The sequence below is a fragment of the Streptomyces sulphureus DSM 40104 genome (assembly GCF_000381025.1).
GTDB lineage: Bacteria > Actinomycetota > Actinomycetes > Streptomycetales > Streptomycetaceae > Streptomyces > Streptomyces sulphureus.
Window position 1 is genome coordinate 1 of record NZ_KB905826.1, and the last position, 56867, is coordinate 56867.

At 71.4% G+C, this 56867-nt stretch carries 51 protein-coding genes, 1 tRNA gene and 2 pseudogenes (1 of these 54 running past the window's edge); 32 read left to right on the top strand and 22 right to left on the bottom strand.

Annotation, left to right across the window (positions count from 1 at the left end; translation table 11 throughout):
- Positions 1-260: 260 nt before the first annotated feature.
- The 6 genes from otsB (at position 261) to F603_RS0127810 (ending at position 7976) form a co-directional block, all read left to right on the top strand.
- Complete coding sequence (gene otsB / locus F603_RS0127785; RefSeq protein WP_019549202.1) at positions 261-1118, top strand: trehalose-phosphatase; 858 nt, start codon at positions 261-263, stop codon at positions 1116-1118.
- 108 nt (positions 1119-1226) lie between these two features.
- Positions 1227-1871 carry an NADPH-dependent FMN reductase gene (locus tag F603_RS0127790; protein WP_019549203.1) on the top strand — a complete coding sequence of 215 codons (645 nt, stop codon included), beginning with the start codon at positions 1227-1229 and terminating at the stop codon, positions 1869-1871.
- Between the two features lie 111 nt (positions 1872-1982).
- Complete coding sequence (gene mshD, locus F603_RS0127795; RefSeq protein ID WP_026328772.1) at positions 1983-2885, top strand: mycothiol synthase; 903 nt, start codon at positions 1983-1985, stop codon at positions 2883-2885.
- 231 nt (positions 2886-3116) lie between these two features.
- Positions 3117-5363 carry an RNA degradosome polyphosphate kinase gene (locus F603_RS0127800; RefSeq protein WP_019549205.1) on the top strand — a complete coding sequence of 749 codons (2247 nt, stop codon included), beginning with the start codon at positions 3117-3119 and terminating at the stop codon, positions 5361-5363.
- Between the two features lie 999 nt (positions 5364-6362).
- Positions 6363-7376, top strand: a complete 1014-nt coding sequence (locus tag F603_RS33090) for a CHAD domain-containing protein (protein ID WP_019549206.1) — start codon at positions 6363-6365, stop codon at positions 7374-7376.
- A gap of 57 nt (positions 7377-7433) precedes the next feature.
- The gene (locus tag F603_RS0127810; RefSeq protein ID WP_026328773.1) at positions 7434-7976 is read left to right on the top strand and encodes an NUDIX hydrolase; all 543 of its coding nucleotides are present in this window, start codon (positions 7434-7436) and stop codon (positions 7974-7976) included.
- Between the two features lie 377 nt (positions 7977-8353).
- On the opposite strand, the gene F603_RS0127815 is transcribed toward F603_RS0127810, so the two are convergent.
- Entirely contained in the window at positions 8354-9088 is a 735-nt protein-coding gene (locus tag F603_RS0127815) for a hypothetical protein (protein WP_019549208.1), read from the bottom strand.
- A gap of 235 nt (positions 9089-9323) precedes the next feature.
- Here F603_RS0127815 and mshA point away from each other — a divergent pair, with 235 nt between their 5' ends.
- Positions 9324-10682 carry a D-inositol-3-phosphate glycosyltransferase gene (mshA, locus tag F603_RS0127820; protein ID WP_026328774.1) on the top strand — a complete coding sequence of 453 codons (1359 nt, stop codon included), beginning with the start codon at positions 9324-9326 and terminating at the stop codon, positions 10680-10682.
- 209 nt (positions 10683-10891) lie between these two features.
- Positions 10892-11383 (top strand): YbjN domain-containing protein, encoded by a 492-nt coding sequence (locus F603_RS0127825; RefSeq protein ID WP_019549210.1) that lies wholly within the window; start codon positions 10892-10894, stop codon positions 11381-11383.
- A 613-nt stretch (positions 11384-11996) separates the two neighbouring features.
- Here F603_RS0127825 and F603_RS0127830 read toward each other — a convergent pair.
- Positions 11997-13340 carry an MDR family MFS transporter gene (locus F603_RS0127830; protein ID WP_019549211.1) on the bottom strand — a complete coding sequence of 448 codons (1344 nt, stop codon included), beginning with the start codon at positions 13338-13340 and terminating at the stop codon, positions 11997-11999.
- A gap of 367 nt (positions 13341-13707) precedes the next feature.
- Between F603_RS0127830 and F603_RS0127835 the strand changes: the two genes are divergently transcribed.
- Positions 13708-14466: a phosphoglyceromutase gene (locus F603_RS0127835; protein WP_019549212.1), complete on the top strand. Its 759-nt coding sequence runs from the start codon at positions 13708-13710 to the stop codon at positions 14464-14466.
- Between the two features lie 642 nt (positions 14467-15108).
- Here the strand turns inward: F603_RS0127835 and phoU are convergent.
- Positions 15109-15807, bottom strand: a complete 699-nt coding sequence (gene phoU / locus F603_RS0127840; protein ID WP_019549213.1) for a phosphate signaling complex protein PhoU — start codon at positions 15805-15807, stop codon at positions 15109-15111.
- Positions 15808-16039: 232 nt separating this feature from the next.
- Between phoU and F603_RS0127845 the strand changes: the two genes are divergently transcribed.
- Entirely contained in the window at positions 16040-17521 is a 1482-nt protein-coding gene (locus tag F603_RS0127845) for a sensor histidine kinase (RefSeq protein ID WP_019549214.1), read from the top strand.
- Between the two features lie 5 nt (positions 17522-17526).
- A complete protein-coding gene (gene phoP, locus F603_RS0127850; RefSeq protein WP_469818563.1) occupies positions 17527-18198 on the top strand; it encodes a two-component system response regulator PhoP in 672 nt (223 codons plus the stop codon).
- Between the two features lie 69 nt (positions 18199-18267).
- On the opposite strand, the gene F603_RS0127855 is transcribed toward phoP, so the two are convergent.
- Positions 18268-18930, bottom strand: a complete 663-nt coding sequence (locus F603_RS0127855) for a hypothetical protein (protein WP_019549215.1) — start codon at positions 18928-18930, stop codon at positions 18268-18270.
- 690 nt (positions 18931-19620) lie between these two features.
- On the opposite strand from F603_RS0127855, the gene F603_RS0127860 reads away from it, so the two are divergent.
- The 11 genes from F603_RS0127860 (at position 19621) to F603_RS0127910 (ending at position 32115) form a co-directional block, all read left to right on the top strand.
- Positions 19621-20103, top strand: a complete 483-nt coding sequence (locus F603_RS0127860) for a CarD family transcriptional regulator (protein ID WP_016910352.1) — start codon at positions 19621-19623, stop codon at positions 20101-20103.
- A 562-nt stretch (positions 20104-20665) separates the two neighbouring features.
- On the top strand, positions 20666-21418 hold the full coding sequence (gene ispD / locus F603_RS0127865) for a 2-C-methyl-D-erythritol 4-phosphate cytidylyltransferase (RefSeq protein ID WP_019549216.1): 753 nt from the start codon (positions 20666-20668) through the stop codon (positions 21416-21418).
- The gene (gene ispF / locus F603_RS0127870) at positions 21405-21935 is read left to right on the top strand and encodes a 2-C-methyl-D-erythritol 2,4-cyclodiphosphate synthase (RefSeq protein WP_019549217.1); all 531 of its coding nucleotides are present in this window, start codon (positions 21405-21407) and stop codon (positions 21933-21935) included. Before ispD ends, ispF begins: the two co-directional genes overlap by 14 nt.
- Positions 21936-22015: 80 nt before the next feature.
- A complete protein-coding gene (locus F603_RS0127875; RefSeq protein ID WP_078503779.1) occupies positions 22016-22594 on the top strand; it encodes a GNAT family N-acetyltransferase in 579 nt (192 codons plus the stop codon).
- 27 nt (positions 22595-22621) lie between these two features.
- The gene (locus F603_RS0127880) at positions 22622-24160 is read left to right on the top strand and encodes an ABC transporter substrate-binding protein (RefSeq protein ID WP_026328775.1); all 1539 of its coding nucleotides are present in this window, start codon (positions 22622-22624) and stop codon (positions 24158-24160) included.
- Positions 24161-24204: 44 nt separating this feature from the next.
- Positions 24205-25920 carry an ABC transporter permease subunit gene (locus F603_RS33095; RefSeq protein ID WP_019549220.1) on the top strand — a complete coding sequence of 572 codons (1716 nt, stop codon included), beginning with the start codon at positions 24205-24207 and terminating at the stop codon, positions 25918-25920.
- Positions 25917-27227, top strand: a complete 1311-nt coding sequence (locus tag F603_RS0127890; RefSeq protein ID WP_019549221.1) for an MFS transporter — start codon at positions 25917-25919, stop codon at positions 27225-27227. Before F603_RS33095 ends, F603_RS0127890 begins: the two co-directional genes overlap by 4 nt.
- A gap of 100 nt (positions 27228-27327) precedes the next feature.
- Complete coding sequence (locus tag F603_RS0127895; RefSeq protein ID WP_019549222.1) at positions 27328-27732, top strand: PPOX class F420-dependent oxidoreductase; 405 nt, start codon at positions 27328-27330, stop codon at positions 27730-27732.
- 95 nt (positions 27733-27827) lie between these two features.
- Positions 27828-29225, top strand: coding sequence for a cysteine--tRNA ligase (cysS, locus tag F603_RS0127900; RefSeq protein WP_019549223.1), 1398 nt, complete (start codon positions 27828-27830; stop codon positions 29223-29225).
- Positions 29226-29286: 61 nt separating this feature from the next.
- Entirely contained in the window at positions 29287-30237 is a 951-nt protein-coding gene (rlmB, locus tag F603_RS0127905) for a 23S rRNA (guanosine(2251)-2'-O)-methyltransferase RlmB (protein ID WP_019549224.1), read from the top strand.
- Positions 30238-30480: 243 nt separating this feature from the next.
- A complete protein-coding gene (locus F603_RS0127910; protein WP_078503777.1) occupies positions 30481-32115 on the top strand; it encodes a DoxX family protein in 1635 nt (544 codons plus the stop codon).
- Between the two features lie 90 nt (positions 32116-32205).
- On the opposite strand, the gene F603_RS0127915 is transcribed toward F603_RS0127910, so the two are convergent.
- The 3 genes from F603_RS0127915 to F603_RS0127925 all read right to left on the bottom strand — a co-directional run bounded on the left by F603_RS0127915 (position 32206) and on the right by F603_RS0127925 (position 34761).
- The gene (locus F603_RS0127915; protein ID WP_026328777.1) at positions 32206-32919 is read right to left on the bottom strand and encodes a nucleotidyltransferase family protein; all 714 of its coding nucleotides are present in this window, start codon (positions 32917-32919) and stop codon (positions 32206-32208) included.
- Between the two features lie 72 nt (positions 32920-32991).
- Positions 32992-33420 (bottom strand): hypothetical protein, encoded by a 429-nt coding sequence (locus tag F603_RS0127920; RefSeq protein WP_019549227.1) that lies wholly within the window; start codon positions 33418-33420, stop codon positions 32992-32994.
- A gap of 228 nt (positions 33421-33648) precedes the next feature.
- Positions 33649-34761: an ABC transporter ATP-binding protein gene (locus F603_RS0127925; RefSeq protein WP_019549228.1), complete on the bottom strand. Its 1113-nt coding sequence runs from the start codon at positions 34759-34761 to the stop codon at positions 33649-33651.
- Between the two features lie 238 nt (positions 34762-34999).
- Between F603_RS0127925 and F603_RS0127930 the strand changes: the two genes are divergently transcribed.
- A tRNA-Thr gene (locus F603_RS0127930) sits at positions 35000-35073 on the top strand.
- A 141-nt stretch (positions 35074-35214) separates the two neighbouring features.
- On the opposite strand, the gene F603_RS35275 is transcribed toward F603_RS0127930, so the two are convergent.
- The 5 genes and pseudogenes from F603_RS35275 to F603_RS35280 form a co-directional block, all read right to left on the bottom strand.
- Positions 35215-35847 (bottom strand): hypothetical protein, encoded by a 633-nt coding sequence (locus F603_RS35275; RefSeq protein ID WP_158678701.1) that lies wholly within the window; start codon positions 35845-35847, stop codon positions 35215-35217.
- Positions 35844-37116 (bottom strand): annotated as a pseudogene (locus tag F603_RS33100) (tyrosine-type recombinase/integrase). Before F603_RS33100 ends, F603_RS35275 begins: the two are co-directional and overlap by 4 nt.
- Complete coding sequence (locus tag F603_RS35465) at positions 37104-37265, bottom strand: hypothetical protein (protein WP_019549231.1); 162 nt, start codon at positions 37263-37265, stop codon at positions 37104-37106. Before F603_RS35465 ends, F603_RS33100 begins: the two are co-directional and overlap by 13 nt.
- Before the next feature lie 89 nt (positions 37266-37354).
- Positions 37355-37969, bottom strand: a pseudogene (locus F603_RS33110) (replication initiator); the annotation flags it as partial.
- 143 nt (positions 37970-38112) lie between these two features.
- A complete protein-coding gene (locus F603_RS35280; RefSeq protein ID WP_158678702.1) occupies positions 38113-38616 on the bottom strand; it encodes a hypothetical protein in 504 nt (167 codons plus the stop codon).
- A 924-nt stretch (positions 38617-39540) separates the two neighbouring features.
- Between F603_RS35280 and F603_RS36420 the strand changes: the two genes are divergently transcribed.
- Complete coding sequence (locus tag F603_RS36420) at positions 39541-39876, top strand: GIY-YIG nuclease family protein (protein WP_342665939.1); 336 nt, start codon at positions 39541-39543, stop codon at positions 39874-39876.
- A gap of 255 nt (positions 39877-40131) precedes the next feature.
- Here F603_RS36420 and F603_RS0127950 read toward each other — a convergent pair whose 3' ends face one another.
- A complete protein-coding gene (locus F603_RS0127950) occupies positions 40132-40641 on the bottom strand; it encodes a hypothetical protein (protein WP_019549233.1) in 510 nt (169 codons plus the stop codon).
- A gap of 122 nt (positions 40642-40763) precedes the next feature.
- Positions 40764-41747: a zinc-binding dehydrogenase gene (locus F603_RS0127955; protein WP_019549234.1), complete on the bottom strand. Its 984-nt coding sequence runs from the start codon at positions 41745-41747 to the stop codon at positions 40764-40766.
- Between the two features lie 109 nt (positions 41748-41856).
- Between F603_RS0127955 and F603_RS0127960 the strand changes: the two genes are divergently transcribed.
- On the top strand, positions 41857-42528 hold the full coding sequence (locus tag F603_RS0127960) for a pentapeptide repeat-containing protein (protein ID WP_425427028.1): 672 nt from the start codon (positions 41857-41859) through the stop codon (positions 42526-42528).
- Positions 42529-42832: 304 nt separating this feature from the next.
- On the opposite strand, the gene F603_RS0127965 is transcribed toward F603_RS0127960, so the two are convergent.
- The 3 genes from F603_RS0127965 to F603_RS0127975 all read right to left on the bottom strand — a co-directional run bounded on the left by F603_RS0127965 (position 42833) and on the right by F603_RS0127975 (position 44367).
- Positions 42833-43123, bottom strand: a complete 291-nt coding sequence (locus tag F603_RS0127965; protein ID WP_019549236.1) for a DUF2630 family protein — start codon at positions 43121-43123, stop codon at positions 42833-42835.
- A 70-nt stretch (positions 43124-43193) separates the two neighbouring features.
- Entirely contained in the window at positions 43194-43691 is a 498-nt protein-coding gene (locus F603_RS0127970) for a hypothetical protein (RefSeq protein WP_019549237.1), read from the bottom strand.
- Positions 43692-43791: 100 nt separating this feature from the next.
- Positions 43792-44367 carry a TerD family protein gene (locus tag F603_RS0127975; RefSeq protein WP_019549238.1) on the bottom strand — a complete coding sequence of 192 codons (576 nt, stop codon included), beginning with the start codon at positions 44365-44367 and terminating at the stop codon, positions 43792-43794.
- 215 nt (positions 44368-44582) lie between these two features.
- On the opposite strand from F603_RS0127975, the gene arfB reads away from it, so the two are divergent.
- On the top strand, positions 44583-45017 hold the full coding sequence (arfB, locus tag F603_RS0127980) for an alternative ribosome rescue aminoacyl-tRNA hydrolase ArfB (RefSeq protein WP_026328780.1): 435 nt from the start codon (positions 44583-44585) through the stop codon (positions 45015-45017).
- Positions 45018-45025: 8 nt separating this feature from the next.
- On the opposite strand, the gene F603_RS0127985 is transcribed toward arfB, so the two are convergent.
- Complete coding sequence (locus F603_RS0127985) at positions 45026-45610, bottom strand: flavin reductase family protein (protein ID WP_019549240.1); 585 nt, start codon at positions 45608-45610, stop codon at positions 45026-45028.
- Positions 45611-45948: 338 nt separating this feature from the next.
- On the opposite strand from F603_RS0127985, the gene cdgB reads away from it, so the two are divergent.
- The 3 genes from cdgB (at position 45949) to F603_RS36625 (ending at position 49754) form a co-directional block, all read left to right on the top strand.
- On the top strand, positions 45949-47631 hold the full coding sequence (gene cdgB / locus F603_RS0127990; RefSeq protein ID WP_019549241.1) for a diguanylate cyclase CdgB: 1683 nt from the start codon (positions 45949-45951) through the stop codon (positions 47629-47631).
- A gap of 293 nt (positions 47632-47924) precedes the next feature.
- Positions 47925-48845: a carbohydrate-binding protein gene (locus F603_RS0127995; RefSeq protein ID WP_019549242.1), complete on the top strand. Its 921-nt coding sequence runs from the start codon at positions 47925-47927 to the stop codon at positions 48843-48845.
- Between the two features lie 54 nt (positions 48846-48899).
- On the top strand, positions 48900-49754 hold the full coding sequence (locus F603_RS36625) for an adenosylcobinamide amidohydrolase (RefSeq protein ID WP_026328781.1): 855 nt from the start codon (positions 48900-48902) through the stop codon (positions 49752-49754).
- 49 nt (positions 49755-49803) lie between these two features.
- Here the strand turns inward: F603_RS36625 and F603_RS0128005 are convergent, their stop codons facing one another.
- Positions 49804-51030, bottom strand: coding sequence for an MFS transporter (locus F603_RS0128005; protein WP_019549244.1), 1227 nt, complete (start codon positions 51028-51030; stop codon positions 49804-49806).
- Positions 51031-51266: 236 nt separating this feature from the next.
- Here F603_RS0128005 and F603_RS33115 point away from each other — a divergent pair, with 236 nt between their 5' ends.
- Together F603_RS33115 and F603_RS0128015 are read left to right on the top strand one after the other, a co-directional pair.
- A complete protein-coding gene (locus F603_RS33115) occupies positions 51267-51728 on the top strand; it encodes an Asp23/Gls24 family envelope stress response protein (protein ID WP_019549245.1) in 462 nt (153 codons plus the stop codon).
- Positions 51729-51863: 135 nt separating this feature from the next.
- On the top strand, positions 51864-52337 hold the full coding sequence (locus F603_RS0128015) for a cyclic nucleotide-binding domain-containing protein (protein WP_037957276.1): 474 nt from the start codon (positions 51864-51866) through the stop codon (positions 52335-52337).
- Positions 52338-52363: 26 nt separating this feature from the next.
- On the opposite strand, the gene F603_RS0128020 is transcribed toward F603_RS0128015, so the two are convergent.
- Both F603_RS0128020 and F603_RS0128025 read right to left on the bottom strand, forming a co-directional pair.
- Positions 52364-53395 carry a rod shape-determining protein gene (locus tag F603_RS0128020; protein ID WP_019549247.1) on the bottom strand — a complete coding sequence of 344 codons (1032 nt, stop codon included), beginning with the start codon at positions 53393-53395 and terminating at the stop codon, positions 52364-52366.
- Between the two features lie 175 nt (positions 53396-53570).
- Entirely contained in the window at positions 53571-55481 is a 1911-nt protein-coding gene (locus tag F603_RS0128025; RefSeq protein WP_019549248.1) for an ABC transporter ATP-binding protein, read from the bottom strand.
- A 443-nt stretch (positions 55482-55924) separates the two neighbouring features.
- Here F603_RS0128025 and F603_RS0128030 point away from each other — a divergent pair, with 443 nt between their 5' ends.
- Positions 55925-56164, top strand: coding sequence for a DUF397 domain-containing protein (locus tag F603_RS0128030; protein WP_019549249.1), 240 nt, complete (start codon positions 55925-55927; stop codon positions 56162-56164).
- A 221-nt stretch (positions 56165-56385) separates the two neighbouring features.
- On the opposite strand, the gene F603_RS0128035 is transcribed toward F603_RS0128030, so the two are convergent.
- Positions 56386-56867, bottom strand: partial view of an ATP-binding protein gene (locus tag F603_RS0128035; protein ID WP_019549250.1) — the 3' portion only. Its footprint extends 121 nt past the window's final position; the window shows 482 of its 603 coding nt (coding positions 122-603); its start codon lies beyond the right edge, outside the window — the gene reads right to left on this strand; the stop codon is at positions 56386-56388.

The window sequence follows — 56867 nt, forward strand, 5'->3', positions numbered from 1 at the left end:
CCCCGGGCGGGGGCACGGAGGCCGTCGTCCGGTTGCCGGGGGCGCCGATTCCGCCGCCGGGGTGGACGGGTGCCGGGGAACCGTGACCGGCACGCCGGCGCGGGAGTTGTGTCGGGGCTCGGGGCTCGGGGCTCGGGGCTCGGGGCTCGGGGCTCGGGGCTCGGGGCTCGGGGCTCGGGGCTCGGGGCTCGGGGCTCGGGGCTCGGGGCTCGGCGGCGTGGACGTCCGGGCTCCGGGGGTGCGGCGGTAGGCTCGCGGTCATGGCCAGCCATCCACTCGCTGTTCCTGCCACGTCGGCCGGGCAGGAGGGACTCGACGCTTTCCTCGCGCAGCCCGAACGCGCCGTCGTCGCACTCGACTTCGACGGCACGCTGGCGCCGATCGTCTCCGACCCGGCCCGGGCGTACGCCCATCCGGAAGCCCTTCCCGTACTGTCCCGGATCGCCCCGGCACTGCTCGCGATCGTGATCGTCACCGGACGGCCGGCGGCCGAGGCCGTACGCCTGGGCGGCCTCCGCGACAACCCGCCGCCGAACCTCACGGTCCTCGGTGCCTACGGTGCCGAACGGTGGGAGGGGCGCACCGGCGACCTGGAGATCCCCGAGCCCCCGCCCGGCGTCGCCGCCGTCCGCGCCGAACTCCCCGCACTCCTCGTGGAACTGGGTGCGCCGAGCGGCACGGCGATCGAGGACAAGGGCGGGGCGCTGGCGGTGCACACGCGCAACACCGAGCGGCCTCAGGAAACGTTCGACGCGCTCACCACGCCGCTCCAGCAGCTCGCCACGCGGCACCGGTTGGTGACCGAGCCCGGGCGTCAGGTGATCGAGCTGCGTCCACCCGGCGTCCACAAGGGGACGGCGCTCACCGCCTTCGTCGAGGAGAAGGACGCGTCCGCGCTCCTCTACGCCGGCGACGACCTCGGGGACCTGGAGGCGTTCGCCGCGGTCGAGCGGCTCCGCGACGCCGGGGTACCGGGGGTGAAGGTCTGCAGCGGTTCCGACGGCACGGGCGACACCGTCCCCGCACTCGCCGAGAGGGCGGACGTGCAGACCACGGGCGGACCGGCGGGCGTGCTCGCTCTTTTGGGCGCGCTGGAGGAGCGACTCGCCTCTTCCTGACTCCCCCGACCATCCTTGACTTCAATTTCAGTTCAAGTTGAAGACTCTCCTCAACGGGCGCTCGATACGCGTCCGTTTGGACACACCCTCTGAGGTCAGGAGAGATCCATGCCCGTCCCCACCGCCCCGGCCCCTTCCGCCTCCACCCTTGCCGCGCCGCGTCCCCTCCGGCTCGTCGTGATCGTCGGCAGTGTGCGGGAAGGACGGTTCGGGCCGACCGTCGCCGACTGGTTTCTCAAGGAGGCCGTCGAACACGCGGGCTTCGAGGTCGACACCGTCGACCTCGCCGAGGCGGAGTTCGCGCCGCTCGTCAGCACTCCCACCTACGCCGGAGAACTCACACCGGCGGCCGACCGCGTACGTGGGGCACTCTCGGCCCGGCTCGCCGCGGCGGACGCCTTCGTCGTCGTCACCCCGGAGTACAACCACAGCTTCCCCGGAGCGCTGAAGAACACGATCGACTGGTTCGGGGACGAGTGGTACGCCAAGCCCGTCGGCCTCGTCAGCTACGGCGGAATGGCCGGCGGGCAGCGCGCGGCCGAGCACCTGAGGTCGGTCTTCGCCGAACTCCATGCGGTGACGGTGCGCGAGACGCTCAGCTTCGTCGACGCGTGGAGCCGCTTCGACGAGCACGGCCTCCCGCGGGACCGCGCCGGTACCTCGGCCGCAGCGGCCTCCCTCCTCGTGCAGCTCGAGTGGTGGGCCTCGGCGCTCAGGGAGGCGCGCGACCGCACCCCCTACACCGTCAACTGAACTCCTGAACAGCGACGTTGCCCTCCGCGGGGTCCGGCCCCCGGCTGCCGCGGAGGGCACGCCCCGGCGCAGGCTCCCGACTGGCAGGTGCCGGGTCGTATCGTCGGGTCCATGAGCGACGTGGTGGTTGTGGACGAGATCTCCGACGAGGACGTAGACGAGGTACTGGCGCTGGTCGACGAGGCGGCGCGGAAGGACGGGCAGGCAGCCGTCTCCGAACAGGGAAGGCTCCGCTTGCGCGGCGGACGCCAAGGGGTCCGACACCTGCTCGTGCGGGAGGGCGGCAGGCTCGCCGGCTATGCCCAACTCGACGGCACCGACCCGGTGGAAGCGCCCGTCGCCGAGCTCGTCGTGGGCCCCGCATTCCGCGGGCGCGGGTACGGGCGGAAGCTGACCCGGGCGCTCCTCGACACCTCGGGGCAGCGCTTGCGCATCTGGGCGCACGGAGGCCACCCCGCGGCGAGGCACCTCGCCCAGTCGGTCGGGCTCAAGCTCTTCCGCGAACTCCGCCAACTGCGGCGACCGCTCGCTCCGGAGGGCACGAGCGATCTGCCCGAGCCCGCGATCCCCGAAGGGGTCACCATCCGCGCCTTCGAGCCCGGAGCCGACGACGCGGCGTGGCTCGCCCTCAACGCCACAGCCTTCGCCGACCACCCGGAGCAGGGCAGCCTCACCCAGCGGGACCTCGACGAGCGCAAGGGCGAGCCCTGGTTCGACCCGGCGGGCTTCTTCCTCGCCGAACGCGAGGGCGAACTCGTCGGGTTCCACTGGACCAAGGTGCACCCGCAGGAGGGGCTCGGCGAGGTCTACGTCCTCGGCGTCGGGCCGAACCAGCAGGGAGGTGGCCTCGGCCGTGCACTCACCGCCGTCGGCCTGCGCCACCTGGAGCGGGACCGGCGGCTGCCCACCGCGATGCTCTATGTCGACGCGGACAACGGGCCGGCCGTCGCCGTCTACGAGCGCCTCGGGTTCCGCACGTACGAGACGGACCTGATGTACCGCACCGAGAACTGAACCGCCTGTCAGCACAGGCATGTTCGCGGGTGCCCGTACGCGGCGAGCGTGCGGGCACCGGCCGTCAGCGCTGCGCTCGGCGACCGGCCACGTCGGCTTAACCGGTGGTTCACCCGTGCTTGCGATGCTCGCGGCATGCGCCGACGCCCGACCGAAGCCGCCCGCCGCGCAGCCGTCGGCCGTGCCCTGTACCCGGTGCCCGGCAGTGCGGTTCGGCGGAACAATGGAGAGATGAGCGAGCCAGCCTCCCGCACACCGCAACCCTCCGTCGGATCGCTCGCGGCCCAGCGCCCCGCGCACCGCATGCCACTCCAGGGGTCGGCGATGGAACGCCCGCCGCTCGACCCGGAGATCGACTCCGACGCCGGCCTCTACGCCGAGGGCGAGGAGCCGGAGGCCGAAGGTCGGGACCTCCCACCCGGGCGCTTCCTCGACCGGGAGCGGAGCTGGCTCGCCTTCAACGAACGCGTCCTCGAACTCGCCGAGTCCGCCGGGACGCCGCTCCTGGAGCGCGCCAACTTTCTCGCCATCTTCGCCACCAACCTCGACGAGTTCTTCATGGTCCGCGTCGCCGGGCTCAAGCGGCGCATCGCGACCGGCGTCGCCACGCGCAGCGCGTCCGGGCTCCAGCCGCGCGAGGTCCTCGACCAGATCTGGACGCGCACCCGCACGTTGATGGCGCGCCACGCCGCCTGCTACCAGCAGGACGTCGCGCCCGCGCTCGCCGACGAGGGCCTGCACTTCATACGCTGGACGGAGCTCACGGAAAAGGAGCAGGACCGCCTCTTCACGCTCTTCCGGCAGCAGGTCTATCCCGTTCTGACCCCGCTCGCCGTGGACCCGGCGCATCCCTTTCCCTACATCTCGGGACTCTCCCTCAACCTCGCCGTCGTGGTGCGCAACCCCGTCAGCGACCACGACCACTTCGCACGCGTCAAGGTGCCGCCACTGCTGCCGCGCTTCCTGGAGGCGTCGCCCCAGCGGTACGTCCCGCTGGAGGACGTCATCGCCGCGCACTTGGAGGAGCTCTTCCCCGGAATGGAGGTCCTCGGGCACCACATGTTCCGTGTCACGCGCAACGAGGACCTCGAAGTGGAGGAGGACGACGCGGAGAACCTCCTCCAGGCCCTGGAGAAGGAGTTGATGCGCAGACGGTTCGGGCCACCCGTCCGCCTCGAGGTCGAGGAGTCGATCGACCCGTACGTACTCGACCTGCTCGTACGGGAGTTGAAGATAAGCGATGCCGAGGTGCATCCGCTGCCGGGCCCGCTCGACCTCTCCGGACTCAGCGGTATCGTCTCCGCACTCGACCGCCCGGAGCTGAAGTACCCGAAGTTCGTGGCGGGAACGCACCGGGACCTCGCCGAGGTGGAGTCGTCTTCGGCGCCCGACATCTTCGCGGCCCTGCGGCAGCACGACGTCCTCCTCCACCACCCGTACGACTCCTTCTCCACCTCCGTGCAGGCGTTCCTGGAGCAGGCGGCAGCCGACCCCGACGTGCTCGCCATCAAGCAGACTCTGTACCGGACCTCGGGCGACTCCCCGATCGTCGACGCGCTCATAGACGCAGCCGAGTCGGGCAAGCAGGTGCTCGTCCTCGTCGAGCTGAAGGCGCGCTTCGACGAGCAGGCGAACATCAAGTGGGCCCGGAAGCTGGAGGAGTCGGGTTGCCACGTCGTCTACGGGCTCGTCGGGCTGAAGACGCACTGCAAGCTCTCGCTCGTGGTGCGGCAGGAAGGCGAGACCCTGCGCCGGTACGCGCACGTCGGCACCGGCAATTACCACCCGAAGACGGCGCGGCTCTACGAGGACCTCGGGCTCCTCACGGCGGACCAGCAGGTCGGGGCCGACCTCTCGGACCTCTTCAACCGCCTCTCCGGCTACTCGCGCCGTGAGACCTATCGGAGACTGCTCGTCGCTCCCCGCTCGCTGCGCGATGGGCTGGTCTCCCGTATCCACCGCGAGATCGCGCACCAGACCGAGGGCCGCCCCGCCGGAGTCCGCATCAAGGTCAACTCGATCGTCGACGAGACCGTCGTGGACGCTCTGTACCGGGCGTCGCGGGCCGGAGTGCCCGTCGACGTGTGGGTACGGGGCATATGCGCTCTGCGGCCCGGGGTGCCAGGGCTCAGCGAGAACATCCGGGTACGCAGTGTCCTCGGCCGATTCCTCGAACACTCGCGGGTCTTCTCGTTCGTCAATGGCGGAGAGAGCGAAGTCTGGCTCGGCAGCGCGGACATGATGCACCGAAACCTCGACCGCCGGATCGAGGCTCTCGTGCGCGTGACCGATCCGGCGCACCGCGCCGCGCTCAACCGCCTCCTGGACGACGGCCTCTCCGACGCCATGGCCTCTTGGCACCTCGGCCCCGAGGGCGACTGGATCAGACACGCGCACGACGACCAGGGACAGCCGCTTCCCAACGTGCAGGAGGCGCTGATCGAGCGCCGACGGAAGCGGCGCCTCGCGGGGGCCTGAGGCAAGGACGTTACGGACCGAAGTGAACGGGGGGCGAACGGTGGGGAGTTGGCTCGACAGGCGTCCACGCTGGACCGTCCCGAGCTTGCGGGACGGGGACCCGGCGGTGAGTGCTGAGTGCGTGCTCCTCCCGTACGAGGGCGCTGAGCGGAGATCGAGGAAGCCTGTGCCGGCTTGCGCCCGTGTCTGTCGGCCGAGAGGCGTTCCGTCGCCGGAAAGCTGCGAAGGCGTGCGACGGGTGGACAAAAACGGTGGTGCGGTGAGGGGGCCGGTGTGGGCAGCGGGAGCACGAACACCAGCGGCATGCGTGCCGGACCCGACGTCCGCCCTCCTCGCGGCGACTCCTCTCGCACGGGGCCCGCTACGGCAGCAGAGGTCGTCGGCGCCTACCTCAACAGGCATGCGGCCGAACTCCTGCGAGGACTGAGGCAGTACGCCGAGTCCACCTCCGCGACATCGGGACGCGAACCGGGCAGCCGCACCACACGCCCGGCGCGCATCCCGGCGCACCGCACGACGTCCCGCCGTCCGGAGCAGTCCGGAAAGCCCGCTGAACGCTCCGGGACAGGGCGTCTGCCTTCCGGCGCACCCCCGCAGCAGGGCGAGGGGAGCGACGGGCCCAACCCGCCGCCCGGCGTGCGGCTGCCGGGGCGGACCGCCCACGTCGTGGACCGACGAGCCGTGCGTGGAGAAGGGGTCGCCGAACCGGACTTGCGTGCCGCCGCGGACGGCTGCGATTCGGATGGCGCGGAGTCCGGGCCTCGGGCAGCGGAGGACGCTGGAGAAGTCGGGTCCGAGGCTGCGGCGTACCGACCGAGCGCGAGCGAGGAGAGCACCGGGCCCGAACTCCGGGCCCGTGCAGAGCAGTCCGCGTTCCGACCGCGTCAGCACAGCGGCACCTCCGGCCCACCACCGTCCGACCGCCGAAGCCACAGGCCCCTCCGCCCCGAACCTCCGGCAGCGGGCGCCGAACGACGAGGCGACCCACCGCCTCAGCGAGTGCCTGCCGCTGAACACACCGCACCCGTCGGCGAACCGCCCACGAGCCTCACCGACCGGGCCGATCCGGTGTCCGAAGCCGCCCACCGGATCGCCGCCGCGGCTCGCCGCCTCGACGTCGCGCTCGATGCCCATCGACCGCTCCTCGGCGCCGAGTGGGCCGACCACCTCCGGGCCGACCTCGGCTGGCTCGCCACCACGCTCTCGTACGAGTACGTCCTCGGCGCCCGCCTCGACCGCCTCCTCGCCGCACTCCACCGGCTCACCGACGGAGAACCCCGTGCCAGGGGCGCCGGCGCGCTCGCGGCCGGGGCGGCACGTGCAGGCGCGTTGCTGGAGCGTCGCCTCACCCTGGCCAGGACGAAGGCACACTCGACAGCGCTGCGGGCCGCCGGCTCTGCGCGTTTCCACGCGGTCGCCGACGCGGTGGCCGTCCTCGCCTCCGAACCGCCGCCGGACTCCGCGCCCGGCGCACACCTGCCCGCGAGCGCTCTCTCCACTTCGCCGGCCGTCGAGGACGTGCGCCGCCGGCTCTGCGTCTCGCTCGCAAGCCTCGCTTTCCCCGAAGCGGGCGCGCAGCGGAGCTCGGCAGGCAGTCTCGTCGGCGGGGCCGAGCAGGACGCCGCTTGGGAGAGGGCGAGGTTGCTGCTGCGCGCGCACAGGTACGCTCGTGAAGTGCTCGCAGAGCCCGCCCGTGCGGGCGCTGCTCGCGAGGCGCCACCCACCGGGCCCGGAGACGACCTGCTCCGCGACGCCTCCCGCGTCCTCGACCGTCACCACGAGGCGTCCGAGGCCGCGGCCTGCGCGGCGGAGGCCGCGGAGACTCCGCGGATCGCCCCGGCGACGGCGTACGCGCTGGGCGTGCTCCACGCCGACCAGCGGCACGAAGCCACCGCAGCGCGACGGGCGTTCGCACGACTGTGCGCCGCACCGGGCGGGTTGACCGGAGCCTCGCAGGGCGCCTCCGGCGCGAGCGGAGACCATACGTGGGACGAGGACGACGGGTGCGTCTGAATCCCCCGCGGTGTCGGCTGTCCGGTCAGCCGGCACCCGTTCGAGGAGAGGAACGGCGTGGCAGTGGAGACCATCCGAGCAGCAGGTTGTGTGCTGTGGCGGCATCCGACGGGAGGCGAGGAGATCGCGCGTGCGGAGCCCGCCGGGGGAGCCGCCGCACTCCAGGAGGGCGTCCCGGAGCAGAGGACGGACGCCGTCCCTCCCCGACTCGATCCCGCGGCGATCGAGTTGGCCCTGGTCCACCGCCCCAGGTACGACGACTGGTCGTTCCCCAAGGGGCATCTCGAGGACGAGGAGCAGGACGATCCGCTCCGGGCCGCACTCCGGGAGGTCCTTGAGGAGACGGGCTTCACCTGCGAACCCGACGCCCCGCTCACGACGCAGCGCTACCGCGTCGGCCCCCGCCCCAAGGAGGTCTACTACTGGGCGGCCGAAGCCTCGGGCGGCATCTTCGTCCCCAACGAGGAGGTCGACCGTCTCGTCTGGCTCCCGCCTGCCGAGGCCCGCGCCCAACTCACCCATGAGCAGGACCGCGAACTCGTCGACGAACTCCTCTTCTCTCTGCGGGGACGAGCCGCCACACCCGCCGAGCCCGCCTGAGTCGGGCTCTCCGGCGCACCGGCGTCGAAGGGCGGCTTCCGACGCCGGTCCCTCGGCACCGGGTTGCTCGGAGGCTCCGGAGCGGCCCTGGGCACCGCACCACGCGTTGCCCAGGGGCGTCGCTGCCCAGGTGTGGCCCGGCTCTGTCACGGCCCGCACTGAGGCTCGAAGTCTGCGCAGCCAATGAGTGCGGGGCGGGGTCCTGCCCGGAACAGCACCGTGCGCTGCACGCTTCGGCTTCCCGCCTGCCCGAATCCATCGGAGCACGCCCGCTCTCCTGAGCCAGTGACGCCACCGCCCGCCTCGCGCTCGCGCACTACTCTCGGGAACCGTCAAAGGCTCCCCCTTGCACGCGCCCTCCACCGAGAGACTGCTGCTCAGCCTGCCGGGGCCAACGCACTCCAGCGCACGGTCACCTCTCCCTGCCGCCAACGCCCAGGCCCGTCCACGACCGGCCACTGCTCGGCGAGCGCCTCGACAGCCCGCATCCACCGCTGCCGGACGCTCAACGCACCGTAGGGAGCAGCCACGTTCCAGGCCCGGTCGAAGTCCCGGAGGAACCGGTGGACAGGCTCGCCCGGCAGGTTCCGGTGGATGAGCGCCTTGGGCAGCCGCTCGGCGAGGTCCGAAGGCGCGCCCAGCGAGCCGAGCCGCGTCGCGAAGGTGACGGTACGGGGGCCCTCCCGTCCGAGCGCCACCCACACGTGCCGTCGCCCGATCTCGTCGCAGGTCCCTTCCACGAGCAGACCATCCGGCGCCAGCCTTCCGCACAACCGCGCCCAGACGGCCGCGACCTCCTCCTCGTCGTACTGCCGCAGCACGTTGGCGGCCCGGATCAGCAAGGGCCGTCGTCCCTCCGGCACGGGCAGCGGTACCTCGAATCCCCCGAGGTGAAAACCGAGTCCCTCCCGCGCGAAGGGCAGGGCGTCGGTCACACGCCCCGGATCGATCTCCACGCCGTAGACCTGCACGTCGCGACGGACAGCGCGGAGCCGTCCAAGGAGTTCGACGGCCGTCCAGGGCGCAGCTCCGTACCCGAGATCGACGGCGATGGGCGGCGGCCCGGACCTGCGGAAGGCCGAAGCGAGGCTGACGGCGATCCAGCGGTCCATTCTGCGCAGCCGATTGGGATTGGTGGTACCGCGGGTGACGGAGCCCACGGGGCGGCTGCGCGAAGTCATGGGCCGAGCGTACGGCCGCGAGTCGGGGCGACGACGTCATGTCACGATTGGGCAAAAGAGGCCGGGCCCGGAAATGGGAGGCGCTGGTTCCGCTGTTGTACCGCGAGGGGCGGCAGCAGGTCGTCTTCTCAGGCGGAAGTGGAGACCGCAAGGAGGCAACCGCATCGTGAGCCAGTACGTGTCCCGGCTGGCGGCGACTGCCGGCCGCAACAGAAGTCGCGGCCAGCAACCCAGGCTGCGGCTTCCGGGTTCCCGGCGCCCTCGTCGGATCGCCATGTTCAGCGTCCACACCTCGCCGCTCCACCAGCCGGGCACCGGCGACGCCGGCGGCATGAACGTCTACATCGTGGAGCTCGCCCGCCAACTCGCCGCCCAGGGCGTGGAGGTCGAGATCTTCACCAGGGCCACCAACGGTGCGCTTCCACCGAGCGTCGAGCTCGCGCCCGGCGTGCTCGTACGCCACATAGACGCCGGCCCTTACGAGGGTCTCTCCAAGGAGGAGCTCCCCGCACAGCTCTGCGCATTCACCCACGGAGTCATGCAGGTGTGGGCCGACCACAGCTCCGGCTATTACGACCTCGTCCACTCCCACTACTGGCTCTCCGGTCACGTGGGTTGGCTCGCCTCCCAGCGCTGGGGCGTCCCGCTCGTCCACGCGATGCACACGATGGCCAAGGTGAAGAACGCGGCACTCGCCGAGGACGACACCCCGGAGCCGGCCTCCCGCGTAATCGGAGAGACGCAGATAGTCGCCGCGGCGGACCGCCTCATCGCCAACACCGAGGAGGAGGCGGCCGATCTCGCGCACCATTACGCCGCCGACCCTGCCCGGACCGCGACGGTCCACCCCGGTGTCAACCTGGACACCTTCCGCCCGGCGGACGGTCGCGCCGCCGCTCGCGCCCGCCTCGGCCTCCCGGCAGATGCTCTGATCCCGCTCTTCGCCGGCCGGATACAGCCGTTGAAGGCGCCCGACGTGCTTCTCCACGCTGTCGCACTCCTCGTGTCGGAAGCTCCGCACCTGCGGCGGCAGCTCGTCGTGCCGATCGTCGGCGGGCCCAGCGGCAGTGGGCTGACTCGTCCCGAGCGGCTGCAGAAGTTGGCCGCTCGACTCGGCGTGGCCGACCTGGTGCGCTTTTGCCCGCCGGTCGGCCAGGAGCGCCTCGCGGACTGGTACCGGGCAGCTTCGGTACTGGTGATGCCTTCGCACAGCGAGTCCTTCGGGTTGGTGGCGGCCGAGGCGCAGGCCTGCGGCACACCTGTCGTGGCCGCCGCGGTCGGCGGCCTTCCCGTCGTGGTGCGGGACGGAGCGAGCGGCTTCCTGATCGACGGCCACGAACCGGCCCAGTACGCGAGCGCGCTGCGCCGTTTCGTCGAGCAACCGGGGCTCGTCGACGCCATGGGGGCGGCGGCGGCACGGCACGCAGCCGGGTTCGGGTGGGACGCGGCCGCCGGCGCGACCGCCGAGGTGTACACCGCCGCACTGCAGGACAGACAGCGTCGCCTACGCTCCCGGCTCAGGTGAGGTGTGCGCCGCGCAGCGACGCACACCCGAACGAGACGACGTGGGCGCGGTGGCGGATGTCCCGCGCCGGGTGGCGAGGTGAGACGGCGATGACCGACCGACGCGAAACACCGAGTGGAACCGATCCCGACAGCGGACCCGAGCAGCGCCGACGTGCAGGTACTTCGACGGGTACCACCGCGACGCCGACGCAGGAGAGCGCCTGCGCGGTGATCGAGGCGGCGCTCGCCGAGGCGGAAGTGGAGTGGGAGCACCCCAGGCCCGGCACATACGTCGTCACTCTCCCCGGTACTCGGAAGCTGTCGACGACCTGCGCGCTCTCCGTCGGGCGGCACTCGTTGTCGGTCAACGCCTTCGTGGTCCGTCGTCCCGACGAGAACGCCGCAGCCGTCCACCGCTGGATGCTGGAGCGCAACACCCGCCTCTACGGTGTCGGTTACGCGCTCGACAGGCTCGGGGACGTCTACCTCGTCGCGCGACTGCCGCTCGCCGCGGTGACCCCGGACGAGGTCGACCGACTCCTCGGCGCGGTCCTCGAGGAAGCCGACGGCTCGTTCAACTCCCTGCTGGAGATGGGTTTTGGCAGCGCTATCCGGCGCGAGTACCGCTGGCGCACTTCGCGCGGTGAGTCGACGCGCAACCTGGAGGCGTTCTCGCACATGTTCGGCGAAACCGACGACGAGCGGCCAGAGGCCGGCTGAAGCAGAGCCGGCCCCATGGGCGCCCCGCCCTCGCCTCCGCCACCCCTGTGCGAACGAGTCCCTCCCGGACGCGACTCCCTCGTCGGAGGCGACGGGCGGACCACTTGGAGTGCGGTGGGCCACGGAGTTGTCTGGCGCGATACAGCCCCTCCGGCCGCGGGACCGCGGCATGCCGTTTCCGTGCACGTGAACCTCCAGGTGAGCCGGCGAGATCGCAGAGCGCGCTGCCCGACCATGCTGCGACTCCGTTGCGCGGAAGCCGGTCCTGTTCCGGCCACATCTCCTCGGTCGAGGCGGTGGAGAGCTGAGGGGAAGCGGCACATACCCGACGCATCCGGAGCGAGCACGAGCAGCGCAGGGCCGGTACGCCCCGTGAGCCTTCGACGGCGCGTCGGGGAATCAACCGGAATTCGCTGCCTGCTTGCTGATTTCTGGCTGAAATCGGACGTGGTTCTCGGCGAGGACGCGCAGGCTTTTTCGCGGGCGGCCGTCCGGCCACCCCGCAGCCGCGTCGGTCGGCTGCGTGCACGGAACGGGGGACGGTCTGGTGCTGCTCCACTGCCTGCACAGGCTCAAACGCTGCTTCGCCAACGGCCGGAAGCCGAGCAGGACTTCAACGCTCTGTTCGGTCAGTCCGCACGCTCACGGCGGCCGCTGGGGGAGTGCTTGGCTGACGGCTCTCCGGTCGAGCGGGCGATGCGGTCGGCCCGCCGGGCGCTCCCTCGCGCGACTGACCGGGCACCTTGCGAAGAAGCAGTGCGTAACCGACCGCCGCGAGCGTGCCGATCAGTGCACTGATGCCCCAGAGCGTCCGGGCTCCGGCGGTGTCGATCACCAGGCCGCTCAGGAGCGGTGTGCCCAGCGCGGCAACCGACCAGGAGAGGCTGAACATCCCCTGGTAACGCCCGCGTCCATGGGTCGGAGAGAGCGCGACCACCAGCCCCATCTGCGTCGGCGAGTTGACGATTTCACCGAGCGTCCAGACGACCACTGTGAGCGCGTAGAAGGCGACGGACCCGGCGAAGGCGCCGAGCCCGAACCCGTACCCCAGCAGCAACGCCGAGACGACGAGCAACCGCGCAGGGTCGCGGTGCTCGATGAGCCGGGTGACGGGGATCTGGAGGGCCACGATCAGTACACCGTTGAGGGCGATCACAGATCCGAAGTCGCTGCTGTCGAAGCCCTGTTGGCCCATCGCGACGGGAAGGGCGACGAACGCCTGCTGCAGGAGCGTGGCGAGCAGCAGGTTGAGTCCCACGACGGCCATGAAGCGCCCGTCCCGCAGGACGCCGCGCATCGACACGGTCGGCGCACCGTCCTGTTCCGGGCCCGTGCCGGCGCCGCCTGTCCCCTGCATCCGCTCGGGGCGGGACTCCGGCAGCTTCACCCAGACGACGAGTGCGCAACCGAGGACCAACGCGGCTTCCGTGAAGAAGAGCAACTGGTAGCTGTACTGCGCGATGAAGCCGGCGCCGGCGGAGGAGAGCGCGAAACCGAGGTTGATGGCCCAGTAGTTCAGAGCGAAGGCTCTGATGCGGTCGCCCGGTGCCACCACGTCGGCCATCATCGCTTGAACCGCCGGCCTCGAACCGTTGGTCGCCATACCCACCATGCCGGCCACCAAGGCGATGGCGACGGGGTGTTCGACGAACGCGAGTGCCGCCACCGAGGCGGCCGTCGCGAGCTGTGCGACGAGCATCGTCGGCCGTCGACCGAGCCGGTCTGTGAGCACCCCGGCCACCAGCGAGGCGACGACGCCGCCGAAGCCGTAGAGAGCGCCGACGAGACCCGCGTAGGAGGCGGAGTAGCCGCGTTCGACCGTCAGATAGAGGGCGAGGAAAGTCGAAACGAACGCTCCGAGTCGGTTGACCAGCGTGCTCGTCCAAAGCCACCAGAACTGGCGCGGCAGCCCGCCGACGCTTTCGGAGACCGCACGTGTCACAGCGATCGGGAACACACGTCCTCCGTGGGAGAGCAGGGGCAGGGTGCGGCCCGCAGCCCCCGGGTCGGGGCCGGGCGTAATCAGCGGAATCGGCTGTCAGCCGTTACGAGCCGCTCGGCACGCTACGGCCGACCCCCGTGCCGGCTCCAACGGATTGACGGTGCAAGGCAATTGGGGCCGCAGATGCTTGAGGGCCGGCTCATGCCGCTGGAGAACACGCAGCCCCCGCACGGAGAAGCGGGGCGCCGCACGTCTCCTCGAACCGTCAGCGCCGCGCTGCTCCTCGCCGATCTTGTGATTGCCCGGAGACCCCCACTGACCGCCACCGCGACCGGGTACGGCAGCGGTCTCGCCCCACGGGGCACGCAGTAGGCTCGGAGCCATGGCCGACGCACCGTACAAGCTGATCCTGCTCCGCCACGGCGAGAGCGACTGGAACGCCAAGAACCTGTTCACCGGCTGGGTGGACGTCAACCTCACGGCGCAGGGTGAGAAGGAGGCGGTCCGCGGCGGCGAGCTGCTGCGTGAGTCCGGCCTGCTCCCCGACGTCGTGCACACCTCGCTGCTCAAGCGCGCCATCCGGACCGCCCAGCTCTCCCTCGAAACGGCGGACCGCCACTGGGTTCCGGTGCACCGCTCCTGGCGTCTCAACGAGCGTCACTACGGCGCCCTGCAGGGCAAGGACAAGGCGGCGATCCGCGAGGAGTACGGCGAGGAGCAGTTCATGCTCTGGCGTCGTTCCTACGACACGCCTCCGCCCGTGATCGAGGACGGTTCGGAGTTCTCGCAGAGCGACGACCCTCGCTACGGCGACATCCCCACCGAGCTGCTGCCGCGCACAGAGGCCCTCAAGCAGGTCGTCGACCGCATGCTGCCGTACTGGTACGACGGAATCCTCCCGGACCTTCTCACGGGCCGCACCGTCCTCGTCGCAGCCCACGGGAACTCGCTCCGCGCACTCGTGAAGCACCTCGACCGCATCCCGGACGACGAGATCTCCGGCCTCAACATCCCCACCGGCATCCCGCTCTTCTACGAGCTCGACGAGCACTTCCAGCCCGTCAAGCGAGGCGGAACCTATCTCGACCCCGAGGCTGCCGACGCGGCTGCGAAGGCCGTCGCCAACCAGGGCAAGAAGTAGTCGCCTTCTTCCCCGCCGCGCCCCGCGGCGGGGAAGGCCGCCCACGGCGGCGCGGAGCAGGCCGCCGCCGGCCCGAAAACCGACAGCAACCGCCCCCGCCCTCCGCGCAAGACCCCAGAAGCAAGCACTTCGACGCAACTGCGCCGCTCTGAAGGCGCGTGCCCTAGCAGTACCCCCCGCACTGGCAGGGCCCACCCGACTGGCAGCCGCAGCCGCACCCTGAGCCGCATCCGCACGCCCCCAGCAGCGGCAGCGCCGAATGCTCCCCGCCCGGCTGGGGCGCGGACGGTATCTGCTCCGGTGCCCCGGTTGTCGTAGCGGACTCGGACATGGCTGCCTCCTGGAGTTCTCGCTGGTGAACCCTGCGTCAGCTACGGCGCGTTCCGGCTGTGCGGTGCGCCGGGTGACGCGAGGACGCCGCAACGACGACCACGCCGCCGCAGCACACGATGGCGAGCGCCGTACCGCGCAGACCTACTCCATTCGACGCCCCACCCCCGCGGGCGCATCAAGGGGCGCGCAGGAGCACGCTCCCGCAACCGCCCTCCGGCCCCACTCGGCCCCTCAACTCGGTCCCGTATGCAGCGCGTTCCACGGAATCCGCGCGCCGTCGGTTCGTGCGGGCGTCCGTGAGCGGAGCTCTCACGCGCCTTCGACCGGCGCGGTCCCGTCCCCGTGCGCTCCCGCGGCGTCCAACTCGTCGGCGTGCTCGCCCGTCACGAGGTAGACGACCCGCCTCGCCACGGAAACGGCGTGGTCGGCGAACCGCTCGTAGTAGCGCCCGAGGAGTGTGACGTCCACGGCCGTCTCGATGCCGTGCTTCCAGCGGTCGTCCATGAGGTGCTGGAAGAGCGTCCGGTGGAGCAGGTCCATGGCGTCGTCGTCCTGCTCGAGCTGCAGCGCCTGGTCGATGTCCTTGGTGACGATCACCTCCGCGGCCTTCGCCATCAGCCGCTGTGCGAGCTGCCCCATCTCCAACAGCGTCGCCTGAAGATCGACGGGGACGGGGGACTCGGGGAAGCGCAGCCGCGTCACCTTGGCGACGTGCTCCGCGAGGTCGCCGGCCCGCTCCAGGTCGGCACTCATCCGCAGTGAGGTCACCACGATCCGGAGGTCCGTAGCGACGGGCTGTTGGCGCGCAAGTAGCTGTATCGCGCGCGACTCCAGGTCCCGCTGGAGATCGTCGACCTTCTCGTCGGCGGCGATCACGCTCTCCGCGAGATTCAGGTCGCTGTCGAGCATCGCCGTGGTGGCACGCCCCATGGCGGAGCCGACGAGTCGTGCCATGTCGACGAGGCCGTCGCCGATCGAGTCCAGCTCCTCGTGGTACGCGTCCCGCATTGCCTTCTTCCTCGCCTTCCGTGGGCTTCCCTCGGTGAGCACCCGCGTGCGACCCGGTGCCGCAGAGAGCCGGGTTCAAAGGGCCTACGCTCCCACGTTGGTCCCCCAACGAGACCAGAGCAGCCCCCGCCGGTGAACCGGCCCCGACGCGAAGGTGAACTCTGGGCTACGTCTCTCCGAGGTTGTCCACAGGCGGATGGGGCACCCCGTCGACGGCGCCTAACCTGGAGACATGGACGTGAATGCGGCGGTCGCCGCGGCCGCGGCGATCGCGGGTGTCTGCACCGGCGCGATAGCCGTGCTCGCCTTCCGCTGGAGCGAGCGGGAGCAGAACAGGCCCACCCGCACCTCGCTGCAGACAGGCGCGGTGCTCCCGCCCGGCGTGGACACCGTCCTGTCCGTCCTGCGCTCGTCCGCTGTCGTCCTCGACGAGAGCGATTCGGTCGTCAAAGCCAGTTCGGCCGCCTATGCCCTCGGCCTCGTCAGGGGCGGCAAGCTCGCCGTCGAGCCGATGCTCGGGATGGCGCGTGACACCCGCAGGGACGGCGAGATACGCCAGGTCGAACTCGACCTCCCCCGTCGAGGCAGAGGCGAGTCGCTCGCCGTCTCGGCCCGCGTCGCACCGCTCGGCTCACGCCTGGTCCTCCTCCTCGTCGAGGACCTCACCGACGCCCGTCGGATCGAGGCCGTCCGCCGCGACTTCGTCGCCAACGTCAGCCACGAGCTCAAGACCCCGGTGGGCGCCCTCTCCCTCCTCTCCGAGGCGGTGCTCGACGCCGCCGACGACCCGGAGGCGGTCGAGCGGTTCGCCGGCCGGATGCAGTCGGAGTCGACCCGTCTCACCAATCTCGTGCAGGAGCTGATCGACCTCTCCCGCGTCCAGAACGACGACCCGCTGGAGGATTCCGAGCCGGTCCGCGTCGACGTGCTCGTCGAGGAGGCGATCGAGCGCTGCCGCCAGAGCGCCGCGAGCAAGCAGATCACCCTCGCCGCCGGAGGGGCGGAAAAGCTGTACGTCTGGGGCAACCGCAGCCAACTCGCCACGGCATTGGGCAACCTCGTCGAGAACGCCGTCAACTACAGCCCGGCCCGTACGCGGGTCGGGATCGCCGGCCGCAGGATCGCGGCGCCCGGCGGCGAGATGATCGAGCTCGCCGTCACCGACCAGGGCATCGGCATCTCCGAAAAGGACAGGGACCGCATCTTCGAACGGTTCTACCGCGTCGACCCCGCGCGCTCCCGTGCCACCGGGGGTACGGGCCTCGGCCTCGCCATCGTCAAGCACGTCGCGGCCTCGCACGGCGGCGAGGTGACCGTCTGGAGCGTCGAGGGCGAGGGGTCCACCTTCACCCTCCGCCTCCCCGAAGCGGGGCGCGCAAGGGAACGCGAGCGAGCCGAGGTCGAGCGCCTCGGCAGCACCGGCCTCGCGGGCGAGCTCCGCGCCCCCTCCGCGGCCGACGAGTACGCGGACGAGGAAGAGCCCGACGCCGAGGAACGACCCGACGCCGAGGAGCCGCCGGAGGACCGCCCCGCTGCCCACAGCACAACGAACCATCGCCCGCCGCCCGATGCGCCCCGACACGGACCACGCGCGACGGGCCTCTCATCGGGTACGGGCCGAACGCCCCGTCCCGCCGGCGCGTCGCACCCGGAGCGCGCGTCCAACCACCTGCACGCAGACGAAAAAGTCTCTGCCCCGGAGGTCCTCCCGTGACCCGAGTGCTTGTCGTCGAGGACGAGGAATCGTTCAGCGACGCACTGTCCTACATGCTCCGCAAGGAGGGATTCGAGGTGGCCGTCGCGGCCACCGGCCCCGAAGGGCTCGACGAGTTCGAACGCAACGGCGCCGACCTCGTCCTGCTCGACCTCATGCTCCCCGGCCTCCCCGGCACCGAGGTCTGCCGTCAGCTACGGGGCCGCTCCCAGGTGCCGGTCATCATGGTGACGGCGAAGGACAGCGAGATCGACAAGGTCGTCGGCCTGGAGATAGGAGCCGACGACTACGTCACGAAACCGTTCTCCTCGCGGGAGCTGGTCGCCCGCGTCCGTGCGGTGCTCCGTCGCCGGGGCGAGCCGGAGGAGGCGCTGCCCAGCGCGCTGGAGGCGGGGCCCGTCCGCATGGATGTCGAGCGGCACGTCGTCACCGTCTCGGGCGGAAAGGTCGACCTGCCGCTCAAGGAGTTCGACCTCCTGGAGATGCTCCTCCGCAACGCAGGCCGTGTCCTCACACGCATGCAGCTCATCGACCGGGTCTGGGGCGCGGACTACGTCGGCGACACCAAGACGCTCGACGTCCACGTCAAACGCCTCCGCGCCAAGATCGAGCCGGACCCGGGCGCCCCGCGGCACCTGGTGACGGTCCGCGGCCTCGGCTACAAGTTCGAGCCCTGACCGACCCGGTTCCCACGCGTCGGGCCCGCCGAACAGATGCGGGCCCGACGCCCGGCGAGCAGCGGAGGCTCAACCGCCGTGCTGCGCACCCTCGTTCTGCTGCTGACCGGCACCTGAACCGGTTTCCTCCCCGGTCGCGGCTCCCTCGTCCTGCTGCCCCGCCTCTCCCGCACCGTTGCCCTGCGTGCCGGGCGAGGCTGAGCCGCTCGGCTGTTGCGACGGCGAGGTGCTCGGACCGGACGTCGCGTACTGGTGCTTCGCCGGCACGACGCTGGCATCCACCTTCACCGCTCCGGTGGAGCTGAGCTCGAAGGAGAGCGTCTGGTTGTCGCCGTTACGGATACCGGCGCCCGGAGCGTCGTCGATCAGCGCCGAGGCGTTGTCCTCGCCACCGATGGCGAGCGACCCGCCCGACGGCACGACGAGCTTGCCGCCCTTCCCCGGCTCGAGCTGGATGCTGCTGCCCGAGCCCGGCATCGAGATGCCCTCGAGGGTCTGGTCGCTCTTGCTCCCGTTGAAGATGCGGGCGTTCACGACGGCCTGGTCCGACCCCTCGCCGCCCGTCACGACATGGACGTTCTGAATCCTGACGGGGCCCTCGGTCGCGGCCGGGTTGTCCGGGTTGACCTGAAGCGTCTGCGCGTCGTTCCCCGCGCCACAGGCGGTCAGTACGGAGACGGAGAGCGCGAGGGCGCTTGCGGCGAGGGTGCCGCGTCGAAGGCTGCTGCTCACGGCGGCGGCAACTCCTTGGCGAGCTCGGGCGGTCGAGCGGTCCCCTCGTGGGTGACGCGTCGTCCGCGGACGGTTGAGACTCCGCTCCCACCCCGTGTGCCGGCAACGCAGCGCCCCGGGGCCGGGCGAGAGCGTGCTGCTGCCCGAAGATTACCGACCCGTGCGGAAGGCTCCGCAGCCGACCCTCCGGCCCGCGGGCGGTGCAGGGCGCGTGGGCCGCCGGCGGGTCTCTTTCCTGCTCGGAGGCGGGGTCCGCACATGGGCACGTCTGTGCAGCTGTGAACTGTCGGGAGGGCGGGCCGCGGGCAGACATCCGTATGGGCGATTCTCCGTAAAGAAAGCCCGCACGAATAATTGATCACCTTGCTCTCGCGAGTGTCTTGCAGAGTCCCGGACAGTCTCTGATCAATTCCTGGAAAAGCGTCGACACGGACCGGAAGGACGCCAACCAGCAGGCGGGCAAAACGGACAGAAAGTTGCGGCTTCGCGGTCTTCATCACACGTGACGCCCAGGTTTCGTTCCGCTTCCGCGACCCTTCCGACCTGCGAATACCCCGCCAGGGGCGACTCCCGCAGCACGTCAGTGGCCCCGTTGTCAAGCCCCGAGATATGCCCTGACCTGCGAAAACGCCATTCAGAACGCACCGTCGTCGTGTTACTCTAGATAGCCACGGAAGGGGTACCTGACACATGACGTTCAAGGTTGGCGACACCGTGGTCTATCCCCATCACGGGGCCGCGCTGATCGAGGCCATCGAAACTCGCCAGATCAAAGGCGTGGACAAGACCTACTTGGTTCTGAAGGTAGCGCAGGGTGACCTGACGGTGCGTGTGCCCGCGGACAATGCCGAGTTCGTCGGCGTGCGGGACGTGGTCGGCACCGATGGCCTGGACAAGGTCTTCGAGGTGCTGAGAGCTCCGTACGCAGAAGAGCCCACCAACTGGTCGAGGCGGTACAAGGCGAACCTCGAGAAGCTCGCCTCCGGCGATGTGATCAAGGTTGCCGAGGTCGTCCGCGACCTGTGGCGCCGTGAGCGCGAGCGCGGGCTCTCCGCAGGTGAGAAGCGCATGCTCGCAAAGGCCCGACAGATCCTCGTCAGCGAGCTCGCGCTGGCGGAGAACACCAACGAGGACAAGGCCGAAGCGCTCCTCGACGAGGTGCTCGCTTCCTGACCAGCCGCCCCGCTCCGTCGACGTGAGGCGGCGGACGACCCGCGGAGATCGTGCGCGAGTCGACCCGCGAGGTATAGCCCCGGGGTATCCGGTGTACCGATCGGAACGCCCCGGGGTCTCGTGTCCCCGCTGCTTCGCCGTCCCGTGGTCCAAGCCTGGTGCTCCGCAAGGCGGTTGGGGTCGGCCTGAGCGGCGGGAGTGTTCGCCGTGTCCGGCGGCAGTCGATACCACGGCGCTCGTCCGTGCGCGGGCTTGGAGGGCATGCCTCCGCCTGCTCGATCTGTCGGTCTGCGCCCACTCACGACTACGCGTCGCAACTGTCCCGTCGCGTTGGGGAGTTGGCTACGCACCGAGGGAAGCGCTCTGGAGGCGAGGACGCCTCGGACAGGCCGCTGAGAAGAGCACCCGCCCCTTCGATCGATCGACTCGATCGGTGAAAGCGTGCCGGGCCCGGGCACTGTCTCGACCGGCGATCACGGAAGGGGGCCGATCGGGGCTTCGCGCCCGGCACGCTGAGGCCATACCCATCCCCGCTGAGTAAACAAACCTGAAGGCTCAACCGATGTCCACGGAACCTGCCCAGACCGTTCCCGAGGGGCGCCGCACCGCCGCCGTGATCCCGGCCGCCGGACGCGGTGTCCGACTCGGTCCCGGCGCACCCAAGGCGCTGCGCCCGCTGAGCGGAACGCCCATGCTCGTCCACGCCGTTCGGGCCGTTGCGCGGGCGAGGGCCGTCTCGCTCGTCCTCGTCGTCGCGCCGCCCGACGGTACGACAGAGGTCCGTCATCTTCTCGATGCGCACAGCCTCTCCGACGTCTTCGTGGTCGGGGGTGGCGAGACCCGGCAGGACTCGGTCCGTCTCGGGCTCGACGCGCTCCCCGACGACGTCGACACCGTCCTGGTGCACGACGCGGCCCGGCCGCTGGTGCCGGCCGAGACGGTGGACTCGGTCGCCGAGGCGGTCCGCGGCGGCGCTGCCGCCGTCGTGCCGGCGCTGCGGCTCACCGACACCGTCAAGGAGGTCGAGCCCCGTGGCGACGGCGGGCCCGAACCGGTCACGGGGACGCCCGAGCGGGCGCGGCTGCGTGCTGTGCAGACCCCGCAGGGCTTCGCCCGCGAGGTGCTCGTCGACGCCCACAACCGGGTGGCCCGCGAAGGCGAAGGTGCGACGGACGACGCGGGGATGGTGGAGCGCACCGGCGTCGAGGTGGTCGTCGTGCCGGGGCACGAGGAGGCGTTCAAAGTGACGAGGCCGCTCGACCTCGTCCTCGCCGACGCGGTACTGGCACGGAGGATGGCACGTGACTCCTACTGACCCCACGGGACCGACGCACTCGGCGGCGGGTCCCGCGCTGCCGCTCACCGGGATCGGCACTGACGTCCACGCCTTCGAGGAGGGCCGGCCGCTGTGGTGCGCCGGGCTGCTGTGGGAGGGCGAGAGCCACGGGCTCGCGGGGCACTCGGACGGCGACGTTGCCGCGCACGCCGCCTGCGACGCGCTCTTCTCCGCGGCCGGGCTCGGCGATCTTGGTGCGCACTTCGGCACCTCGCGTCCGGAGTGGGCGGGCGCCGCGGGGGCGGAGCTGCTCGCGGAGGCCGCGCGGCTCGTGCGGGCGCGGGGGTACGAGATCGGCAACATCGCCGTCCAGGTCGTCGGGGTGCGTCCGAAGGTGGGTAAGCGGCGTGCGGAGGCGCAGCGGGTGCTCTCGGAGGCGGCCGGTGCGCCGGTCTCCGTTTCGGGGACGACGAGCGACGGGCTGGGGCTGACCGGGCGGGGCGAGGGCCTCGCCGCGCTCGCAACGGCTTTGGTGGTGCCCATCGTCTCGGGCTAGTGCGACCTGGGCGTGTGTGCCAGGGCACCTCTTCGGCACGTGGTTGTCTGCTGCACATCGGTTGCAGTTAGCCTTTGGGGGTGTCCTTCGTACTGCGCACTGCCGCCCCCGCCGATGTAGACGCCGCCCGCAGCGTCATGCTCGACACCGTCTACCGCGATCTGCGGTCGGGGTACGTGCCGCGCTGGCACCGGGACATCATCGACCTCGAGGGCGTCTACCTCGCGCCCGAGCGGCGGACGCTGCTCGTCGCCGAGTCGGCCTCGGGCGCGATCGTCGCCACGGGAGCGGTGCGGGACCAGGGGCCGCAGGCTCCGCCGAATCCCGAGTGGGTGGCGCGCAGGTTCCCGTCGGGGAGCACGGCGCAGCTCTGCCGGATCTATGTGCGCCCGGAGTGCCGGCGGCAGGGCATCGCGCGTGCGATGGTCCGTGCGCTCAGCGAGTTCGTCGCCGAGGCGGGCGGGTACGAGACGATCTACCTCCACACCGATCCCGCGGTGACGGGCGCGGAGCCCTTTTGGCGGTCGCTCGCCGAAGAGGTCTGCGACGAGCGGGAGTTGTCGGGAGGCGGTCAGGGGATCGTTCATTTCGCGCTGCCCGTACCGGCGTTGGTGCAGGTCGGCGCCGCGGGGAGCGGCCGGCCGGTGGCTGCTAGTTGAGAATTGTTTTCAGTTAGGGTCTCCGTCATGTCCTCGATACCTTCCGGTCCAAGGCCGCGCGTGCCGCGCCGCCTTCGCTCCGTCGCTCTTGCGGCGACCGCAGCTCTCCTCGCCCCAGCGGCGCTCGCCGCATGCGGTGGTTCGCAGGGCGACGACGCCGATCGGCTCCGAGTGACCATGGCGTTCCCGCCGACGCAGGCGATGAGCCCCTACGGGGACGACGCGGTGCTCCTCAGCAGGCTCTCCGTGACCGAGGGCCTCACCCGCCTCGACGAGAACGGCGCCGCCAAGCCGGCCCTCGCCACCTCGTGGCGCTCCTCCGACTCGGCCGAGACGTGGACGTTCACCCTGCGGAAGGCGAGCTTCCAGGACGGCGGCGAGCTTCGCGCCGAGGACGTCGTACGCACCCTCGAGCACGCACAGCAGGCGAAGCCGCAGCCGCGTGTGCTCAGCGACGCGGGGGAGTGGCAGGCGAGCGCGGCGGACGAGCGGACGGTGCGGATCACCAGCAGCCGCCCCGACGCGCTGCTGCCGCAGCGGCTCGCCAACCCGTCGCTCGCGGTCTTCTCGGGCGCCGCGTACGGCAAGAAGGGCAAGGTCGATCCCGTCGGCCATGCCACGGGACCGTTCACGCTCACCGAACTCCAGGGCACCGCCGCCGCGACTTTGGAGCGGAACGACGAGTACTGGGACGGGCGCGCCAAGTCCCCCGGTGTGGACGTGGAGTTCGTCGCCGCGGGGACGGCGCGGGCCAATGCACTGCGGTCCGGCGAGACGGACATAGCCGAGGCCGTTCCCGTCTCGCAGGTCTCCTCGCTCAGTCGGAAGCAGGCCCGCGAGGTGCCGACGGCCCGTACCAACGGCATCTACCTCAACACCGAGAAGGGTGCCCTCGCCGATCCCGCGATGCGTGCCGCGGTGCGCGAGGCCGTCGACGGCGGCGACCTGGCCAAAGACATCTACGAGGGCCACGCCGACCCGGGCGTCGGGCTGTTGGGCCCCGGCGTGCGCTGGGCGGACAAGCTGCGCGACGCGCCGGAGGGACGTGCGCAGCCCGCGGACGCCGCCGAGGTGCGCAACTCCAAGACGATCACCCTCGCCACGTACACCAACCGGGCGGAGCTGCCCGAGATCGCCTCCGCCGTCCAACAGCAGTTGAAGCGCGCCGGGTTCACGGTCAAGCAGGTGGTGCGCGACTACGCGCAGGTCGAGTCCGACGCGCTCGCCGGCGGCTTCGACGCCTTCATCCTGCCGCGCAACACCCTGCTGGACACGGGCGATCCGGTCTCCTACCTCCAGTCCGACTTCACCTGCAAGGGCTCCTTCAACATCGCGCAGCTCTGCGACTCGAAGGTCGACGCGGCGATCTCCGAGGCCGCCGGCACCGCCGACGAGGAGGAGCGGCACCGCAGCACGATGCGGGCCGAGGCGCGGGTGCTCGGTACCGACGCCTTTGTGCCGCTCGTCCACGAGCGGTTCGTCCAGGGTGTCGCCGAGGACGTGCGGGGCGTCGCGCTCGATCCGACGGAGCGCGCCCTCGTCACGGCCGAGACCCGCCGCCGCTGACGGTGGGTGTGCGGTGGAGCGCGGCCGCGCGCTGGGGTGGTCGGGTGCTCGCCGGCGTTGTAGTCCTCGCCGTCGTCGGCCTGTTGCCGTGGCTCGCCAGGACCGACCCGGCGCGCGCGATCCTGCACGCGCGGTACGTCGAGCGTGAACCGACCCCCGAGGCCCTCGCCGCGGTCCGCGCCGAGACCGGGCTCGACGACGGGCCGCTCGCCGTCCTCGGACGGTGGCTGGGCGGTCTCCTCCGCGGCGACCTGGGAAGCTCCTGGGTCTCTGGGCAGCCGGTCGGTTCCGATGCCTTCGCTGCGCTGGGTGTCTCGTTGACGTTGATGGGGGCCGCGCTGCTTGTCGCGGTCGTGCTCGCCGCGCTGCTCGGCGTCCGGACCCTGCGGCAGGGGGCGCTCGGACGCACACCGCGCAGCGCGCGGGCGGGTGCGGGTGGCGCGGTGCTCGCCGCGCTCCCCGAGTTCCTCCTGGCGTCGGTGCTCGCGACCGTCTTCGCCGTGCAGTTGGGGTGGTTCCCCGCCCTGGGGTGGGGCGGGGCGCACGAGGCGGTGCTGCCGGCGCTCGCCATGGGGGTGCCCGCCGGCGCGGTCCTCGGACGCCTCCTCGACGACGCGCTCCCCGCCGCCTTCGCCGAGCCGTGGGCGCGTGCCAACGCGGCCGCCGGGCTGCCGCCCGCGCGGATCGCGCGGCATGCGCTCCGGCGCGTACTGCCGCCGCTGCTGCCGCAGTTCGGGTTCGTCGCCGTCGGGCTGACGGGCGGTGCCGTCGCCGTCGAGACGCTCTTCGCCGTGCCGGGCCTTGGCGGTCTGGCACGGGAGGCGGCGCTGGCGCAGGACCTTCCCGTGCTCCAGGCGTGCGTGCTTCTGCTGCTGCTCGTCGGGTTCGGGGCGGGCGCCGCGGTCGGCGCGGGCCGGCGCGCGCTGCTCGGACCCGCGCTCGAGGCGGGTGCGCTTCCCGGGCTGCGGCGCCCGCGGGCGGCCGTCGGCGGCGCACGGGTCCTCGGCGCCGTGTGCCTGGGGGCGCTGCTGCTCGCGTTGATCGTCGCGGGGTTGCTGCGCGATCCGCTCCAAGTGGACACGGCTGCACGGCTCGTGGCTCCCGACGCCGCGCATCCGCTCGGCACCGACTCGCTCGGCCGTGACGTCCTCGCTCGGCTGGGGCACGGTGCCGCACGCACCTGCCTCACCGCGGTGGGGGTCGCCGGCGTGGTGCTCGTCGCCGGGGTGCTCGTGGGGCTCGCGGGGCGGTGGACGGAGGGGCTGCGCGAGGTGGTCAACGCGCTGCCGCCGGTGCTCGCCGGGCTCGTGGTCGCCGGTGTCTTCGGGCCCGGCGCGTGGGGCGCGGCGGCCGCCGTCGCGCTGGTGAGCTGGGCGCCGCTCGCGGCGCACACGGCGGCGCTCCACGAGGAGGAGCGCGCCGCCGCGCATCTGGAGAGTGCCGTCGCGCTCGGCGCGAGCCGGGGGCACATCCTGCGCCGTCACGTGCTCCCCGGCGTCCTCCCACCGGTCGCACGCAACGCGCTGCTGCGCATCCCAGCGCTCGCTCTCGCGCTCGCCTCCCTGGGCTTCCTCGGCCTCGGCGCCGAGCCGCCCGCGCCCGAGTGGGGCCGGATGCTCTCCGAGAACCTGCCGTACGCCGAACGCGCCCCCTGGGCGGTGCTCGCGCCGGCGGGAGGGCTCGTTGCCGTGGGCGTACTCGCCGTGCTCCTGGGCGCGTTGGGCACGGGCGAGCGCGTACGGCGGGAGGCGTCCGCATGAACACTCCGGACGAGGGCGGAACGCGGCGCTCGCACGAGCGGCAGAAGACGGCCGCCACCCCGGTCGACGGGCTGCGGAACCGCGGCCGCTCGCTCCGCCAGATGCACGAGCTGCCGCCGCTGCTCAAACTCCTCGCCGGGACCCAACTCGCCTTCAACGTCGGCTTCTACGCCGTCCTCCCCTACCTCGCCGCGCACCTCGGGGACGGCGGGCTCGGCATGGCCGGCTGGCTCGTCGGACTCGTGCTGGGGCTGCGCACCTTCAGCCAGCAGGGGCTCTTCGTGGTCGGGGGCGCGCTCACCGACAGGTTCGGGCCGCGGCCCGTCGTCCTCGCCGGGTGCGTGCTGCGGATCGCCGGTTTCGTGTGGCTGGGGTACGCGGGGTCGACGGCGGGGGTCGTCGGTGCCGTCGTCGTGGTCGGCTTTGCGGCCGCGCTCTTCTCGCCGGCCGTCGAGTCGGAGACGGCGCGCCAGGCCGTGCGCCACGAGGAGGCGACGGGGCGACCGCGCGCCGGGACGCTCGCCGTCTTCTCCGCCGCGGGGCAGGCCGGCGCCTTCCTCGGCCCGCTGCTCGGCTCGCTGCTGCTCCTTGCGGACTTCCGGACCGCCTGCTGGGCCGGCGTCGCCGTCTTCGTCGCCGTCCTCGCGGGGCACTGGCGGCTGCTCCCGGGCGGCAGGCCCGTACGTCCTCCGCGCGGCGGGGAACCGGCGGGCGCATGGCAGGAGTTGCTGGGCAACGGCAGGTTCCTGCTCCTCTGCCTCGCTTACGGCAGCTACCTGCTCGGCTACAACCAGTTCTATCTGGCGCTGCCCCAGGAGGTCGTGCGGGCCACAGGGAGCCAGTCCGCGCTCGGCTGGCTCTTCGCGCTCTCCTCGCTGCTCGTCGTCACCGCCCAACTCCCCGTCACCAGGGCCGCGGGCGCGCGCCTGGGCCAGCGCACCGCGCTGCTCGCCGGGCTCGGCCTCGTGGCCTGCGGGTTCGGGTGCGTGGCCGCCGCGGCGCCGCTCGGGCTGACGGGTGCGCCCGGGCTGCTGCCCGCGGCCGCGTACGTCATGCTGCTCACGCTCGGGCAGATGCTCGTGGTGCCGGCCGCGCGTTCGCTCGTCACGGAGCTGGTGCCCGAGCACCGTCTCGGGTTGGGGATGGGCGTGCTCTCGTCGGTCTCGGGGCTGCTCGTCCTCGCGGGCAGCTCGGCCACGGGTGCGCTGCTCGGCGGACCGCTGCCGTACGGGGCGGCCTGGGCCGTACTCGCCGTGCTGCCGCTCCTCGGCGCTGCGGCGGGCGCAGCGGTCCGCGTGCGGCGCTGACGTAACCGGAACTCGCGTCGGCGCGGCGGCGGTTGGTTCACGTGCGGGCGCTCCGTACGGTGGTCGCAGCCCGCCCCGACCGCAGCAGGAAGGCGCAACCGTGACCGCTCAGCTCTCCGACGCCCTGAAGAAGACACTCGACGGCAAGGTCTTCGTCGTCGTCGCCACCGTGCAGCCCGACGGAAGCCCGCAGCTCTCGCCGGTGTGGGTCCAGCGCGACGGAGACGACCTGCTCGTCTCCACCACCGCTGACCGCCGCAAGGCCCTCAACCTCCAGCGCGATCCGAGGGTGAGCGTCGTCGTGCAGCCCGCCGAGGACCCCTACCTCTACGCGGAGATCCGCGGCAAGGCGACCCTCACCACCGAGGGCGGGCAGCAGCTCATCGACGAGCTCGCGCAGAAGTACGTCGGCAGGCCGTACGCGGAGTTCAACCCCTCCTCTGCCGGCGAGGCCGAGCGCCTGGTGGTGCGCATCACTCCGCGCAAGGTCGTCGGCCGGATGTGACGTACGCGGGGGCCGCCGAGGCTCGCCCCGCGGCGGTCGCCCGCCCCGTACCCCGACCCCGGCACGCCCCTTCGGCAGGCCGCTACCCTTGATGCGTGACTCTTCGCCTGTACGACACCAGCGCCCGGCAGATCCGTGACTTCAACCCCCTCGTGCCGGGTTGTGTCTCGATCTACCTCTGCGGCGCCACCGTCCAGGCACCGCCGCACATCGGCCACGTCCGCTCCGGCCTCGACTTCGACATCATGCGCCGGTGGTTCGCCCACCGCGGCTACGACGTGACGTTCATCCGCAACGTCACCGACATCGACGACAAGATCATCGTCAAGGCGGCCGCCCAGGGCCGCCCATGGTGGGAGATCGGCTACGCCAACGAGCGCGCGTTCAGCGAGGCTTACGAGGCCCTCGGCTGCCTCCCGCCGACCTACGAGCCGCGCGCGACCGGGCACATCCCCGAGATGATCACGATGATGCAGCGCCTGATCGACGAGGGCCACGCCTACCCCGCGGACGGCAACGTCTACTTCGACGTCCGCTCCTACCCGCAGTACCTCTCCCTCTCCAACCAGGACCTCGACAACCTCCTCCAGCCCGAGGGCGAGGGCGAGACGGGCAAGCGCGACCCGCGCGACTTCGCGCTCTGGAAGGCGGCGAAGCCGGGCGAGCCGAGCTGGGAGACGCCCTGGGGGCCCGGGCGCCCGGGCTGGCACCTCGAGTGCTCGGCGATGGCGCACAAGTACCTCGGCTCCGCCTTCGACATCCACGGCGGCGGCATCGACCTCGTCTTCCCCCACCACGAGAACGAGCTCGCCCAATCCCACTGCTACGGCGACGAGTTCGCGAGCTACTGGGTGCACAACGCCTGGGTGACGATGAGCGGCGAGAAGATGAGCAAGTCGCTCGGGAACTCCGTCCTAGTCAGCGAGATGGTGAAGCGCTGGCGTCCGATCGTCCTCCGCTACTACCTCGGCACGGTGCACTACCGCTCCACGATCGAGTACAGCGAGGAGGCGCTCCGCGAGGCCGAGGCGGCCTTCGGACGCATCGAGGGCTTCCTCCAGCGGGCCGCGGACACGGTCGGCACCTCGGCGCCGGCCGCCGAGGTGCCCGAGCAGTTCGCCGAGGCGATGGACGACGACTTCGCGGTGCCGCAGGCGCTCGCCGTCCTCCACACCACCGTCCGGCAGGGCAACGCGGCCCTCGCCGATGGCGACGAGGCGACCGCCGCCGCCGCGCTCGCGGACGTCCGTGCGATGCTTGGCGTCCTCGGTCTCGACCCGCTCGACGCACAGTGGGCGTCCGCCGGCGAAACGGGCCGCGGCGAGGAGCTGCACTCGGTGGTCGACTCCCTCGTCCGGCTCGTGCTGGAGCAGCGCCAGGCCGCCCGTGCCCGCAAGGACTACGCGACGGCCGACGCCCTCCGCGACGACCTCAAGCAGGCCGGGCTGCTGATCGAGGACACCCCCTCGGGACCGCGCTGGGAGCTCGAGTGACCCGGCCGCGCCGGGCGGCTCCCCGCACCGAGCAAGACCCACGACAGGAGACAGTGCCCTGATGGCCGGTAACAGCCAGCGCCCCAACCGGCGTACGTCGAACAAGAAGGGCGCCCAGGTCGGCAGCGGCGGCCAGCGCCGCCGCGGCCTCCAGGGCAAGGGGCCGACCCCGCCCGCCGAGATGCGCAAGGGCCACGCCAAGCAGCGGGCCGCGCAGGCGAAGGCGCGCCGCGAACAGTCCCGCTCGCCGCGCAAGGGTGCGCCGGGCAGCACGGCGGAGCTCGTCGTCGGGCGGAACAGCGTCGCCGAGGCGCTGCGCGAGGGCGTGCCCGCCAACGCGCTCTACGTCCAGCAGTTCATCGACAACGACGACCGGGTGCGGGAGAGCGTGCAGCTCGCCGGCGAGCACGCGGAGATCCGCCTCGTCGAGGCCCCCCGCGCCGAGCTCGACCGGATGACCAACGGCCTCAATCACCAGGGCGTGGTCCTCCAGATCCCGCCGTACGAGTACGCGCATCCGGACGATCTGACGGCCGCGGCCTTCGACGCGGGCGAGGAGCCGCTGATCGTCGCCCTCGACGGCGTCACCGATCCGCGGAACCTCGGCGCGGTCGTCCGCTCGGTCTCCGCCTTCGGCGGGCACGGTGTCGTCGTGCCCCAGCGGCGGGCGGCCGGGATGACGGCCGGCGCGTGGAAGAGCTCGGCGGGGACCGCAGCGCGTACGCCCGTCGCCAAGGCGACCAACCTGACGCGGGCGCTGGAGGCGTACAAGAAGGCCGGCCTCACCGTCGTCGGGCTCGCGGCCGAGGGCGAGGTCGGGCTCGACGAACTCCGCGCGCTCGACGGGCCCGTGGCGGTCGTGGTGGGCAGCGAGGGCAAGGGGCTCTCGCGGCTTGTCGGCGAGGCGTGCGACATCACGGTGCGGATTCCGATGCCGGGGGGCGCGGAGTCGCTCAACGCCGGTGTGGCGACGGGCGTCGTTCTCTACGAGGCGTCGAGGCGCCGGGCCTGAGTCCGGAGGCTCTACTGCCGCCCGTATGCCGGGAGTTGAGGGCCTTGACGGGTCTCGGACACATCGGAGCGGTCAAAGCAGTGTCCTAAGCGTCCATCACTCGGTTAGATGAGTGTGGACACCAGAACTCGCCGCACCCCCACGCCCCCGGGTCCCGCGCAGGGGGGTCCGGCGTCTCCTCGCGCACGCAGTTCGTCAGCCGGCGGGTCGGGGGGTCGGGGCGGCTTTCTCGACGACGAGTCGGTGCTCAGCTCAGTGAGAGTCGCCTCCGACCCGGCCGAAGTGATCGTCAACCACGTCAGCTTCCGGGTGCAGTTGGGCGGCGAGTCCGCTCCCCGCAGCACCTCATTCGCCGACACGGCGCCGCTTCCGACGGTCTCCCCCGAAGCGGTGGGCGGTGCGGTCGGCGCCGACTCCGGGCGCCGGCGCGCGCCCGTCGTGTGGAGCGGTAAGACGGCGCCGGGCGCAGGCCTCCCGACGGAGCTGCTCCGCGCCGTACCGTCGGGAGGCGCGGCGCCGACCGCGGCACAACCGGCCCTCACGCCCGTACCCGGCCCGCAGACACGGGTGCTGCCCCGGGTCAACCGCGGGACGGGCCCCACACCGACGATCGGCTCCCCGCGCGGCCCCGGTGCGCCCGAGGGCCCCGAGAGCGTCCCCTCCGCCGAGTCCGCACTGCTCACCGGCGTGCGCCAGGCGCGCGGCGCCTTCGACGAGGAAGACCCCTTCGACACGGGCCAGTTGGAGACCGTCACCGACGTCCGCGGCGACGAGCAGGCCGACGAGCGCCGTGCCCAGCGACAGGCGTACTACCCAGGCCGCCGGATGAACCTCGGCGTCGTCCTGCTTCCGCTCCGCATCTTCCTCGGCCTCATCTCGCTCTACGCGGGCATGGGCAAGCTCTGCGACCCGGTCTACTTCGACGGCGGCGAACGCGGCTCCATGGTGACGTGGCTGCGTTCCCTCGAGCCCTGGGCGGTCGCCGAACCGCTCCGGGACTTCGCGCTCGCGCACCCCGTCGGCTCCGGGCTGACCGTCGCCTTCCTCCAGGTGATCGTCGGCGTCCTCACCGTCCTCGGGCTCTGGCAGCGTGCAGCGGCCGTCCTCGGCGCGCTGCTCTCCGCCGCCCTCCTGCTGACGGTGAGTTGGCGCACCGTCCCCGCCTACGACGCCCCCGATCTGCTCTACCTCGCGGCGTGGAGCCCTCTCGTGATCGCGGGGGCGCCGGTCTACTCGCTGGACTCGCGGCTGAGCGGTGAGGCATGGCGCCGGCTCGGCCCCCGCGTCCCCGTGCGCGACCTGCGGCGCCGGGTGCTGCGGCGGGGGGCGGTGATCGCCACCGTCGTCGTGGGGCTCTCGCTGCTCGCCGGCTCGATGCTCGGCGGCGCCGTCCGCTCCACCCAGGTCGCCACCGTCCCCGACGACGGCGAGGCGCCCACCAACCAGCTCCCCGGCTCCCCGCTGCCGCAGCGACCGGGCGCCGACGAGCGCGGCGACGCTTCGACGCAGGGCCCGGAGGGCGGCACGGTCGGCGCCCCGGGAGGCGCACGCCAGCAGGAGCCGGACGACTCGGCGGCCGAGCAGGAGCGCGAGGAGGACCGGACGACAAACCCGGAGACGGCCCGCGAGCAGGGTCAGGAGTCAGAGTCGGTGCCGCAGCAGTCGGCTCCGCCGCAGCAGCAGCCCCCGCCCCAGCCCTCGGCCGGCGGTCAGACGACCGGCCCCGGCACGGCCCCGGACTCCTCCGCCTCGGCAGGCGGCGGCGGGGCGCAGCACAGCGAGCCCGAGCCCGACTCGCCGCAGAGCGGCGGCAGTTCGCCGGAGGGCGACGACTCGGGTGGCGGCCGTGGGGCTCTGGGCGGCCTGCTGGGACGCTGATTCCCCGCGCCCGCCGTCTCGCCCGGCGGGCGCGGATTCGGTTGCCAAGCGCCCTTCGTACGACGGCGATTGACGGCGCCGGCGCCCGGATCAGCCGTGACCGAGTTCCCTCGCCGCCTCGGTGAGGTCCTTGGCGGTGTCGATCGCGCGCCAGTAGGACCCCTGGGGCAGGGGGAACCCGGCGAGGCGGCGTTCGCGTGCCAGGCGGGGGAACGTCGTCCGTTCGTGGTCGCCGCGCTCGGGGAGGAGGGGCGTGAAGGCGTCGGAGAAGACGTAGACGCCCGCGTTGATGAGGTAGGGGGACGGGGGCGCCTCGATGAAGTCGAGGACGTGGCCGAACTCGTCGGTCTCGACGGCGCCCCAGGGGATGCGGGGGCGTGCGAGGGCGAGTGTGGCGAGGGCGCCGCGCTCCGTGTGGAAGGCGGCCATGTCGCGGAGCGAGAACCGCGTCCAGATGTCGCCGTTCGCGGCGTACCAGGGCTCCTCGGGGCGCGGCAGCGACGCGGCGGCGAACCTCAGCCCGCCGCCCCGGCCCAGCGGCTCGGGTTCCACAACCGTGCTGACGCGCAAGGGGAGTTCCTCGGCCTCGAGCCAGGACTCCAGGACGTCGGCGAGGTGCCCGCAGGAGACGACCGCGTCGGTGACGCCCTCCGAGGCCAGCCACGTCAACTGGTGACCGATGATCGGCGTCCCCGTGCCGGGGATCTCGACCATCGGCTTGGGGCGGTCGTCCGTGTAGGGACGCAGCCGCGAGCCCTGGCCGCCGGCCAGGACCACGGCTTGGGTGGGCTGCTCCGTCGTCATACGGGGAGCTTATGCGCAGCCGCCCCCCGACGGCTGCGCGTCGCGGTGCCGGCTCGGCGAACTCCGGCTGCGTCAGCCGACGTCGGCGACGCCGGTGGCGAACGAGGTGTCGCAGACCGGGCGGGAGAAGGACTGCGCTCCCTGCTGCCCGTACTTCTGCACGGCGGCGCGTCCCAGCGCCTTGGCGAGGGAGGTGCAGTGCTCGCTCAGCGAGGGCTTGCGGCTGATCTCCTTCTGGAGGCTGGTGAGCGCGGACCCCGGGTCCTTGCGGTGGAGTTCGCGGGTGAGGCGGTCCAAGAGGGCGCGCTGGGGCGCGCGTTCGGCGCTCCCGGGCTTGGCGTCCGCGTCGGCGTGCTTCGCCGACGCGGTGAGTACCTGGGACTCGGCGGCGTCGTTCGCCCACGGGACGCGGGTGACCGCGAGCGTCCCGGAGAGGACGAGGACGACCGGCAGGACGAGAGCGAGGGTGCGGCCGATGCGGCGGGCTGTGGCGAAGTTCACGCGGTGATGGTAACTACTGGTGGCGGTTTGGCGACAATGCGTCACACCTCCGAGCGACGGATTTCGCGGTGCTGTCCGTACGGAAGTTGACGCATCCCCCGCGGGGCATGACGCAGCGGGGCCGTGCTCCCGTTACCGGAAGCACGGCCCCGCACGCCGCAGTTGGCCAACGCGCCGCCGACAAGCGGGAGTTCACCCCGCGGTCGGCGTGCTGCTCGGCTCAGTCGCTCAGTCGCTCAGTCGCTCACCGGTCGAGGTGGAGAAGACGTGCGTCTCGCCGCCCCGCGGGACGACGTTGAGGGTGCTCCCCTTCTCCGGGACGTCCCGGCCGGGGACGCGCACCACGAGGTCCCGCTGCTCTCCGCCGATGTCGCAGGTGCCGTAGACGTAGCCGTCGGCACCGAGTTCCTCGACGACGTTCACCGTCACCTCGAGTCCCGCGGTGCTCTCCTTCTCCAGGCCGGAGCCACCGGCCACCTCGAAGTGCTCGGGACGCACGCCGACCGTCACCGTGGTGTCGCCCTTGTCGCTCGCCGCCTTCAGCGCGTCGCGCTCCACCGGCACCACGCTGTTCCCGAACTTCACCCCGCCGTCGGCGATCGGCACCTCCACGAGGTTCATCGCGGGCGAGCCGATGAACCCGGCGACGAAGAGGTTCGCCGGACGGTCGTACATCTGACGCGGGGTGTCGACCTGCTGGAGCAGCCCGTCCTTGAGCACCGCGACGCGGTCGCCCATCGTCAGCGCTTCGACCTGGTCGTGGGTGACGTAGACGGTGGTGATCCCCAACCTCCGCTGGAGACCCGCGATCTGCGTGCGCGTCTGGACGCGGAGCTTCGCGTCGAGGTTGGAGAGCGGCTCGTCCATGAGGAAGACCTGCGGCTCGCGGACGATGGCCCGCCCCATCGCGACGCGCTGCCGCTGACCGCCGGAGAGGGCCTTCGGCTTCCGACCGAGGTACTCGGTGAGGTCGAGGATCTTCGCCGCGTCCTCGACCTTCTGCCGGATCTCCGTCTTGGGCACACCCGCGATCTTCAGCGCGAAGCCCATGTTGTCGGCGACGGTCATATGCGGATAGAGCGCGTAGTTCTGGAACACCATGGCGATGTCCCGGTCCTTCGGCGGCAGATGGGTAACGTCCCGCTCGCCGATGCGTATGCTGCCCTCGTTGACGTCCTCCAGCCCCGCGAGCATCCGCAGGGAAGTGGACTTCCCGCACCCGGAGGGCCCGACGAGGACGAGGAACTCGCCGTCCTCGATGTCGATGTCGAGCCTGTCGACGGCGGGGGTCTCGCTGCCCGGGTAGACCCGGGTCGCCTGGTCGTAGGTGACCGTAGCCATGGTGTCTCCTTCACCGGCAGGTACGTGCCGGACGATCCGTCGTAAAGGGGATGAACGGTCCACGCGATGTGTCCACCCCGTAAACCTGCGATGACGCTATCCCGCTCGTATGTCTTTTGTCAGCACTCCGACCGCCCCAACTCCCCCGCACGCCCCCACCCTGCTCCGACCGCCGGTGCCCCGCCCCCACGGCGATGGGTACACTTCTCGGGCGCCGGCTCGCTGGTCGTGCCGGCCGGCCGCCTTAGCTCAGTTGGTTAGAGCATCTGTCTTGTAAACAGAAGGCCGTCGGTTCGAATCCGACAGGCGGCTCAGCAGGTGAGAGCCCCGTTCCGACCTTCCGGAACGGGGCTCTTTGGCGCCGTACAGCAGCGAAGTACAGCGACCGTGGTGATCGGGGACGACTACCGTTCGGCGGTCGCAACTCAAGTTCGCCGCCCCTGAGAGGAGGACCTAACTGCCGTCGGCCGGGTCGTTCCAGTGACCCGGCAGGACTGGAGGGCGCCATGTATCGGCACCGCTCCGGTCCAACCTGGGCGGATCGACAGGGGCGGGGGTCGGAGCTCCGTCAGCGACGGCTTCAAGGGAAGCCTGTACGTAGCGTAGGTAGCTCCGCACGTCTCGGATCTGTCGCTCGCGGTTGTTCCGGCCGATCCCCCGCCAGCCAGCGTCATAGGCGAGCTTCACCAGCGTCCGGTACCGGTCCCGGATTTCGGCGTCCCCGATCATCAAGAGATCGGTGTGCATGCCTCGCCGGGTCGATTCCATTGCTGCGATGCACTTCTCTCGGGCGTGATCGCTGAGCACGGGTTGATCTGCCCCTACGTCCGGCAGAGACGGTAGCCAGCCGTAGAGGTCTGCCAGTCGTTCGAGCAACTGGCGGGCTGATTCCGCAGCACGTTCACGTTCTCTCTCGTGCCGTGCGAGCCGCGCCGCTGCAACCTCCTGAGCAGCGGCCAGCTCTATCTGAGATCGAACGGTCCTGGTGGTCTGCCAACGCGCCACACCTATGGTGATTAAGCCGCCGACGAGAGTCCCGAGTAATGAACTGGCTGTTTGGCCTGCAAAGTCGCTCCAGCCACTCATGCCGGACCATCCTGGGCGGACGGGGTGCCCTCATCAAGGCCGTGTGGGCCGAAGCCCTTGGAGAGCCATTGCAGGGCGTCGCGGATCTCTGCGTCGCTGGCCTCTGAGTACACGTCGAAGGTCATCGTGAACTTGGAGTGCCGCAAGATCCGCTGCGCCACCTTGGGGTGCACCTTCATGGCGACCAGAAGCGAACCGGTGGTGTGCCGGGTGTTGCGGAGTGGGATGGCGCGAACGCCCGACTGGCGGACGCGGACGGCGAAGGCCCGGGTGAGGTTGTCCGGCTCGATCGGCGTCCCGTAGCGGGTGGTGAAGATCAGCCCGTGCACGTCCTGCCACAGCTCACCAGCCCCTTCCCGGTCCGTCGTCTGCTGCTGGCGGCGCTGCCGGAGCGCGGTCAGGCAGAGGTCGGGGAGGGGGAGGAAGTCCTCCGAGTCCTCCGTCTTCCTCTCGCGGTGCAGGACCCCACCGCCCGCACGCTGTAGCTGGTGGTCGATGTACAGCTCTCCGGTGTCGAAGTCGACGGAATCCCACGTGAGGCCCAGGATCTCCCCGCGCCGCAGGCCGAGAGTGAGCGCCAGGACCCACGCGGCGTACAGCGGGTCGACGGACGAGACGGCGTGCTCCAGGAACCGGCTGGCCTCACCGACGGACCACGCTTTGACCTTGCGGCGCCGGGGCTTGGGGACCCGTACGGGCATGGCCGCGTTGCGCGAGATCTCCTATTCGACCACCGCATGGCTCAGGGCCGCACGGCGGGTGTCCCGGGCGATCTGGACGAGACGCCCGCTCGGGTACTTCTCGCAGCACTGGCCGAGGGCACAGCACCGCTGACGCTCGGGACGGCGTTTGGAGTCCTTGCCTTGGGCGCGGCACTGGCAGGTGCCGGCCAACGTGGTCAGCCACTCGCGCACGTCCCGCGCGGTGAGATTGTCGAGCCGCTTCGAGCCGAGGTGCGGCCTGATGTAGAGGCGCGCCGCACCCTCGTACGCGACGTAGGTGAGGGGCGCCAGGTTGGGCTTCACGATCTCCCTCAGCCAGTAGTCGAGGAAGGCCGCGACGGTGCGGTGCCGGTGGCGACCGGGCCCTTCTTGGCGTCGGCGTGGACCTTGAGCTATTTGCCGTGCACGTCGGGGCCCGTCTTGCCGTAGACGTACTTGCGCTTGCGTTTGCCGTCGGGGTGGTGACCCAGACGTACGCGGCGAATCCGTTGCGGTACGGGTAGATGGAGCCTTCGCCGTTGCCTCGCTTGCCGCTCATGCCGACCACCTCATGGGGTCTTCGGCCGTCTCGGCGCAGTGGTTCACGTACTCGTCGACCCAGGCCGGGAGGACGCGGCGGTTGCGGCCGACCTTGACGGAGCGGATCTCTCCGGTGAGCACGGGCATCTTCGTCTTGGAGAGGCCGAAGCCGAGCATGGCGGCGACCTCGGCCGTGGTGTGCCACTTGGGCGTGAGGGCCGTCGTCGTCGGTCGGTGCCTCCTTCGGCGGCGAGGGAGGTAGAGCGTCAGGCTTCGGCGGCGGTGAGGCCGGTTCCGGAGTAGGTCCAGTGGGCGAGGACGAGCGTCGACTCGTTGTCGTCGGGGTGCGTGTCTTCTCCGTGTGCGATGGCTGCTTGGAGGCGGCGCCATTCGGCGCGGGCGGCGCGGAGGGTGCCGAGGGTGGTGGAGTAGCGGCGGGTCTTGGTGGAGAAATGGCCCTGGAAACCGAGCATGTGAGCCCAGGCCCGCAGGCGGAGGTGTGCGCGGTCTTTGCGGGCGCCGAGGGCCCAGGCGGTGCGGATGAGGCGTTCGGCGTGTGCGGGGAGGTTCATCGTCGCCAGCTCGGCGACGAAGCGAACGCGGCGGTCGAGGGTGCCGGTCGCGGTCTCGGCGCCCTTGGTGGCGTACTCGGCGATGTAGGCGGCCACCGCGCGGTCGGTGAGGTCCTGGCCGCCGTCGAGGTCGGGGCCGTGGATGGTGCGTACGTCGAGCTGGCGGCCGAAGACGAAGGTGTGCGTACGGCCGTCGAGGGTCGGCCCGATGACGGCGGCCGTACGGGAGGCGGCGCGGATGGCGTCCGTCAGCAGCTCGGCGGAGGCCAAGTGCGGGGGCGGGGAGTCGCCGCCGTCGGGGCCGTCGAGTATCTGGATGCAGTTCGATACGCCATTCTTAAAGTGGCCGACGACTACGACTGGGTTTCTTCGCCTCGCTAATGTGAGCCGTGCGATCAGCGCACAGCCTGATCCGTGAGGTCGCGGTAAGTTTCGTCTGACTTGGCATGTATTCATATTCGGGCTTTCCTCATGGATTCATTGGCGCCCTGCAACATTCCACCCAAGAGTGCGACAAGTACCAGAACCGCAACAGCTTTAAGCGTGTCCACGGTCGCCGCCTTTCTCCATGCCGGCTCCTCCTTGGGGGGTTTCCATGCCCCAAACCGGAAAAGATTCCACGCGTACAGAAAGAGGGTGGTTCCCGAATACTGAAGCCATCGACGCGTATCCCCATCGACTATCACCGACACGATCACCAGAATCAACCCAACAGCCACGGATATTAACGCAAAGCGCGTTGAGAGTACAACGCGGGGCATCCGGCTTGTGACGCCCTCTACGCCCGGGGCGGCGGAGAAAATTGCCCGTAGACTGATGCTGCGAATAATCTCCCAGTCTCGCGCAAGCTTATTTGCAAAGCCCCGAAGGTTCGGTTTGATGTCGCCCGGGCGCTTCGCCACTCCCTTGTAGAAGAGTAGAGTTTCTCGGTTCGACATGAGGCTGACAAACCCCACACCTCTAATGTCGGAACGGTCAATTAGCTTACCGTTGCTGTTTTTTCGTTTCCAGCGAGGAACCTTCGGATCGCACAGGTGACCGTCATGCATCCGGCGGGCATTCTTGTGATGGCGACAGTATGACCACTCTCCGGGAACCACTTGACGGCAGGGCTTGTCTCTCCGGCGTTGAGTCGTGTGGTAATACTTGCAGGCAACTGGCCAGACCCGTCCGCGCATTATCCAAATGAGAACCCGAAGTAAAGCCACGAGTGGAAGAAATAGGGAACCAACTATTAGTGGCCACGGGATGGGGCTGAACCTACGGTCTAGCCACAGAGCAAAAATAGTAAGGCCCTGTCCGATTAAGTCAAACAGGTCAACCACTTTTCTCCCCTCGCGCTGACAGGCCGGCATGCGCGCCAGAAGTATGGACAATTCTGGGCAGTCTAGCTCATACCATCAAGTGCATCCAGGGTGCACAGCACTGACCCAGATCCACCGGTGCAGGAAGGTCAGCCCTAAGCGCCGGTAGAGCAAGCCCGCACATCTGACGCTGGTGCGCCAGATGTATGCCAGAACGGTCGATGCTCCAGAGGCAACGTGGGTCTGCTGAAGAATGGCTATCGCCCACTCCTGCACGGGTTCACCCAGCTCATGCCTTCCGGAAAGACCTGTTGCCCCGTGGTGCCCAGGGTGGGGGCTTCAGGTGTGGACAGCGCTGGGAGAGCGCGGGGTAGCTTCGACGCTCATAAGTCGACTTCAGGAGGCTCGTGTGCATGCTGATGCTTCGAGCAGGCCGGGGCAACTCTGGGCGGCCGGTGAAGTCTTGGCGCGTCCGGGCCGGTGTCTGGTGTGGCAGGTGTGTACGGGTGGCACTTCGAGGAGGCGCCGCACCCGGACCTGCCAGCCGGGCGGCTTGAAGCGGTGCTGAGCGAGTGGATGACCGAGTACGTGCGCGTGTGCTGGCTGGAGCATCCGGAGCCGTGGACCGTTGAGGCAGATCTGATCAGTCGTCTGGACCTGCCGCTGAACCTCGATCGGGCCCGGCGCAACCCCTTCCACCCACGTCTCACCGAGCTACGTGCCCGGGCACGACAGCGGGCGAGAGAGCTGCCCCCACCGCGTGACAGGCCGCGTCGGGTGGACGCCACCAGCGGGTGCTGTACAGCAGCGAAGTACAGCACCTCCGCTGACCGTTGGCGCCCGCAGGCCCCTCGCGGCGTCAGTCGTGCGATCACTCCGACCGTGGATGTCCGAGCTGTCCACAGCTTGTAAACAGAAGGCCGTCGGTTCGAAACCGACAGGCGGCTCTCCGAGCGGAAGACCCCGTACCGGGATAGGCGCGAGACCTTTGCGGTTCTTTCGGCAGTGCGTTGATCGCGTCTGGGTGCGCCAGGCCGCGGTGGCTCAGGCGCTCGGCGTGGTCACCGACTCCTTCGCGACGGCACATCGGGGAAGCCCGCAGGCATGTCAGCAGCAATCCCGTGGACCTGACCCAGCCCGTCCGGCAACGGCCGTGGAAGGAGCCCCTCATGCATAAGTCCACCGCCAAGCGTTGGAGCTGTACGTGCACTTGATCGTTCTGCCGGCCTCGTTGGTGGTTGTGGCGCCGTGGTCGCTGTTGCGGCAGTACTGGCCTGCTGAGTAGCAGTTGCCGGAGTTCGAGACGAGCGTGCAGGAGCCGGTGTTGTTCTCGGTGGTGGTGTCCTCGTCGGTGTTGTCCGCGGCTGCCGTGTCGTCGTCGCTGTCGGCCGGCTCGGCGGGGGCCTGTTCGGTGACCGTGACCGTGGGGCCGGGTTTCGGCTTGGCCTTGACGGTTCTGGTGACGGTGGGGGCCGGTGCGGGGGTCGCGGTGGTGGTGACGGTCGTTGCGGGCTTGGCCGTGACGGGCTGTTGCTCGGTGTCTTCGGCGGTGCCGATGATCAGGCCCGTGAGGAACAGGGCCGAGCCGCCGAGCCATACGAGGACGCGTTTGTGGAGCGGGCGGGTGTCGGGCGGTCTCGGTGCCGGCGGTATGGGGCCGGTGTACGGGTTGGTCATCTCGTCCCCCCCAAGGCTGTTTCGGGTGGAGTGACCGTAGTGCTCGGTGAGTTGGGGTGTGGAGGGTACGTGAGAGAAGTGATGGTTCTGTGACCGTTGGCTGTGGCCGGGGTACCGGCGTCTCAGGGCACCAGCACCACCTTCCCCACGGTTTCCCGGTTCTCCAGCGCGCGGTGGGCGGCTGCCGCCTCGGTGAGGGGGAAGGTGTGGACGAGCGGAGCGAGGACGTCCTCCGTGGCGAGGCGTAGGGATGCCTCCTCGAACTCGCGCTTCCGGTCCTGCACTTGGGCTGCTGGGAGGCCGCGCACGGTGATTCCCTCGGTGGGGGCCTCCTCGGTGCCGTCGTCCGCCTCCGGGGAGACGCGGGTGGAGGCGCCGCCGTACGCGTGGTGGATCGCGGCGGGGGCGAGCAGGGTGGTGGCGGTGCGGGCGAGTGCGCCGCCCGGGCCGTCGAAGAGGTGGGTGACGGGGCGGGGCGTGCCGAGGGCGGTGCGGACGGTCTCGGGCCAGTCGGGGCGGTTGTAGTCGACGGCGAGGTCGGCGCCGAGGCTGCGGGCGCGGTCGGTCTTCTCCGGGCCGCCGGCGGCGGCGATGGTGCGGGCGCCGCGGTGGTGTGCGTACTGGGTGAGGAGTGCGCCCATACCGCCGGCGGCGGCGAGGACGAGGACCGTGTCCGCCGCGGTGAGTTCGACGCTGTCGAGGACGGCCATGACGGTGCGGCCCGTGCCGATCATCGCGACGGCCTGCGCCGCGGAGAGCTGTTCGGGCACGAAGTGGACGGACTCGACGGGTACGACGGCGAGTTCGGCGTAGCCTCCCGGCGCGCGGCCCAGGTGCGCGACGACGCGGCGGCCGAGCAGCGAGGTGTCGACGCCGGGGCCGACGGCGTCGACGGTGCCCGCGACCTCGCGCCCCGGGACCGTCGGCAGTTCGGGGAGTGGGAAGGGCCCGAGGGCGCGTCCCTGGCGGATGACGGCGTCGAGCAGGTGGACTCCGGCCGCCTCGACGGCGACGCGGAGGTGGTCCGCGGGCGGGAGCGGGTCGGGCACCTGCTCGAGGACGAGGTTCTCCGCGGGGCCGAAAGCGTGCAGGTGGACGGCGTGCATGGCGGTCTCCGGTGGTGTGGTCGGCGTGGTCGCGCCATCCTGCAACTTGAAGTGCGGTACAGGTAAAGCGTCGGAAGTGCTGTCAGCGGTGGGCGGCAGGATGGTGGGCATGGTGCAGAAACAGCAGCGTGAGATGCCGGTCGTCCGCAGGCCCGGGTTGGCCCTGCCACCGCTCTCCCCTTTCCGTGAAGGGGAGTTGGGGCCCGAGGGCGATCACGACGGCGTGGCCTTCGAGGACCTTGACCTGAGTGGGCAGTCCGCTATCGGGACGATGTTCCTCGACTGCGGCCTCCACCGCTGCCGGCTCGACGACGCGGCGCTGGGGCGGGCCCGCTTCCTCGACTCGCTCCTCGACTCCGTCTCCGGGGTGGGCACGGACCTCGCCGGCGCGCAACTCCGCGACGTGGAGCTGCGGGACGCGCGGCTCGGCGGCACCAAGCTCCAGGGGGCCGCGTTCGACCGGGTGCTCATCCGCGGCGGCAAGCTCGAGTTCCTCAACCTGCGCCAGGCCGAGTTGACCGATGTGGCCTTCGAGGGGTGCGTCCTCGTCGAACCGGACTTCTCCGGGGCCAGGTTGCGGCGGGTCTCGTTCGACGGCTGCACGCTGCGGCGGTCGGATCTGACAGGCGCGGAGCTGCAGGATGTCGATCTGCGGGGAGCGGTGGAGCTGGACATCGCCTCGGGGAGCGACCGCCTTTCGGGAACGGTGATCTCGTCGGTGCAGCTCACGGAGTTGGCGCCGGTGCTCGCGGCTCAGCTTGGGTTGCGCGTGCAGGGGTAGGAGCAACCGGCTCCTGCGGGTGGGTAGTTGGCGTGCGAGGAAGAGCGGCGATTCGCGGATTGCGTGACGTGCGCAGGCTCTCTCGATGGACCCGAACGCTTCCTACCGTGAAAGCGGAGCGGAGAAGTGCGCGTGGCGACAGCCGAGGCCGCCGAGCGTGCGCCACGTGCACGGGACCCGCGCTCCGCACCGGGCGCAGCGCACCCCCCATCCGACTCGGCGCTGCACCGCGGGAAGCGTCAGGCGAGGTGAGCCGGTGGCCTGGCGCGTCCTCGTCAAAGGTCCCTCTCGGAGGCGGTCGGTCTCAGGAGAGGTACCCCTCGACCTCCGTCTGCGGCCGTACGCGCGCACGGGACGGGTCCTCGCCCGCCTCCTGCGCGGCCCGGCGCTGGCGGAGCAGGTCCCAGCACTGGTCCAACTCCCGCTCCACGTCGGCGAGGGCGGCGTTCTCCTCGTCGCTGCTCAGCTCTCCCTCGGAGAGCCGGGCGCGGAGCCGGTGCTCGTCCTCGACGAGCTGCTGGACTCTGCCGAGGATCTGTGTCTGGGCCCGGTGCTCGCGTTCGTCGGCCACCGGGTCGTTCTGCGGCTTGCCCATCGCGTCCACCTTCCTCGAGCTCTGCGTCCAGCGTAGGAACGCGGCGCGGACCTCGCGATTCGGGCGTGGGTCACACCCGTGGCCGGCGGGCGAGGAGGCCGAGGACGGAAGGGTTGTGGTCGAGCCCCTCGTGCATGTCGGTGAGGTCGGCGACGAGGTCGTGGAGGAAGTCGCGGGCCTCCCGGCGCAGCACCGAGTGGGAGAGGACGAGCGGCGGCGCTGTCCTCGCGGTCCAATCGGCAGTGATCTCGACTGTTCCGAAGCGGCGTGTGAACCGCATGCGGTCCGCCGACTCGGTGAAGTCGAACTCTGCCTCGTAGGGACCGGGGGCACGGCTGCCGCGCGGGTCGCGGTCGAGCTCTTCCACGATGTCGGAGAGGGCCCATGCGAAGTCGAGGACCGGCACCCATCCCCAGGCTGTGGAGAGTTCGGTGTCCTCCTCCGTGTCGGCGAGGTGGACGTCGCCGCAGAAGAGGTCGTGGCGGAGGGTGCGGACGTCGGCTGCGGCGTAGTCCGTCTGCGGCGGGTCCGGGAAGCGGGGCGAGAGCGAGTAGCCGATGTCGAGCACCGGGGGATGGTTTCACGGCGGACGGCCGGAAGGGACACCGGGACCGCGGGCGCCGGCCGACCCGTTGAGCGGAGCGGCGGGCCGGCCGGCGCGGCGCACGTCAGACGTTGACGCCGAAGTCCTGCGCGATGCCGGTGAGCCCGGAGGCGTAGCCCTGGCCGACGGCGCGGAACTTCCACTCCTCGCCGTGCCGGTACATCTCGCCGAAGACCATCGCCGTCTCCGTCGCCGCGTCCTCCGAGAGGTCGTAGCGGGCGATCTCGGATTCGTCGGACTGGTTGACGATCCGGATGAAGGCGTTCCGCACCTGGCCGAAGTTCTGGCTGCGCGACTCGGCGTCGTAGATCGACACCGGGAAGACGATCTTGTCCACCTCGGCGGGGAGGGAGGCGAGGTTGATCTTGATCTGCTCGTCGTCGCCCTCGCCCTCGCCGGTGACGTTGTCGCCGGTGTGCACGATGGTCTGGTCCGGCGTCGCCGTGTTGTTGAAGAAGACGAAGTGCTGGTCCGAGTAGACCTTGCCGGCCTCGTTGACGGCGATGGCGCTCGCGTCGAGGTCGAAGTCGGTACCCGTGGTGGTGCGCACGTCCCAGCCGAGGCCGACCGTGACGGCGCCCAGGCCCGGTGCCTCCTTGGTGAGCGAGACGTTGCCGCCCTTGGACAGGCTTACAGCCATGGGGTGCCCTTCTGTCAGTTCGCTTGCCCGGAGTCTCCGGGATCGAGGGTCGAGGGAGGCGCACCGGCGGAACGCCGCCCTGTCCTCCTCAACGCCCTCCGGGCGGCGACGGGTTCCAGAATCTTTGCGTTCTTTACGCGCCGTTGTCGGGGAGCCGCTCGGGGTCGCGCGCAAATGCGGATGACGGACGCACGCCGGAGCGCGACCATGGACGCATGTCAGGGCCCTATGTCATACGAGGCTCGGTGGTGCTCCCCGAGTCGGAGCTGAACTGGCGCTTCTCGCGCTCCTCGGGGCCGGGCGGCCAGCACGTCAACACCGCCGACACCCGCGTCGAACTCCGCTTCCCGCTGGCGCGCACCGAGGCCCTGCCTCCGGTGTGGAAGGAGCGGGCGCTGGAGCGCCTCGCCGACCGGCTGACGGAGGACGGTGTCCTCGTCGTCCGCGCCGACCAGCACCGCTCGCAGTGGCGCAACCGCGAGACCGCCGCCGTCCGCATGGCCGCGCTCCTCGCCGAGGCGACGGCGCCACCGCCCCCGCCCCGTCGGAGGAAGCGCACGCCCCGCCGCGTCAACGAGCGCCGCCTGCAGGAGAAGAAGCGCAGGGGCGACCTCAAACGTGGCCGCTCCAGGGGCGGTAGCTGGGACTGAGCGCCGCGCTACCCGAGCGCCCGGTAGTTGCTGCGGTAGTAGACGAGCGGGGAGCGGTCCTCCTGCCCGAGGCGGGTGGCGAGGACGCGGCCGACGACGAGCGTGTGGTCCCCCGCGTGCACCCGCTGCTCGGTGCGGCACTCCACGGCGGCGAGTGCACCGTCGACGAGCGGGGCGCCGCTCATCTCCCCGACGGTGTGGGGAAGTTCGCGGAAGAGCAGGCGGTCGCTGAGGCGCCCCTTCATGGCGAAGCGGCCGGCGACCTGGCGCTGCTCGTCGGTGAGGAGCGAGACGGCCCAGTGGTCCTGGCGTTCGAGCAGCTCGTCCATCCGGGAATCCGTGCGCAGGCTGACGAGTACCAGCGGCGGTTCGAGGGAGACGGAGAGGAACGCCGTCGCGGTCATGCCGACGTCGCTGCCCGAGGTCCCCTCCTCCGGGTCGTGCGCCGTGGCCAGCACGACGCCGGCGGCGAGTCGTGCCATCGCGGCCCGGAACTGCTCATCGCTCACCCCTTCAGGATGGGGTATCGCCGCCGAGCCCCGACCGCCCCCCGCGGAGGACTCGTCGGACTCGGAGTTCGTCTGCTGTTGCACTGCATGGGACACGTGAGCAACGCTAACGACCGCGCTGACCATACGGAATCGGCCTCGGGTACCAGAGGGCCCAGGACCTTCGGCCGGTCCGCAGCAGTGGCGCGACGCCCTTCGGCCGCGTCGGGGGCCGCATTCCAAGGCGGAGGGGCGTCCGTCCCCGGTGCTCCACGCTCCGGGGTCAACTGACTGCGTATTGTTGTGACTTGAGTCACAGACGGGGGTAATTGTTGACCCTGAGTACCGAGTGAACAGCTCGCTGTGATTCAGTGGCCGGTGGCAGTCGGAGTGACATCCCACGAGTACCTGGAGTGCGCGAACGTGGCTCAGGGGGGAGGGCGATGGAGACCGAGTCGGAGCCCTATGTCCGCCTCGCCAGTCTGCGGCAGTTGCACCATGCCCTGGCACGGCTCAACACCGCCCGCAGCCTCGCCGACACCCTCCAGTGCGTCGCCGACGGCGTCGTCGACTGCCTAGGATTCCAGCTCGCCGCGGTGAACCTCGTACGCGGGGAGGGCGACCTCGTGGTCGCCGCCGTCGCGGGGAGCGACGCGGCCGAGGCCGTGATGAGCGGCAGGGTCGGCTCCCGCGACGCGTGGGACCGGCGCCTGGGGATGGGTGAGCGCTGGGGCGAGCTCGTCTTCGTCCCCTACGCCGAGGGCTGGGTGCTCGACGGGGACGACGTGCCGGAGTGGCACACGGCAGGGCCTGCCCCGCGCTTCCCCAACGAGTGGCACCCGATGGACCGGCTGATGGCCCCGCTGTGCACCTCGGACGGCGAGCTGATCGGCGTCCTCTCGGTCGACCGCCCCGTCAACGGGCGGCGTCCGGGCGCCTGGGGCTGCGAGGCGCTCCAGATGTACACCTCGCAGGCGGCGATAGCCATCAGCAATGCACGGCTGCGCTCCAACATGCAGCGCGCCCTCGTCAGGCTCGAACGCGAGCAGCAGGCTCTCCGCGCGAGCGAGGAGAGCTTCCGCCAGGCGTTCGAGTACGCACCGAGCGGCATGGCCGTCGCGGAGATGGGCGGCGACCAGCACGGCCGCCTCGTCCGTGCCAACGACGCGCTCTGCCGCCTGCTGGGGCGCCCGGCGGCGGCGATGCGCCGGTACTCCTTCTCCGACCTCGTCCACCCCGAGGACATCACGACGCTGCTGCGGACGTCGGCCGAGGGTGGCCGTGCCGAGCTGCGGCTCTCGCGCAGGGACGGTTCCTACGTGTGGGTCTCGCTGCGGAACTCCGTCGTCGCCGACACCGCGGACGGGCCGCGCCTCCTCCTCACCCACGTCGAGGACATCGAGGAGCGCAAGCGGCACGAGCTCCACCTCGCGCACCGCGCCAGCCACGACTCCCTCACCGGGCTCCCCAACAGCGCCGAGCTGCGGTCGCGCCTCTCCAGCAGGCTGTGCAACCGCCCGAGCCCGGCGCTGGCACCTGCGGAGGCGTACGGCTGGGCCGAGGAGGAGGGCGCCGGTTTCGAGCCGCCCTACTCTCTCGACGCGCAGGGGTTCCCCGAGGTCTATCCGTTCGAGCCGCCCGAGGGCGCGGGCGCCGAGGCGCCGTCGCCGCTCTCGCCGACGCCGAACCACGTCCACGCCGAGCCTCCGGAGGAAGGGCCCGACGGCCGGAAGGGGCTCGCCGTCCTCTTCTGCGACCTCGACGGGTTCAAGTCGATCAACGACCGGCACGGCCACCACTGCGGTGACGCCGTCCTCATCGAGGTCGCCAATCGCCTCACGGCCGGGGTCCGCGAGAACGACACCGTGGCGCGCCTGGGCGGCGACGAGTTCGTGGTCCTCGCCGACGGGCTCGGGCCCGCCGAGGCGCAGGACCTCGCCGTGCGGCTGCGCAACGCGATCATCCCGCCGATCCGGGTCGACGGCGGCAGCGTCCGCGTGGGCGCGAGCTTCGGCATCGGCTGGGCGCAGTGCGGCATGACGGCCGACGAGGTGCTGCACTCCGCGGACCAGCGGATGTACGTCGAGAAGCGGTCCCGTTCCAAGGGGCAGCGTCGGGCCGGCTAGCGGATGCGGGCCGAGGGCGCCGCGTCGCCTAATGTGGCTGCCGCACAGGGGAGTTCGTCCGTGTGGGGGCGACGCGTTGCGGGGTGTGGGGGTTCTGTGGGGATGTGAGGTTCGCCGCTGTCCCGCATGAGATGCGGGGGCCCGGATGAGGCTCTGCCCAACGTCCGTATGGTGCACGTACGTCGCTCGTTGTTGTTCACAGAGCGGCTTTGTCTGATCGTTCCGTGTTGGCCTGATGGCCGCCCCGGAGAGGTAGGCTCAGCCGGATACCAAAGCAGTGGGGAGTGAAGGGGATGACCGCCGAGAACAACGGCTCGGGTTCGGCGCCGGAGGGCGACGACCCGTTCGCCTACCTGTACAGGCAGGAGGGCGCCGCAGGCTCAGCGGGCCAGACGGCTTCCCAACCCGGCGTCCCCAGGCGTTCGTACAACCAGGTCCGCGCCGTCGGTGAACGGCAGTACGGCCAGGCGCAGTCGGGCGCACCCGGCCCGGCCCAGCAGCCCAACGCGCACTACGCGGCCCCCGAGACGATGCCGGGCGGCCGCGCCGCCGCCCGTCAGGAGGGGCAGCCGCAGCGCGGCGGCCGGAACCGCACCGGCCTGTTGATCGGGGCGATCGCCGTGGTCGCGGCCGTCGTCGTCGGTATCGGTGCGGCCGTCATCTTCAACAACGACGAGAGCGCTCCGCCCGAGCAGCAGGCGGGCAGTGGCGAGACGGACCAGCCCGGCGAGGAGGAGCCCGAGGAGGACACCGCGGGCGGCGACGACAAGAAGCCCCAGAAGGAACTCCCCAAGGAGGACGCCGCATCGCTCCGGCTCGACGGCGGCGCCGTCCCGGCGAAGGACGTCGCCGACGCACAGGCACGCGGCGGCACGTACGTGGGCGGCATGGACAAGCCGGGCGCCTCGGTGACCTGGGAGCTCAAGGACATCCCGAAGGACGGCAAGTACACGCTCTTCGTGCGGTACGGCGTCCCGGGCAAGGACGCGGACGCCACGCTCGCGGTCAACGGCAAGCCCAGCTCCCAGAAGCTCAACCTCTCCAACTTCGCCGGTGCCGACAAGGGCGAGTGGGACAAGGGCTGGACACGCACCTTCTCCTGGATCGACCTGAAGAAGGGCGACAACGCCGTCACCATCTCCTGCGGCGACGGCAACACCTGCAACTTCAACCTCGACCAGATGTGGCTCAAGGGCGGCTGGGTCAAGCAGTGACCGGCGGGCCGCTGCCCCGCCGGGGTGCGGACGCGCTCGGCTAGAGTCGCTCGCGTGCCCGCCGTACCGCGCCTCATCGATTGCGAAGAGATCCGCCACACGTCACAAGGGCTGGCGCTCCCCGCGCTGCTGTGGCGGGCGGGGCCCGGGTGGCGGATGGCGTCGAGCGCCGTGGTGGGCGGGGGGATCGGCGAGCGCGGCTGGTTCCTCAACGCGCAGGTGCAGCACGGGTATCGGCGGCGCGACCCGGAGGCGCACCTCCGGGAGATCGCCGCGGCGCACGTGGCGGGCGAGGGCGTCGCGATGATGACGGCAGCGGAGATCTCGCGCGCACGCGGGCTCGCGACCGACGGCGGCGCAGAGGCGCTGGTGACCGCCGGGGTGGGCGTCGCCGGTTGGGCCGCCGTCCCTGCCGGGGCCGCCGTGGCGCCGAGCGGGCCCGGCACCGTCAACATCCTCGCCGCGCTGCCGGTGCCGCTCTCCGACGCGGCGCTCGTCAACGCCGTCGCGACGGCCACGGAGGCGAAGGTGCAGGCGCTCGTCGAAGCCGGGTACGAGGCGACCGGTACCCCGACGGACGCGGTGTGCGTGGCGGCGCAGACGCTCCCCGTACGGGGCGGCCCGTGGGCAACTCGGGCCGCCGTCACCGGAGTTCGGGTGCCTCGTCAAGCCCCGCGGGAGCCGAAGCGCGCCCCCGGCGGTGAGCGCCCGGCGCACGCCGTGACGGCGGGCAGGCGCCCCGAGGAGTCTCAGGGAACGGCCCGTGCCGAGGCGGCAGAGCCCGCGGTCGTCCAGTTCGCCGGCCCGCGCTCGGAGTGGGGCGCACGGCTCGCGCGGGCGGTCCACGGGGCGACCGCCCAAGCCCTGGTGCGGTACGCGGCCGTTCGGGACGCGCGGGCGAGTACCTGATCGGACCGCTCCCCGACTCGACGGCGTCGGACGGGTCTGCGGCCGCCTCTCACCCGGCCCGTCGCCGAGCCCGCCGCGCCACCGGTACGAGCGGCAGCGTGGCGGCGACGAGCACGGCGGAGACCCCGAACGCGCCGGGCACGCCCCACGCGTGCGCGAGTACGCCGACCCCGGCGGCGCCGACGCCCGTGCCGCCGTCGAAGCCCATGTTCCACGCCGTGCTCGCCGCCGCGTGCTCGCCCGGCGCCGCGCGCTGGAACATCAGCACGAGTGTGTCGTTCTGGAGCGCCCCGAAGCCGAGCCCGTAGCAGGTGGCGGGGAGAACGGCGAGCGCCGCCGCGGCGGCCGGGTGCAGGGCGAGGACGGCGAGGCCGCCCATGCCGAGCGCGCAGGCGGCCACGTACCAGCCGAGCCGGCCGCCCGCGCCGGCGCGGTCGCTGTACGCGCCCGCGAGGTACCGACCGGCCGCGATGCCGGCGGAGACGGCGAAGAGCGCCAGGGGCGCGGCGGCCGGCGCCGTGAGGACGAGCGGCAGGAAAGCGGTGATCCCGCCGAGCGCGCAGGCGCCCGCCGCGAGCACCGTGAACGGTGCCGTGTGCGGGCCGTACGCGGCGCGTACGGAGCGAGCGGGCTGCCCGATCCCGTCGTCCGGTGCGCTGTCGGGCGCCGTCCGCGTGCCCTTCGGCAGCGTCAGGGCGAGCGGACAGGCGAGGACCGCGAGCAGTCCCGTACTGACGAAGACCGCGGTGAACCCGAGGTGTGCGGCGGCCCAGACGGCGAACGGCAGCAGCACGATCTGCGGTACGCCGACGGCCACCCCGTACCAGCCGACCGCTCGCCCGCGCCGCTCCGCGCGGACCAGCTCGACGACGAGCGCGCTCCCCGCGACGGCGACGAGCCCGAATCCGACGCCCCGCACCGCGCTGATCGCCAGCACCCAGGCGAGCTCGGAGGAGAGGGGGTAGGCGAGCGTCGGCAGGCCGAGGAGGAGCGCACCCGAGGCGAAGAGCTGCCGCAGCGTCCAGCGTCGGAGGAGGCGCCCGATGCAGGTCTGCGCCCCGACGGTCGTCGCCATCGTGACGCCGGTCGCCGCGCCGACGCCGCCGGCCTGCGAACCGCCGTCGGCCGCCCAGAGCGGGACGACGGAGAGGAGCGGCGCGTAGTTCGCGAAGGCGCAGAGCGTGGCGAGGAGCAGCACGCGGAACGCGGAGTCGGCGAGGGGCGTCTCCGCGGGTGCCGTGGTGCGGGGGCGTCGGCGCGAGGAGAGCGGGGTCATGGCATCTGTCTATGCCGAGGCCCTCCGCCGGGTCCAACCGCCGCCGCCGACTGCCCTGTTGACGTCATGGAGTGACGTTGCTGCCACACAGTGCCACCGGTTCGTCCCCGAGAAGCGGGATGCCCTGATTTCTTCCACGATGGAGTCGGTACGGCTTCTGCCCGTGGACGCCGCGGCCCCGGGCCGTGGAGTGCCGCGGTGGAAGACACTCCCCGCAGTGCTCGGAGGTAGGACCGATGGCTGAGAAGAGCGAGAAGAGCCCGCAGGACCGCGGCACGACGACGATCTCCGACACCGTCGTCGCCAAGACCGCAGGGATCGCGGCGCGCGAGGTGTCCGGTGTCCATGCCCTCGGCGGAGCCGCTTCGCAGATGATCGGGGCCGTCCGTAAGCGCGTCGGCGGAGGCACCGACGTGACGCAGGGTGTCTCCGTGGAGGTCGGCCAGACGCAGGCCGCGGTGGAGATGAGCATCGAGGTCGACTACGGCGAGCAGATCCACAAGGTCGCCCAGCACGTGAGGCAGCGGGTCGTCCAGCGCGTCGAGACGATGACGGGGCTGGAGGTGGTGGAGGTCGACATCACGGTCACCGACGTCTACGTCGAGGGCGAGGACTCGCAGCAGGACCAGCAGAACCAGCAGAACCAACAGCGCCAGCAGGGCCAGCAGTCGCAGGAGCAGGGCCGCTCGCTGCGCTGAGCGCGCCGTGCCGCCGGCGGGGCGGTCCCCTTCGGGGGTCGCTCCGCGGTACAGCCAACAGACCCGTCGTGCACGGGTGTTCCCTTCCGGGACCGGCGACGTCCCGGCCTCCCCAGGAGGCGCGCCATGCAGTCGATGCAGAGCATGAGAGGGCTGCTCGGCGGACTCGAACCCGAGCAGCGCGAGCGGTTGCGGACGCTCGGCACCGAGGTCGCCTTCGCGCCGGGGGCGGAGATCTTCGAGGAGGGGACGAGGGCCGACCGCTTCTGGATTCTCCGCAGCGGCTCCGCCGTCCTCGACCTGCACGTGCCGGGCCGCCGCCGGGTCGTCATCGACACCGTGCGGCAGGGCGAACTCCTCGGCTGGTCCTGGCTCTTCCCGCCCTACGTCTGGACGCTCAACGGCGAGGCGGCGACCTCGGTGCGCGCCCTGGAGTTCGACGCGGAGGAGGTGCGGCAGCTCTGCCGCGAGGACCCGGCGCTCGGTCAGGCGCTCGTCTGGGCCGTCGCCTCTGTCATCGGTGACCGCCTGCGCCGCTCCCGCAGCCGCCTCCTCGACCTCTTCGGCCCGTACGCGCCGCAGGGTCGCACGGAGGAGGACGGCGACTAGCGCGCCGGGAGTTCACGCGGTTGCGCTCAACCGCGCACGCCGCCCCCGACGCAGAGCGGGCTCACCCGCCCCTCCAGCATCTCCGCGAGGCCGTTGACGGCGCAGAGCTGTGGCTCCTCCGCGATGTGCACGGTCATCCCCGTCGTCTGGCGGATGCGCTCGTCGAGCCCGGGGAGGACGGCGCTGCCACCGGCGAGGACCATCCCGCGCTCGGCGAGGTCGGCCACGAGGTCGGGAGGGCAACCGAGGAGGACGGACCTGATCGAGTCGGAGAGGTTCGCCAGCGGCAGCGCCACCGCGGTACGGATGTCCCGCGGATTGACGCTGACGCTCCTGGCGAGTCCGCTCACGACGTCGCGGCCGATCACCTCGGCGATCTGGGCGTCGGACTCCTCGCCTGCGAGGGCGAGTTGGAGCGGCCGCACGGCCTCGCTCGGCAGCAGCAGCTCGTGCTGGTTGCGCAGATGCTGCACGACGGCGTGGTGGACGGTGTCCCCGCCGAGCCGCACGGTGTCCGAGGCGACGATGGCGCCGAGCGACAACACGGCAACCTGCGTGCTCGCCGCGCCGCACACCAGGATCATCGTCGCTTCCGGCAGCTCGACCGGCAGCCCCGAACCCACGGCCGCGGCCGTCGGCGAGTCGACGAGCTCCACCCGCCGGGCGCCGACCCCCGTGAGCGTCTCCACGGCGGCCCTGCGCGCGAGCGGATCGGCGTCGTGCGGGACGACGGCGGCGGCGCGGACGAGTGCGCGCCGTCTGCGCAGCCCCCGCAGCTTGGTGCCGACGAGCGCACGCAGCATCCGCTGCGCCATGTCGATGTCGACGACGGTGCCACCGGCGACGGGGCGTACCACCCGGATGTGCGGCGGCGTCCGGCCGTCCATCCGCTCGGCTGCCTCGCCGACGGCGATCAGCGTCCCCGAAAGCGTGTTGACGGCGACCGCGGACGGCGCGTCCACGATGAGCCCGGACCCCTTGACGTAGACGCGGGTGCGCGAGGCGCCCATGTCGACGGCGACCGAGCAGCGCCGCAGGTTCTCCAGCGTGGGGCTCATCCGAATCTCCTTGCGCGAGTACCCCCGCGTGTTCCGCTAGGGCGGAGCCGGGAGGCGTCGGAGGGCGGTGTGGTGGTCGCGCCTGGCGGCCACATCGCCATCCTGGGCAGCCCGTGCTCCGGGCGCGCGGCGGAGTGGTCCGGTCGGGCGAGAACCGGACCCCCGCTGCGGCGCGCTACTCGACGGAGGCCGGGAACGCGGACTCATCCGCGGTTCCCTCCTCGCTGAACTGCGTGCGGTACAGCTCCCTGTAGCGCCCGCCGAGCGCGAGGAGCTCCTCGTGCGTGCCGCGCTCGACGATGCGTCCCTCCTCCAGCACGAGGATCTGGTCCGCGGCGCGGACGGTGGAGAGACGGTGTGCGATCACCACCGAGGTGCGCCCCTGGAGCGCCTCGGTGAGCGCCTCCTGGACGGCGGCCTCCGAGGTGGAGTCGAGGTGCGCCGTCGCCTCGTCGAGGATCACCACCTGGGGCTGCGCGAGCAGCAGTCTCGCAATGGTGAGCCGCTGCCGCTCGCCCCCGGAGAGCCGGTACCCGCGCTCGCCGACGAGGGTGTCGAGCCCGTCGGGGAGCGCGGCGACGAGGCCGTCGAGGCGGGCGCGGCGGAGTGCGGACCACAGCTCCTCGTCCGCGGCGCCGGGGGCGGCGAAGACGAGGTTGGCGCGGATCGTGTCGTGGAAGAGGTGGCCGTCCTGGGTGACGAGGCCGAGGGTGCGGCGCAGCGAGGCGGCGGTGAGGTCGCGTACGTCGCGCCCGCCGACACGGACCGCGCCGGCGTCGACGTCGTAGAGGCGGGGCGGAAGCGAGGCGAGGGTGGACTTCCCCGCTCCGGAGGAGCCGACGAGCGCGACCATCTCGCCGGGGGCCGCGCGGAAGCTGACGTCGTGGAGGACGCGCTCGCCTCCGCGGGTGTCGAGGACGGCCACCTCCTCCAGGGAGGCGAGGGAGACCTTCTCGGCGGTCGGGTAGGCGAAGTCGACGTGGTCGAACTCGACGTCGGCCGGGCCCTCTTCGGCGTCGACGGCGTCGGCGCGCTCCCTGATCAGCGGCCTGAGGTCGAGCACCTCGAAGACCCGCTCGAAGCTGACGAGCGCGCTCATCACCTCGACCCTGGCGCCCGCGAGCGCGGTGAGCGGGGCGTAGAGGCGAGTGAGCAGCAGCGCGAGCGAGACGACGGTGCCCGCCTGGAGGGTGCCGCCGAGTGCGAAGAGCCCGCCGAGCCCGTAGACGAGCGCGAGCGCCAGCGCGGAGACGAGCGTGAGCGCGGTGATGAAGAGGTGCTGCACCATCGCCGTCCGCACGCCCAGGTCGCGTACGCGGCCCGCGCGTTGGGCGAACTCGCGCGACTCCTCGTCCGGACGGCCGAAGAGTTTGACGAGGGTGGCGCCCGGTGCGGAGAACCGTTCGGTCATCCGCGTGCTCATCGTCGCGTTGTGCTGCGCCCGCTCCCGCTCCAGCCGGGCCAGGCGGCTGCCCATGCGGCGCGCGGGGACGACGAAGAGCGGGAGGAGCACGAGCGTCAGCAGGGTGATCTGCCAGGAGAGGCGGAGCATCACGCCGAGCGTCAGCAGCAGCGTCACGAGGTTGGCGACGACGTCGGAGAGGGTGCTGCTGAAGGCGCGTTGGGCGCCGATGACGTCGTTGTTGAGGCGGCTGACGAGGGCGCCCGTGCGGGTGCGGGTGAAGAACGCGACCGGCATCCGCTGCACGTGGTCGTAGACGGCGGTGCGCAGGTCGAGGATGAGCCCTTCGCCGATCCGTGCCGAGAGCCACCGGGTGACGACGCCGACCGCTGCTTCGGCTAGGGCGATCAGCGCGATGAGGCCGGAGAGTTGGAGCACGGTGCGGCCGGGGCTGCCGTCGACGATCGCGTCCATCACCTCGCCCGCGAGGAGCGGTGTGGCGACGGTGAGGGCGGCGAGGAGGCTGCTGAGGACGAGGAAGGCGAGCATGCGGCGGTGGTGGCGTGCGGCGAAACGGTAGATGCGCCGCAACGTGGTGCGGGAGAGGCGGCGGCGGTCGGGGCCTTCGCCGTCGGGGGTATGGGTCTGGGAGAGGGCGTGCCACGCCGTCATCTCCATGCTCATGAGGGCCTCCGGTACGTGGTGCGGTCGGTGCGCCGCTGGTCTGTCGGCCCGCCGAGAGTAGAAGTTGAAGTTCTGTTCAAGTCAACGTGTGTACTGCGACGGACCCAACCGTCCGTGTGAGTAGGCGGGTTGGGACCGTCGGCCGAGGCGGCACGGACAGGTGGACGGGCCGGTGCTGCGTCTTCGGGCGGGGGAGGTGACCACGTACCGGATGTGCAGGTCAGATCGAGGGGAACGGGGCCGTGCCCTGGGCCGTCAAAGCCGCGGCGTGCCCAGGGGCGCCGCGCGTCCCGGTCCGACCGGGTGTGATGGGCCGGCGACGGCGCGTCGTGCACGTGCATTAGCACATGCGTGCGCATGTGAACGCGGTTATGATCCCGAGAAGTTGACGACTTTCACAGCGTCAGCAGAAACCCCCCACATTTCGAGCCCAGGAGATCCCAGTGCCTCAGGCGTTCAACGGCATGGCAGCCAAGGACCTCCAGGCAGTGGAGTGGCGCAAGAGCCGCTTCAGCAACTCGCAGGGAACCTGTGTGGAGTTCGCCAAACTGCCAGGAGGCGATGTCGCGATGCGCAACTCGCGCTTTCCCGACGGTCCCGCACTCGTCTACACCACAGCGGAGATGGAGGCGATGATGCGCGGCGTCAAGGAGGGAGAGTTCGACTACCTGCTGGGGGAATGAGCCGCCCGGCATGCCATCGGGGCTCGACGGCCCCCTGACCGACCGCCGCCGGCGGCCCGCCGGGCGCCGGCAGCGGAGAAGTGCGCGGGCCTGTGCGGGCGGCCGACGCCGGTGCCCGACAGGCTGTTTCGGCCGAGACCCACGCCGGGGCGCCGTCTGGTACGGCCGCGCGCCCGGGCTCGTACACCGAGACCCGGGCCCTCAGCAGGCGCGGCCCGCGTTCATCCGGCGTCGAGCTCGAAGAGCGCCCACACGACCTTGCCGGAGAGCGCGCCGCCGAGCGGGTGCCAGCCCCAGCGGTCGCTGAAGCAGTCGACGAGGCAGAGGCCGCGCCCCGACTCGGCGGTGAAGTCGACGTACGCCGCGTGCTCTTCGCCGGCCTCCGCGGTCGCCCTGCAACCCGCCTCGAGGGACTCGGCGCACTCGACGAACTCCTCGTACGCGAGGGCCTCGGGGCCGCACGGCGTCGCCGGAGGCGCCTTCGGCGGCTCTCCGCTCGGGTCGCGTACGGCGCACAGGAGCCGGGCCGACCAGTGCAGCAGGTGGAGCCGGATCGGCGGTTCCGCCTCCTCCGGCCGCTCTTCCGGCAGCCCGTGCCGCATCGCGTTGGTGACGAGCTCGGAGACGACGAGCGCGACGTCCTCGAACCGAGCGATGAGGCCCCAGTGTTCGAGCGTCTTGCCGGTGAAGTCCCGTGCGCTTT

What these genes read in the sequence shown, in the direction of transcription:
- otsB (WP_019549202.1), top strand. Translation starts at nt 261, where the DNA reads ATGGCCAGCCATCCACTCGCTGTTCCTGCCACGTCGGCCGGGCAGGAG.
- F603_RS0127790 (WP_019549203.1), top strand. Translation starts at nt 1,227, where the DNA reads ATGCCCGTCCCCACCGCCCCGGCCCCTTCCGCCTCCACCCTTGCCGCG.
- mshD (WP_026328772.1), top strand. Translation starts at nt 1,983, where the DNA reads ATGAGCGACGTGGTGGTTGTGGACGAGATCTCCGACGAGGACGTAGAC.
- F603_RS0127800 (WP_019549205.1), top strand. Translation starts at nt 3,117, where the DNA reads ATGAGCGAGCCAGCCTCCCGCACACCGCAACCCTCCGTCGGATCGCTC.
- F603_RS0127815 (WP_019549208.1), bottom strand. Translation starts at nt 9,088, where the DNA reads ATGGACCGCTGGATCGCCGTCAGCCTCGCTTCGGCCTTCCGCAGGTCC.
- F603_RS0127835 (WP_019549212.1), top strand. Translation starts at nt 13,708, where the DNA reads ATGGCCGACGCACCGTACAAGCTGATCCTGCTCCGCCACGGCGAGAGC.
- phoU (WP_019549213.1), bottom strand. Translation starts at nt 15,807, where the DNA reads ATGCGGGACGCGTACCACGAGGAGCTGGACTCGATCGGCGACGGCCTC.
- F603_RS0127845 (WP_019549214.1), top strand. Translation starts at nt 16,040, where the DNA reads ATGGACGTGAATGCGGCGGTCGCCGCGGCCGCGGCGATCGCGGGTGTC.
- F603_RS0127860 (WP_016910352.1), top strand. Translation starts at nt 19,621, where the DNA reads ATGACGTTCAAGGTTGGCGACACCGTGGTCTATCCCCATCACGGGGCC.
- ispD (WP_019549216.1), top strand. Translation starts at nt 20,666, where the DNA reads ATGTCCACGGAACCTGCCCAGACCGTTCCCGAGGGGCGCCGCACCGCC.
- F603_RS0127880 (WP_026328775.1), top strand. Translation starts at nt 22,622, where the DNA reads ATGTCCTCGATACCTTCCGGTCCAAGGCCGCGCGTGCCGCGCCGCCTT.
- F603_RS0127890 (WP_019549221.1), top strand. Translation starts at nt 25,917, where the DNA reads ATGAACACTCCGGACGAGGGCGGAACGCGGCGCTCGCACGAGCGGCAG.
- rlmB (WP_019549224.1), top strand. Translation starts at nt 29,287, where the DNA reads ATGGCCGGTAACAGCCAGCGCCCCAACCGGCGTACGTCGAACAAGAAG.
- F603_RS0127915 (WP_026328777.1), bottom strand. Translation starts at nt 32,919, where the DNA reads ATGACGACGGAGCAGCCCACCCAAGCCGTGGTCCTGGCCGGCGGCCAG.
- F603_RS0127925 (WP_019549228.1), bottom strand. Translation starts at nt 34,761, where the DNA reads ATGGCTACGGTCACCTACGACCAGGCGACCCGGGTCTACCCGGGCAGC.
- F603_RS35275 (WP_158678701.1), bottom strand. Translation starts at nt 35,847, where the DNA reads ATGAGTGGCTGGAGCGACTTTGCAGGCCAAACAGCCAGTTCATTACTC.
- F603_RS35465 (WP_019549231.1), bottom strand. Translation starts at nt 37,265, where the DNA reads ATGCTCGGCTTCGGCCTCTCCAAGACGAAGATGCCCGTGCTCACCGGA.
- F603_RS36420 (WP_342665939.1), top strand. Translation starts at nt 39,541, where the DNA reads ATGACCGAGTACGTGCGCGTGTGCTGGCTGGAGCATCCGGAGCCGTGG.
- F603_RS0127950 (WP_019549233.1), bottom strand. Translation starts at nt 40,641, where the DNA reads ATGACCAACCCGTACACCGGCCCCATACCGCCGGCACCGAGACCGCCC.
- F603_RS0127955 (WP_019549234.1), bottom strand. Translation starts at nt 41,747, where the DNA reads ATGCACGCCGTCCACCTGCACGCTTTCGGCCCCGCGGAGAACCTCGTC.
- F603_RS0127960 (WP_425427028.1), top strand. Translation starts at nt 41,857, where the DNA reads ATGGTGCAGAAACAGCAGCGTGAGATGCCGGTCGTCCGCAGGCCCGGG.
- F603_RS0127965 (WP_019549236.1), bottom strand. Translation starts at nt 43,123, where the DNA reads ATGGGCAAGCCGCAGAACGACCCGGTGGCCGACGAACGCGAGCACCGG.
- F603_RS0127975 (WP_019549238.1), bottom strand. Translation starts at nt 44,367, where the DNA reads ATGGCTGTAAGCCTGTCCAAGGGCGGCAACGTCTCGCTCACCAAGGAG.
- arfB (WP_026328780.1), top strand. Translation starts at nt 44,583, where the DNA reads ATGTCAGGGCCCTATGTCATACGAGGCTCGGTGGTGCTCCCCGAGTCG.
- cdgB (WP_019549241.1), top strand. Translation starts at nt 45,949, where the DNA reads ATGGAGACCGAGTCGGAGCCCTATGTCCGCCTCGCCAGTCTGCGGCAG.
- F603_RS0127995 (WP_019549242.1), top strand. Translation starts at nt 47,925, where the DNA reads ATGACCGCCGAGAACAACGGCTCGGGTTCGGCGCCGGAGGGCGACGAC.
- F603_RS0128005 (WP_019549244.1), bottom strand. Translation starts at nt 51,030, where the DNA reads ATGACCCCGCTCTCCTCGCGCCGACGCCCCCGCACCACGGCACCCGCG.
- F603_RS33115 (WP_019549245.1), top strand. Translation starts at nt 51,267, where the DNA reads ATGGCTGAGAAGAGCGAGAAGAGCCCGCAGGACCGCGGCACGACGACG.
- F603_RS0128015 (WP_037957276.1), top strand. Translation starts at nt 51,864, where the DNA reads ATGCAGAGCATGAGAGGGCTGCTCGGCGGACTCGAACCCGAGCAGCGC.
- F603_RS0128020 (WP_019549247.1), bottom strand. Translation starts at nt 53,395, where the DNA reads ATGAGCCCCACGCTGGAGAACCTGCGGCGCTGCTCGGTCGCCGTCGAC.
- F603_RS0128025 (WP_019549248.1), bottom strand. Translation starts at nt 55,481, where the DNA reads ATGAGCATGGAGATGACGGCGTGGCACGCCCTCTCCCAGACCCATACC.